This window comes from Rheinheimera sp., assembly GCF_036782235.1.
In the GTDB taxonomy this organism is placed as follows: Bacteria; Pseudomonadota; Gammaproteobacteria; order Enterobacterales; family Alteromonadaceae; genus Pararheinheimera.
On sequence record NZ_DAIPZL010000008.1, the window covers coordinates 41,982 to 99,652 of the forward strand.

At 50.4% G+C, this 57,671-nt stretch carries 46 protein-coding genes, 1 tRNA gene and 1 riboswitch; of the genes, 27 read left to right on the forward strand and 20 right to left on the reverse strand.

Going from position 1 to position 57,671, the window contains the following annotated elements:
• Positions 1–103: 103 nt before the first annotated feature.
• The 5 genes from V7P87_RS10455 to V7P87_RS10475 all read right to left on the reverse strand — a co-directional run bounded on the left by V7P87_RS10455 (position 104) and on the right by V7P87_RS10475 (position 7,090).
• Positions 104–188 (reverse strand) — tRNA-Leu (locus V7P87_RS10455).
• Positions 189–582: 394 nt separating this feature from the next.
• Positions 583–1,536, reverse strand: coding sequence for an isopenicillin N synthase family dioxygenase (locus tag V7P87_RS10460; RefSeq protein WP_333797383.1), 954 nt, complete (start codon positions 1,534–1,536; stop codon positions 583–585).
• A gap of 26 nt (positions 1,537–1,562) precedes the next feature.
• Entirely contained in the window at positions 1,563–2,777 is a 1,215-nt protein-coding gene (locus tag V7P87_RS10465; protein ID WP_333797384.1) for a NupC/NupG family nucleoside CNT transporter, read from the reverse strand.
• A gap of 356 nt (positions 2,778–3,133) precedes the next feature.
• Positions 3,134–3,766 (reverse strand): uridine kinase, encoded by a 633-nt coding sequence (gene udk / locus V7P87_RS10470; protein WP_333797385.1) that lies wholly within the window; start codon positions 3,764–3,766, stop codon positions 3,134–3,136.
• 171 nt (positions 3,767–3,937) lie between these two features.
• On the reverse strand, positions 3,938–7,090 hold the full coding sequence (locus V7P87_RS10475) for a TonB-dependent receptor (protein WP_333797386.1): 3,153 nt from the start codon (positions 7,088–7,090) through the stop codon (positions 3,938–3,940).
• A gap of 358 nt (positions 7,091–7,448) precedes the next feature.
• Between V7P87_RS10475 and V7P87_RS10480 the strand changes: the two genes are divergently transcribed.
• Positions 7,449–8,615 carry an endonuclease/exonuclease/phosphatase family protein gene (locus V7P87_RS10480; RefSeq protein ID WP_333797387.1) on the forward strand — a complete coding sequence of 389 codons (1,167 nt, stop codon included), beginning with the start codon at positions 7,449–7,451 and terminating at the stop codon, positions 8,613–8,615.
• Positions 8,616–8,718: 103 nt separating this feature from the next.
• Here the strand turns inward: V7P87_RS10480 and gpt are convergent, their stop codons facing one another.
• From gpt to V7P87_RS10495, 3 genes are read right to left on the reverse strand one after another with little or no spacing between them, the layout of a single operon-like run.
• Positions 8,719–9,189, reverse strand: coding sequence for a xanthine phosphoribosyltransferase (gene gpt, locus V7P87_RS10485; RefSeq protein WP_296299742.1), 471 nt, complete (start codon positions 9,187–9,189; stop codon positions 8,719–8,721).
• A 10-nt stretch (positions 9,190–9,199) separates the two neighbouring features.
• The gene (gene deoD / locus V7P87_RS10490) at positions 9,200–9,901 is read right to left on the reverse strand and encodes a purine-nucleoside phosphorylase (RefSeq protein WP_333797388.1); all 702 of its coding nucleotides are present in this window, start codon (positions 9,899–9,901) and stop codon (positions 9,200–9,202) included.
• Between the two features lie 57 nt (positions 9,902–9,958).
• Positions 9,959–11,170 (reverse strand): phosphopentomutase, encoded by a 1,212-nt coding sequence (locus V7P87_RS10495; RefSeq protein WP_333797389.1) that lies wholly within the window; start codon positions 11,168–11,170, stop codon positions 9,959–9,961.
• Between the two features lie 434 nt (positions 11,171–11,604).
• A riboswitch (molybdenum cofactor riboswitch) is annotated at positions 11,605–11,766 on the forward strand.
• On the opposite strand from V7P87_RS10495, the gene moaA reads away from it, so the two are divergent.
• The 6 genes from moaA to moaE all read left to right on the forward strand — a co-directional run bounded on the left by moaA (position 11,758) and on the right by moaE (position 15,371).
• Entirely contained in the window at positions 11,758–12,729 is a 972-nt protein-coding gene (gene moaA / locus V7P87_RS10500; protein WP_333797390.1) for a GTP 3',8-cyclase MoaA, read from the forward strand. (Overlaps the previous riboswitch by 9 nt.)
• A 71-nt stretch (positions 12,730–12,800) precedes the next feature.
• Positions 12,801–13,451 carry a molybdenum cofactor guanylyltransferase gene (mobA, locus tag V7P87_RS10505; RefSeq protein WP_333797391.1) on the forward strand — a complete coding sequence of 217 codons (651 nt, stop codon included), beginning with the start codon at positions 12,801–12,803 and terminating at the stop codon, positions 13,449–13,451.
• A complete protein-coding gene (locus V7P87_RS10510; RefSeq protein ID WP_333797392.1) occupies positions 13,444–14,013 on the forward strand; it encodes a molybdenum cofactor synthesis domain-containing protein in 570 nt (189 codons plus the stop codon). The genes mobA and V7P87_RS10510 overlap by 8 nt, the downstream gene beginning before the upstream one ends.
• Positions 14,014–14,043: 30 nt before the next feature.
• Positions 14,044–14,607: a cyclic pyranopterin monophosphate synthase MoaC gene (gene moaC / locus V7P87_RS10515; RefSeq protein ID WP_333797393.1), complete on the forward strand. Its 564-nt coding sequence runs from the start codon at positions 14,044–14,046 to the stop codon at positions 14,605–14,607.
• Positions 14,600–14,848: a MoaD/ThiS family protein gene (locus tag V7P87_RS10520; RefSeq protein ID WP_333797394.1), complete on the forward strand. Its 249-nt coding sequence runs from the start codon at positions 14,600–14,602 to the stop codon at positions 14,846–14,848. The genes moaC and V7P87_RS10520 overlap by 8 nt, the downstream gene beginning before the upstream one ends.
• Before the next feature lie 4 nt (positions 14,849–14,852).
• Positions 14,853–15,371 (forward strand): molybdopterin synthase catalytic subunit MoaE, encoded by a 519-nt coding sequence (moaE, locus tag V7P87_RS10525; RefSeq protein ID WP_333797395.1) that lies wholly within the window; start codon positions 14,853–14,855, stop codon positions 15,369–15,371.
• An 89-nt stretch (positions 15,372–15,460) separates the two neighbouring features.
• On the opposite strand, the gene V7P87_RS10530 is transcribed toward moaE, so the two are convergent.
• The 4 genes from V7P87_RS10530 to narL all read right to left on the reverse strand — a co-directional run bounded on the left by V7P87_RS10530 (position 15,461) and on the right by narL (position 21,614).
• Positions 15,461–17,194, reverse strand: a complete 1,734-nt coding sequence (locus V7P87_RS10530) for a thiamine pyrophosphate-binding protein (RefSeq protein WP_333797396.1) — start codon at positions 17,192–17,194, stop codon at positions 15,461–15,463.
• Positions 17,195–17,361: 167 nt separating this feature from the next.
• Positions 17,362–19,500, reverse strand: a complete 2,139-nt coding sequence (locus tag V7P87_RS10535) for a CHASE domain-containing protein (RefSeq protein ID WP_333797397.1) — start codon at positions 19,498–19,500, stop codon at positions 17,362–17,364.
• Positions 19,501–19,663: 163 nt separating this feature from the next.
• On the reverse strand, positions 19,664–20,893 hold the full coding sequence (gene moeA / locus V7P87_RS10540) for a molybdopterin molybdotransferase MoeA (RefSeq protein WP_333797398.1): 1,230 nt from the start codon (positions 20,891–20,893) through the stop codon (positions 19,664–19,666).
• Between the two features lie 64 nt (positions 20,894–20,957).
• Positions 20,958–21,614 (reverse strand): two-component system response regulator NarL, encoded by a 657-nt coding sequence (gene narL / locus V7P87_RS10545; protein WP_333797399.1) that lies wholly within the window; start codon positions 21,612–21,614, stop codon positions 20,958–20,960.
• Between the two features lie 315 nt (positions 21,615–21,929).
• On the opposite strand from narL, the gene V7P87_RS10550 reads away from it, so the two are divergent.
• Positions 21,930–23,546, forward strand: a complete 1,617-nt coding sequence (locus V7P87_RS10550; protein ID WP_333797400.1) for an antiporter — start codon at positions 21,930–21,932, stop codon at positions 23,544–23,546.
• A 90-nt stretch (positions 23,547–23,636) separates the two neighbouring features.
• Here the strand turns inward: V7P87_RS10550 and V7P87_RS10555 are convergent, their stop codons facing one another.
• Positions 23,637–23,975 (reverse strand): ArsR/SmtB family transcription factor, encoded by a 339-nt coding sequence (locus tag V7P87_RS10555; protein WP_333797401.1) that lies wholly within the window; start codon positions 23,973–23,975, stop codon positions 23,637–23,639.
• A gap of 205 nt (positions 23,976–24,180) precedes the next feature.
• On the opposite strand from V7P87_RS10555, the gene V7P87_RS10560 reads away from it, so the two are divergent.
• From V7P87_RS10560 to arsJ, 5 genes are all read left to right on the forward strand, one after another.
• Entirely contained in the window at positions 24,181–25,119 is a 939-nt protein-coding gene (locus V7P87_RS10560) for a permease (RefSeq protein WP_333797402.1), read from the forward strand.
• A 1-nt stretch (position 25,120) separates the two neighbouring features.
• A complete protein-coding gene (locus tag V7P87_RS10565) occupies positions 25,121–26,572 on the forward strand; it encodes a hypothetical protein (protein ID WP_333797403.1) in 1,452 nt (483 codons plus the stop codon).
• A gap of 84 nt (positions 26,573–26,656) precedes the next feature.
• A complete protein-coding gene (locus tag V7P87_RS10570; protein WP_333797404.1) occupies positions 26,657–27,025 on the forward strand; it encodes a metalloregulator ArsR/SmtB family transcription factor in 369 nt (122 codons plus the stop codon).
• A gap of 28 nt (positions 27,026–27,053) precedes the next feature.
• Positions 27,054–28,058: an ArsJ-associated glyceraldehyde-3-phosphate dehydrogenase gene (locus V7P87_RS10575; protein ID WP_333797405.1), complete on the forward strand. Its 1,005-nt coding sequence runs from the start codon at positions 27,054–27,056 to the stop codon at positions 28,056–28,058.
• A gap of 143 nt (positions 28,059–28,201) precedes the next feature.
• Positions 28,202–29,461, forward strand: a complete 1,260-nt coding sequence (gene arsJ / locus V7P87_RS10580; protein WP_333797406.1) for an organoarsenical effux MFS transporter ArsJ — start codon at positions 28,202–28,204, stop codon at positions 29,459–29,461.
• 58 nt (positions 29,462–29,519) lie between these two features.
• Here arsJ and V7P87_RS10585 read toward each other — a convergent pair whose 3' ends face one another.
• The 3 genes from V7P87_RS10585 to V7P87_RS10595 all read right to left on the reverse strand — a co-directional run bounded on the left by V7P87_RS10585 (position 29,520) and on the right by V7P87_RS10595 (position 34,387).
• Positions 29,520–31,427 carry a hypothetical protein gene (locus tag V7P87_RS10585; RefSeq protein ID WP_333797407.1) on the reverse strand — a complete coding sequence of 636 codons (1,908 nt, stop codon included), beginning with the start codon at positions 31,425–31,427 and terminating at the stop codon, positions 29,520–29,522.
• A 56-nt stretch (positions 31,428–31,483) separates the two neighbouring features.
• The gene (locus tag V7P87_RS10590) at positions 31,484–33,136 is read right to left on the reverse strand and encodes a phosphoethanolamine transferase (protein WP_333797408.1); all 1,653 of its coding nucleotides are present in this window, start codon (positions 33,134–33,136) and stop codon (positions 31,484–31,486) included.
• A gap of 249 nt (positions 33,137–33,385) precedes the next feature.
• Positions 33,386–34,387: a LysR family transcriptional regulator gene (locus V7P87_RS10595; RefSeq protein WP_333797409.1), complete on the reverse strand. Its 1,002-nt coding sequence runs from the start codon at positions 34,385–34,387 to the stop codon at positions 33,386–33,388.
• A gap of 458 nt (positions 34,388–34,845) precedes the next feature.
• Between V7P87_RS10595 and V7P87_RS10600 the strand changes: the two genes are divergently transcribed.
• Positions 34,846–35,715, forward strand: coding sequence for a DUF6671 family protein (locus V7P87_RS10600; protein ID WP_333797410.1), 870 nt, complete (start codon positions 34,846–34,848; stop codon positions 35,713–35,715).
• 34 nt (positions 35,716–35,749) lie between these two features.
• Positions 35,750–36,724 carry an L-threonylcarbamoyladenylate synthase gene (locus V7P87_RS10605; protein ID WP_333797411.1) on the forward strand — a complete coding sequence of 325 codons (975 nt, stop codon included), beginning with the start codon at positions 35,750–35,752 and terminating at the stop codon, positions 36,722–36,724.
• 39 nt (positions 36,725–36,763) lie between these two features.
• On the opposite strand, the gene V7P87_RS10610 is transcribed toward V7P87_RS10605, so the two are convergent.
• The 3 genes from V7P87_RS10610 to V7P87_RS10620 form a co-directional block, all read right to left on the reverse strand.
• Positions 36,764–37,015, reverse strand: a complete 252-nt coding sequence (locus V7P87_RS10610) for a hypothetical protein (protein ID WP_333797412.1) — start codon at positions 37,013–37,015, stop codon at positions 36,764–36,766.
• 169 nt (positions 37,016–37,184) lie between these two features.
• A complete protein-coding gene (locus V7P87_RS10615; RefSeq protein WP_333797413.1) occupies positions 37,185–39,143 on the reverse strand; it encodes a methyl-accepting chemotaxis protein in 1,959 nt (652 codons plus the stop codon).
• A 43-nt stretch (positions 39,144–39,186) separates the two neighbouring features.
• Positions 39,187–40,989 carry an ATP-binding protein gene (locus V7P87_RS10620; RefSeq protein ID WP_333797414.1) on the reverse strand — a complete coding sequence of 601 codons (1,803 nt, stop codon included), beginning with the start codon at positions 40,987–40,989 and terminating at the stop codon, positions 39,187–39,189.
• 329 nt (positions 40,990–41,318) lie between these two features.
• Here V7P87_RS10620 and V7P87_RS10625 point away from each other — a divergent pair, with 329 nt between their 5' ends.
• The 9 genes from V7P87_RS10625 to V7P87_RS10665 all read left to right on the forward strand — a co-directional run bounded on the left by V7P87_RS10625 (position 41,319) and on the right by V7P87_RS10665 (position 53,829).
• Positions 41,319–45,050 carry a nitrate reductase subunit alpha gene (locus V7P87_RS10625; protein ID WP_333797415.1) on the forward strand — a complete coding sequence of 1,244 codons (3,732 nt, stop codon included), beginning with the start codon at positions 41,319–41,321 and terminating at the stop codon, positions 45,048–45,050.
• A gap of 10 nt (positions 45,051–45,060) precedes the next feature.
• A complete protein-coding gene (narH, locus tag V7P87_RS10630) occupies positions 45,061–46,596 on the forward strand; it encodes a nitrate reductase subunit beta (RefSeq protein WP_333797416.1) in 1,536 nt (511 codons plus the stop codon).
• 3 nt (positions 46,597–46,599) lie between these two features.
• On the forward strand, positions 46,600–47,463 hold the full coding sequence (gene narJ, locus V7P87_RS10635; protein WP_296299711.1) for a nitrate reductase molybdenum cofactor assembly chaperone: 864 nt from the start codon (positions 46,600–46,602) through the stop codon (positions 47,461–47,463).
• Position 47,464: 1 nt separating this feature from the next.
• Complete coding sequence (narI, locus tag V7P87_RS10640) at positions 47,465–48,169, forward strand: respiratory nitrate reductase subunit gamma (protein ID WP_333797417.1); 705 nt, start codon at positions 47,465–47,467, stop codon at positions 48,167–48,169.
• Between the two features lie 90 nt (positions 48,170–48,259).
• On the forward strand, positions 48,260–49,036 hold the full coding sequence (locus V7P87_RS10645; RefSeq protein WP_333797418.1) for a peptidylprolyl isomerase: 777 nt from the start codon (positions 48,260–48,262) through the stop codon (positions 49,034–49,036).
• Positions 49,037–49,261: 225 nt separating this feature from the next.
• Entirely contained in the window at positions 49,262–50,479 is a 1,218-nt protein-coding gene (locus tag V7P87_RS10650; protein ID WP_333797419.1) for an alginate export family protein, read from the forward strand.
• 296 nt (positions 50,480–50,775) lie between these two features.
• A complete protein-coding gene (gene nrdG, locus V7P87_RS10655) occupies positions 50,776–51,375 on the forward strand; it encodes an anaerobic ribonucleoside-triphosphate reductase activating protein (RefSeq protein WP_333797420.1) in 600 nt (199 codons plus the stop codon).
• Positions 51,363–53,237 carry an anaerobic ribonucleoside-triphosphate reductase gene (gene nrdD / locus V7P87_RS10660; protein ID WP_333797421.1) on the forward strand — a complete coding sequence of 625 codons (1,875 nt, stop codon included), beginning with the start codon at positions 51,363–51,365 and terminating at the stop codon, positions 53,235–53,237. The genes nrdG and nrdD overlap by 13 nt, the downstream gene beginning before the upstream one ends.
• A 187-nt stretch (positions 53,238–53,424) precedes the next feature.
• On the forward strand, positions 53,425–53,829 hold the full coding sequence (locus V7P87_RS10665) for a ribonucleotide reductase subunit alpha (protein WP_333797422.1): 405 nt from the start codon (positions 53,425–53,427) through the stop codon (positions 53,827–53,829).
• Between the two features lie 113 nt (positions 53,830–53,942).
• Here the strand turns inward: V7P87_RS10665 and ubiT are convergent, their stop codons facing one another.
• Positions 53,943–54,506, reverse strand: coding sequence for a ubiquinone anaerobic biosynthesis accessory factor UbiT (gene ubiT, locus V7P87_RS10670; protein WP_333797423.1), 564 nt, complete (start codon positions 54,504–54,506; stop codon positions 53,943–53,945).
• A gap of 131 nt (positions 54,507–54,637) precedes the next feature.
• On the opposite strand from ubiT, the gene ubiU reads away from it, so the two are divergent.
• Genes ubiU through mog form a run of 3 tightly spaced genes read left to right on the forward strand, consistent with a single transcriptional unit; the run spans position 54,638 to position 57,154 of the window.
• Complete coding sequence (gene ubiU / locus V7P87_RS10675) at positions 54,638–55,633, forward strand: ubiquinone anaerobic biosynthesis protein UbiU (RefSeq protein WP_333797424.1); 996 nt, start codon at positions 54,638–54,640, stop codon at positions 55,631–55,633.
• A 3-nt stretch (positions 55,634–55,636) separates the two neighbouring features.
• Entirely contained in the window at positions 55,637–56,608 is a 972-nt protein-coding gene (locus tag V7P87_RS10680; RefSeq protein WP_442967958.1) for a U32 family peptidase, read from the forward strand.
• 12 nt (positions 56,609–56,620) lie between these two features.
• A complete protein-coding gene (gene mog / locus V7P87_RS10685) occupies positions 56,621–57,154 on the forward strand; it encodes a molybdopterin adenylyltransferase (protein ID WP_333797425.1) in 534 nt (177 codons plus the stop codon).
• Positions 57,155–57,671: the final 517 nt, after the last annotated feature.

Genomic DNA, 57,671 nt, shown 5'->3' on the forward strand with positions numbered 1-57,671 from the left:
CCGCGAAGCGCTAACACCTGAAGCTAGTGTGTCTACCAATTCCACCACCGAGGCAAGTGTTTTGCGTATTTTTCAATACGACTTTTTTATTTGTCTGCGACTTTGGTGCCTAGGGGGGGACTCGAACCCCCACGCCGCGAAGCGCTAACACCTGAAGCTAGTGTGTCTACCAATTCCACCACCGAGGCATATGCCGCCGACGCCGTGCATATTATGCGCCGGGCGCATTTACGTCAACCTGCCTTTGCAAAAAATCCGACATTTTTAAACTGATCGTTTAAATGTTCAGCAAAGCTGAGGTTATTTTGCCAAAAAAGTCGCTTGCCCCTGCTGCGGCCTTGGTTCAACACCCCGCTATATCTTTTTCAACGCCTGCAAGCATGGTCAATCTGCTGCGACTTTGCAGAGACTGTGACCCCGCAGGTCAGCAAGCTGATGGTTATATAGGAGGGGAAACTGCCGGACTCTGTTACAAAGGCCATCAGCGATAAAAATTGCCCCAAATAAAAAGGCCACCGCAGAAATTGCAATGGCCTCTGATGGTGACTGAACTTTATCCGCTGTTACACGAATATCAGCCTGTTAATATTTGGCTTTTTTTAATAAACCAATTTCTTCCAAACGCTGCATCAGGTAATCGTTGGAGTTGATAGGCTCCGGATAACGATTTGGGTTTTCCGCGCTGATACAGGACTCCAGCGTTTTAATGACATAATCCGGGTTCGGATGCATAAAAAACGGAATCGAATATCTTGGCTGACCAGCTGCGGCGCCGGCCGGGTTCACCACCCTATGGGTAGTGGACGGCAGCACATGGTTGGTCAGGCGCTGCAACATATCACCGATATTCACCACTATAGTGCCTTCAATAGTCGTCACTGGTAACCAGCTGCCGTCACGGCGCAGAATTTCCAGCCCTGACTCATGCGAGCCTACTAATAAAGTGATGAGATTAATATCTTCATGCTGACCAGCGCGGATAGACTGGGTTGAAGTATCGGCAATTGGCGGGTAGTGAATTGGCCGCAAAATAGAGTTGCCATAATTCACTTTGTCAGCAAAGTACTTTTGGTCTTGTTTTAAGAACAAAGCCAAAGCTTCAAGCACCTGACAACCCAGTTTTTCCAGCGCTGAATACAGCGCATAAGTGGCCTGTTTAAATTCCGGCACTTCTTTAGGCCAGACATTTGGATACAGGCTTGGGTGTGGTGCCGGGCCGCTGAGCTCACGGCCAACATGCCAGAACTCTTTTAAGTCCGGATGTTTGCTGTCTTTGGCTTTTTCAACACCAAATCCGGTGTAACCGCGCGCCCCACCCTGCCCAGGCTGGTGGTACTGCGCTTTGACTTCAGTCGGTAAAGCGAAAAATTGTTTAATCACTTTATAAGTGTCAGCTACTACTTCATCCGGAATACCGTGGCCACTAATGCCACAGAAACCAAATTCAGTGTAAGCCTTGCCAATTTCGGCAACAAAGTTTTCTTTGTCGGTGGCAAACCGTCTGATATCTAAGGTTGGGACTTGTTGTTGAGTCATAGAACAGACCTGTTTTACTTAAGTTTTTAGCCTAAAGAGAAGAAAAAGCCTGCAATAGCAGCGGACATTAAATTTGCTAATGTTGCGGCAAACAGTGCTTTTAAACCCAGCTGTGCAATGTCAGGCCGACGACTTGGCGCCATGCTGCCAAGACCACCCAACAGGATGGCAATCGACGAGAAATTAGCAAAGCCACATAACGCTATGGTTACGATTATTTGCGTGTGCTCAGAGAGCTTGCCTTCCTGTACATACTTGATGAAGTCCAGGTAAGCCACGAATTCATTAATCACTAGTTTTTGACCGATAAAACTACCGGCTAACCTTGCTTCTTCCCAGCTCACACCCAGGATAAAAGCCAAAGGCTGGAACACATAACCAAAAATAAGCTGTAAGGTTAAACCTTCCATGCCCACCATGGCGCCGGCCCAGCCGACAATGCCATTAATTAAAGCAATCAAACCCACAAATGCCAAAAGCATAGCCCCAACGTTTAACGCCAGCATTAAACCACTGGCCGCTCCTGAAGCTGCCGCATCAATGACGTTGGTGCTGCGCTCTTCAACGCCAATTTCAGTCAGGGTATTTTTGGGCTGTTCTGTTTCCGGCACTAAAATTTTTGCCATTAACAAACCACCAGGCGCCGCCATAAAACTGGCCGCAATCAGGTATTTCAGTTCAACACCCATACCGGCATAACCTGCCAATACTGAACCTGCCACAGATGCCAGACCACCCACCATCACGGCAAATAACTCTGAGCGGGTCATGGTTGGAATAAAAGGCCGCACCACCAGGGGCGCTTCAGTCTGACCCACAAAAATATTGGCTGCTGCGCTCATTGACTCAGGGCGGCTGGTGCCAAGTAATTTTTGTAAGCCCCCGCCAATCACGCCAATGACAAACTTCATCACACCTATGTGATACAACACAGCGATTAATGAAGAGAAGAAGATAATGACGGTCAGCACGTGAATGGCAAAAACAAAACCATATTTCATCGCGCCGGCGTCACCAAAAAGGAAACGAATACCTTCCTGCGCATAAGAAATCACGTTACCTACGGCAACAGACACGCTCATCAGCACATCTTTGCCAAAAGGCACATAAAGTACAAAAGCACCAATGGCCAGCTGAATGGCAAAAGCACCACCCACTGTGCGCCATTTGATCTGGCTTCTGTGTGTTGACGCCAAATAGGCGACTAATAAGATGGCAAAGATGCCAACTAAACTCATCATATTGATATTCCTTGGATCTAGATCCGCAAAGCTGCAGAATTATTGTTCTAGTGATGCCGGATTCCTAGGATAGCACCAAAAGATCAAGTAGTTACAGTTTCGAAGCGGGAGGCCGTCAGCAGAGCTGCCGAGGCTTGAGATTGCTTGTCTGGGGTTGTCTAAACTTGAAGTTTTGCTGCGCGATTATAACAGAAAAGCTACAGTTGAAAAGAGTTTGAACTCAGTCGGATGTTTACCTAGGTTTGGCTAAAATTTAGCTTTTATTTCATTCGCTTAACTTTAGAATTTTGTGGCAATTGAAAAGTTCCAGCGCAAAAAAAACCGCCGAAAAGGCGGTTTTTTTTAGCTTATACGGCTTAGCTTGCTAATAGAGCCCGGATCTTGGTTTTAATAATATCAATGGCAATTTCGTTTTTACCACCGCGGGTCACCACTAAATCGGCGTATTGTTTGGATGGTGAAATAAACTCAAAAAAGGCCGGACGTACGTAGTTTTCGTATTGTTCGGTGATAGAACTTAAAGTGCGGCCCCTGTCTTCCATATCTCTTTTAATACGGCGTAATAAACACACGTCCAGCGGCGTATCCATAAACACAGTAATATTAAACTGCTCGCGCAAACGGGCATCTGTTAATAACAAGATACCTTCCACCAGAATCACTTTGGCCGGTTGCACCTTGATGGTCTCGATTTTACGGGTATGGGTTTTATAACAATATTGCGGCATTTCTACCGCCTGACCTTCCCGTAATTGTTGTAAATGCGCAGCCAGCAATTCATGTTCAAAAGCGGCTGGGTGGTCGTAGTTGGTCAACACCCGCTGCTCCATCGACAAATGATCCTGATTGCGGTAATAGGCGTCCTCTGCCAGCACTGATATACGTTCCCCGCCAAATTCAGCAACAAGTTCCTGATAAACGGTAGAAGCGAAAAGACTTTTGCCTGAGGCTGAAGCGCCGGCAATTGCAATAATGGTAGGTTTGGCCACGGTTATGTTCTTATCAAGATGAAATAAGCGTAATTATCGCGAATTTACGCCAAATTAGAAATAATTAATCTCTGCTTAACTTCAGGCTTTGGCCTGAATCAGCCAGACTTCAGCATAAAAGAAAACGCCGGTCTGTCGACCGGCGCTTTTTTTATACAGACTACTGTGTTATCAGAAGTTGTAGCTTACGCCAACTTTCATACGCCAGGTAGACTTTTCTGTGTAGAACTTGTCCCAGTTACGCTGGTTCGACGTGATGTTGTTGTAAACATAGTGGTAAGTGTTCTGATCTAACGTGAAGTTAGCCAGAGTGATGTCACCGAAGTCATCGCCGTAAACTTTACCTTTGCTGCTGTCGATCAGGTTCAGTAAGTTTTCGATATTCAGATATACCGAGCCTGTATGGCCTTCAGCAAAACCTGGAATTTCCTGACGCAATGACAGATCCAGTGTAGTTACCCAAGGAGTTGTTTTCACGCCTTTAGGCAGGTATTGACCCTGGTACTGATCCAGACCTAACTGAGTTACACGCTCCCAGAACGTAGCTTCTGCAGCAGGGTTGGCAAATTTAACAACTGAATAATCGCCTTTTACCGGGATAAACGGCAGGAAGTAGTTGTTAGTGGTGCCAGGGCTTAACTGCACGTACGGGTTGGTCGCTTGTGGACCGTTGAAGTCAGTTACACCTAACAGGTAGTTAATTGGCTTACCTGAACGACGCTCATAGAACATGCTGACGTTAGTTGCATAACCAGAGAACAGCTCAGTTTCATAACCAAAGTTCACGACAAAACGGTGTTCAGTCTCGAATGTAGAACGACCTAACAACATTTCGTTACGGTTGATCACCGGGTTGTTACCATAGTTACTGCCGGCTGTTGAGCTGGTCGCTGGGGCACCTTCAGTAATGTCCTGGTGGGTGTACGACGTCACAACACTGATACCGCTGTCCCAGTTTTTGCTCAACATGGTGCTGAAAATCTTTGAACGGCCATCGTCTTCAGCATTGGTTAACATAATGTCAACAACACCGTCAGTGTCACGGTAGATCTTACGCTGACCATCCGGAGTAGTTGCGATCTGTTCAGAAGGCAGAATACTTACGTCTTTCCACACTACGCTGTCTTGTTTTTGTACATACAACAGCTCTGTGGTCCAGTTAATGTCATCGCCGATCACTGGCAGGCTGAATACGTAGTCAGCAGCCAATTGGTAACGCCAGTCAGACGGCAGATTGAAGTTTGGATCAACCAGGTTAGTGTTACCACCAGTGGTGACACCGGCAACAGCATCTTTTAACGCCTGTGGAATTTGATCCAGCTTCACACCGGTCAGGTTATTCAAAGTACGGTCACCAGTTCCGATACCAACGTTTGAATAGCTGTTAGAAATCCACACTGTTGGCTGACCACCAGAGAAGCGGCCAACACCACCGCGTAAAGTCAGGTCTTCAGTTGCAGTATAAGTGAAACCCAGACGTGGCAGTAAAATGTCAATGCCATCTAAGTTTTCGCTGTTGTCATAGCCAGTACGCGCCTTAGAAAAAGCGTTAAATGCTGGTTTGTCGTTTGAACCTAAACGTTCATAACGTAAACCAACATTCATCGTCAGGTCGTCAGTGGCAGCCCATTCATCATTGATGTACAGCGCATGCTCGTCACGAACAAAGTCTGCCGCCGCATCATTTGGATTATGGCTGATAGCGTTCTGGTAACGGACGTTCGCAATTTGGTTTTGGAAGTTCGCCAGGCTGCTGAAAGTGTACTGACCCTTAGTACGCTGTAAGAACAGGTTGAATATGTCTAAACGCTTAAACTGATAACCAAAGCTGATGCGGTGATCGTCCATCAGGTAATCGCCATCAGCAGCAAGGATCCAGGTTTTTTTCTGCAGGTCATTTGAGTGACGTGACAAGTCGCTACCGATAGCAATAGTGGCTGTCTGGCCTGGGTTACCACCAAAACGTGGCACAGTGATAGATACATCACCAAAGTCTGACAGTGATTTCTGCACTGTCGCAACGTCCATATAAGTTGCACTTAACTGAGTGGAGAAATCAGAGTTCCAGTCAGAGTACAGTTTAAAGGCGTGGTTATTCAGGGTTTCTTCTTTGTTGTACCAGTTTGAAGATAAACGCATCACAGTTGATGAAGACTGGTTACCTTGCGTCTGGTTACCCTTGTTGTACTGGTAGGTGTAGGCAGCACGGTGTTCGTCGCTGATGTTCCAGTCCAGTTTTAACAGTAATTTTTCATCAGTTTCTTCCGGAATCACGTTCCAGTCACCGGCATCTACACCGTACACAGAGCGCGCGATGTTCACAACCTGGTCAATTTGTTCCTGAGTCACGGCAGTGGCATTTGACAGACCAGCACCTGACGGGCCCCACTCCAGCGGAGGAGTTGCGTCATAACTTTCAGCAGAAATAAAATAGAACAACTTATCTTGTACTACGGCACCACCTAAGGTTGCAGCCCAGTTTTTGTTGTCATATTCCAGCGGTACTTCGCCTTTCGGGTTTTGTGCAGTGGCAGCAAAACGGTTTTCCGGCGTGCCAGCTAAGCTGTCGTTTTTGATTTCATATTTGAATGAACCAAAAGTATCGTTACCACCAGATTTGGTCACGGCGTTGATTTTACCGCCCTGGAAACCACCGTCTTTGGCGTTAAAAGGTGATACGTCGATAGTGATCTGGTCAATAGCGTCAAAAGAAATTGGAGAACGTGTAGTTGGGTAACCGTTAGCGTTCAGACCAAAGTCATCATTCTGGGCAATGCCGTCAACGCTGATGCTGTTATAACGCGGGTTGGTACCAGCAACGCTTAACTCACCGTCTTTTGGTGATAACACCGCTAATGGGTTGTTTTTAACGATATCTTTCAGGTCGTTGTTCAGGCTTGGCGCGTTTTTGATGTCATCTTCGCCGAAGTAGCTGCTGCTGCCGTTGTTGGCAGTGGCAATCGAAGCGCCAGTCACAGCAATACGTTCAACGTCGTTGGCTTGTAATTGTTTGTTCAGCTGGTAAGTGTCGCCCAGTTGCAGAAACACGTCATTGACAGTTTCGTCAGCATAAATGTCTGAATCAACGATAATTTTGTATGGACCACCAACACGTAAACCAGAGGCAACAAAACTACCGCTTTCGTTAGTGGTTACAGTGCGGCTGGTGCCTGATGGTACGTGCAGAATAATAACTTTGGTACCTGCGGCAGCTGCGCCTTCAGGATTAGAAATACGACCACGGATTGCTGAAGAAGTATCAGCCATGGCGTAGCTAGAACTTAAGGCCACGGCAACTGCCATAGCAATATGTCTCATTTTCATATCTGTTTTCACCCGGTAGTTGTAGGTTGTATCAAACCCTGATTAAAGCAAATCGTTGTTTAATTTTGGGAGACGAGCTTAACGCAGTAACATTACGTTTTTTTTACAGCCTTGTTTGACCTTTAAATTTATGCAGATTAGTTGAACTAACCCAATTAGTTGCGGTCAAAAGCGCCTCTTGTCAAATCAGTGTAACATATCAGACCAGAAATATGCAGACTCCCAACAAAGTTTGCTCAATATTTCGCTGAATTTTGCCGCAAAATTCAGCATTCTAGCCATCTAATTGCAATATTTCTGGGTTAAATTCGACTTGTTGCATATGCTATTGCCACTTTTACCAAATGGATAAAATCAAATGAAAAAGACGGCAGCTTTGCTGACTTTATGTTCTTTCCTCACCGGAGCTCTGCCTGTGACCGCCACTGAACTCACTATCGCTACTTTTAACGTCAGTATGGAAGCAGAAAATTATGTGGAAAAGGGCCAGCCTATCGGGCCACAAGTGCTGTCAGAGCGCTTAAAGCAAGGTGACAACCCACAAATCAAAAATATCGCTGCCATTATTCAACAAGTGCAGCCCGATATAATTTTGCTGAACGAATTTGATTATATTGCCGATCCTCAAGCCGGGGTGCAGCTGTTTATCGACAACTACCTGGCAAAATCTCAGCAAGGCGGCAAGCCGCTTGATTACCCCTATTTTTATTACAATACCGTCAATACCGGCCAGCCCAGTGGTTTTGATTTAAACAACGACGGTAAGGTCAATACACCTGGTGAAGACGCCTGGGGTTTTGGTTTTTATCCGGGCCAATATGGTATGGTGCTGTTATCGCGTTTCCCGATTCACCAGCAGCAAGTACGCACTTTCCAGCATTTTAAATGGAAAGATATGCCGGGCCATAAAACCACGCTCAAAGCCGATGGCAGCCCCTGGTTTAGCCCAGACGCCTGGCAGCAGATGCCGCTATCGAGTAAATCACACTGGGATATACCACTGAATATCAACGGCAAACCCCTGCATATTTTGGCCAGCCACCCCACACCACCGGTCTTTGACGGCGCAGAAAACCGCAACGGCCATCGTAACCATGATGAAGTGCGTTTTTGGGTGGATTACCTGTCGGGCCAGTCGTATTTTTACGATGACAATGGCCAGCAAGGCGGTTATCAGGCTAAAGCCCCTTTTGTGATTCTGGGTGATTTAAATTCCTCCCCGGTGGAGGGAGATGCATTTCGGGACGCTATTCAAACGCTGCTCAGTCACAGTGCCGTGAACAGCAGCCCAACGCCAACCAGCAAAGGGGGCGAATTGCATAGCAATAATAATCCGCATGCCGCCAGTCACACAGCAGGTTGGCGGATGCGCGCCGATTATGTATTGCCGTCAAAAGCAGGCATAAAGGTCAAACAAAGTGGGGTGTTCTGGCCAGCGACAGGTGAGCCTCTACATCAAGTGGTCAATAGCCGAGGCGCCAGCTCAGATCACCGTCTGGTCTGGGTTAAACTGCAGCTGAAATAACCTGAGCCAAGGCTCAGGTTGCACTTTGTGCAACAAATACAAAATAATAAAAAAGCGCCATCAGGCGCTTTTTTATTGGCTACATCAAGACTGCTACGCAGCTTTATTGTTCCGCCAGCGGTCGGCTGTAAGCCAGCTCCATATCCCAGGGCAACTGGATCCAGGTGTCCTGCTCTATGTCGGTGATATATTTATCCACCAACGGTTTGCCTTGTGGTTTGGCATACACAGTGACAAAACAAGCTTGCGGGAAATGTTCACGCAGTGCTTTGGCTGTTTCGCCGGTGTCGACTAAATCGTCGACAATCAGTAGCTTAGGGCTGTCTTTGAGGGCAGCATCTTTTAAAATTTTCAGTTCGCGCTGCTGGTCATGGTCGTAGCTTGACACACAGATGCTGTCCACCACCCGGATATTCAGCTCACGCGCCAGAATAGCGGCAGGCACCAAACCACCACGGCTCACCGCCACTATGCTGTCATACTCGCCGTCCAGGCATAATTTGGCCAACTCTTTGGTGGCACGGTGAAAAGCTTCCCAGGACACATAAAACATTTTGTTGCTGCTCAGCGACATAACAGGCCCCTTATGCCAGTGCCAACGCGATTTCAACCATCTCGTTAAAGCTGGTCTGACGCTCATCCGGGCTTAACGATTCGCCGGTACGGATATGATCCGACACTGTCATAATTGCCAGCGCGTTAATGCCAAATTCGGCGGCGACACCGTATAAACCGGCCGCTTCCATCTCAACCCCTAAAATGCCGTATTTTTCCAGCGTATCAAACAGGGTTTCGCTTGGGTTGTAGAACAAATCAGAAGTGAAAACATTGCCCACTTTAACGCCGATATTTTTGGCGCGTGCGGCGGCAACAGCACGTTCTAATAAATCAAAACTGGCCAGGGCGGCAAAATCCATGCCCTGTAAACGATTGCGGTTCACTGCTGAGTCTGTGCTGGCGCCCATAGCTATCACCACTTCACGCACTTTCACCGACAGCGGTAAACCACCACAGGAGCCAATACGGATAATGTTTTTTACACCATAAAACTTCACCAGTTCAGTGGCATAAATCGACATTGAAGGTACGCCCATACCAGAGCCCATCACACTCACGTCTTTGCCGTTATATTTGCCGGTAAAACCATACATATTGCGCACTGTGTTAATGCATTTCACGTCGGTTAAAAAGGTATCGGCAATATGTTTAGCGCGCAGCGGATCGCCTGGCATTAATACAGTTTGGGCAAAAGCGCCTACTTCGGCATGAATATGTGGAGTGGTCATTGATTGTCTCTTATCAGTTATCTGTTCGTTGTTTTAGTCAGTTGTTGTCTGTTCGTTTTATTTACGGGTCTGGGCTAAAAATGACTCACCATAAGCCAGTTTTTCCAGACCAAAAAATTCGGCCAGCGTTTGGCCCATGTCGGCAAAACTTTGTCTTTGCCCTAAATTGACCGCCGCTACTTTGGGGCCACTGAACAGCACAGGCACAAATTCGCGGGTGTGTTCGGTGCCAACCCAGGTCGGATCACAGCCATGATCGGCCGTCATCAGCAGCACTGAGTCTTCATCAAGCGCTTTGATAATTTCCGGCAGGCGGCTGTCAAAATATTCCAGCGCTTCACCATAACCTATCGCATCACGGCGATGGCCGTAGTTCTGGTCAAAATCCACCAGATTGGTAAAAATCAGGCTGCGATCCGGCGCCTTGGCAAATTCAGCCAGCGTGGTGTCCACCAAAGCGGCCAGGCCATTGGCTTTCACGCTTTTACTAATCCCCTGATGGGCGTAAATATCGGCAATTTTACCAATGCTGACCACAGTGCCACCGGCCTGGGTCAGCTTATCCAGCAGTGTTGGTGCCGGTGGTAATACTGAATAATCCTTGCGGTTACCGGTACGGGCGTAATTGTCTGCCGCATCACCCAAAAACGGCCGTGCTATCACCCGGCCGATATTGTAAGGGTCCAGCAACTCTCTGGCGACTTCACAAAAGTGGTAGAGTTTATCTAAGCCAAAATGCTCTTCATGCGCAGCTACCTGAAACACACTGTCGGCAGAGGTGTAACAAATTGGCATGCCAGTTTGAATATGCTCATCACCAAGCTTCACCAGAATATCAGTGCCTGAGGCATGACAATTGCCGAGAATACCGGGCACACCGGTGCGGGCACATAATTCGTCAATCAGCTCTGGTGGAAAACTCTGTTGTTTATTAAGAAAATAACCCCAGTCAAATAACACAGGCACACCGGCAATTTCCCAGTGGCCACTCGGGGTATCTTTGCCACTGGACAATTCCGCCGCAAAACCATAAGCGCCCTGCACCGGCTCTAAATCGGCCACAGCTGCCATTTCAGACGAAGCCCCAAAAGCAGCTTTCACCAGCCCTAAACGTGCCAGATGCGGCAGCGCCAGTTGCCGGCCTTTGGCTTTGGCAAAAGCACGCGCAATACTGTTAAAAGTGTTGGCGCCGGCATCACCAAATTTTTCGGCATCTGGTGCACTGCCAATACCAAAACTATCCAGAACCAGAATAATTGCTTTAGTCATCGTTATTACCTCGGTTGACTCTGCACTCAGACCACAGTTGTATCGCCTGAGTAAAAGCACAAAACCTTTGCTGTGCTTTGCTGGTTTTATCAGAAGCTGTTTATCTCAAACCTGCTCTTGTAAAAATAGCCCAGAGTCCTGCACTTATGCGTGTGGTATTGCTTTAGAACGGAAATTGCCCGGCTGAACGCCCAACAACAAATCCGGTCAGTCAGACCACAAAAATAAAAAGGGCACGCAGCTTAGAACGAAACAAAAATTTTAGCAATCACTTCAGAAATAGCCTGAATAAAGCCGGCTTTTTATCCGGCCATGCCGGCAACAGGGCAGGCATAAGGCGCCAAACAGCAGAGCAGCTGAAGCACTCCGCATACCCCTTAGGGAGTAGCCAAAAGCCCCCTTCAAGGTCATAACAATCCCCCGTCTCTGCCTCTACCATAAGCACAACGCCGAGCTGTGCAAGCTAAGTCCTGATATTCCGGATAGGTGATTGCCACATGCAATCCGCCTGCAGCAGCCGTGGCAATTGGGCCACCGGGCCTGACGGGAAACGGTCAGACCTCCCCACTCAGGAAAGGTGTGTAGTGATGCTTCAAGATCAATTTAACCGCCGCTTCAGCTACTTAAGGCTGTCGCTGACGGAGAGTTGCAACTTTCGTTGCAGCTACTGCCTGCCAGATGGCAATGAATGTGCAAGCCGCGCGGAAGAGCTGACGCTGCCGGAAATTAAACGTCTGGTGACCGCCTTTGCCCTTTGTGGCACCCGCAAAATCCGCCTGACCGGCGGTGAACCCAGCTTGCGCCGTGACTTGTGCGACATTATTGCCACCTGTAAAGCAGTGCCTGGCATAGAACAGGTCGCGATGACCACCAATGGCTACCGGCTTAAACGGGATATTCAAAGCTGGCTGGACGCAGGGCTGGATGCACTCAATGTCAGTGTCGACAGCCTAGATCCCGCCACTTTTGCGCTGGTCACAGGTCAGGACAAACTGCCGGATATTCTGGAAGGGATTGACCTGGCCAGCAGCCTTGGCATTAAAAAACTGAAACTCAACACAGTACTGCTACGTCAGCATAATGCCGGTGAACTGCCCGACTTTATGGCTTTTGTCAAAAACCGTGCTGTGACTTTACGTTTTATTGAACTGATGCAAACCGGCGACAACAATGCCTTTTTTGCCCGCCAACATCTGTCTGGCGACAGTATCAAGCAGCAGCTGCTCGCCGCCGGCTGGTTATTGGGTGTCAAAGACGCCCATGCCGGGCCAGCGCAGGAGTTTTTCCATCCACAGCATCGGGGCGGCATTGGCCTTATCATGCCTTACAGCAAAGACTTTTGCGCCGACTGTAACAGGCTCAGGGTGTCGAGCCTTGGCGAGCTGTATCTTTGTCTGTTTACCGAACAACACCGCAGTTTGCGTCATTTGCTGACACAGGACGATCCCGAAGCTGTGCGGCAGTTTTTACAACACAGCCTGCAGTTTAAAAGCAGCAGCCATGCCCTGGCCGAGCACAACACCGGCGCCACCCGCCACCTGGCGATGATTGGCGGTTAAAACACCCAGGTTAAAGTGCGGCAGTAAAAAGGCATTTGATGCAGCTTTGTGACAACAGGCAGGTTTTCGATATGACAGACCAAAAACAACACCACAGCAGCGCGGCCAATCCGCTTAAAAGCGCTATTATTCTGGCCGGCGGCCGCTCCAGCCGGATGGGACAAGACAAAGCCCTGTTGCAACTGGCCGGACAAAGTCAGCTAAGCCGCACCGTAGCGCTGGCCAAAGCGGCGGGCTGTGACCAGATTTTAATCAGCCGCAATCAACCCGGTTTTATTTATGATCTGTACCCTGGCGCTGGGCCTTTAGCCGGTATTCAGGCGGCCTTATCACAGGTGCATGCACCAAGCTGCCTGCTGCTGCCGGTGGACACGCCACTGCTGGAACCACAGCTGCTGGCTCTGTTATGGCGGTACCCTTGTGCCAGTTTCGAAGCTTCACCGCTGCCTGCCGTGATCCCAAACAACAGTGCAGTGCGACAGTGGTTGTTACAGCAGCTGCAACAAGCCGCCGCCCACAACCAGCCAACAAGTTGTGCCCCTGGTGCCGCTTTATCGGTCACTGCGCTACTGCACTATTGTGGCGGTCAGAGCCTGCCTTGCCCTGTGCCCGAAGCCCTATTAAACACCAATACACCGGATGAGTGGCAACAAGCCACAAGGCGTTATCAGCGCCAACAACAGCAGTATCAAATGCTTCAGGAGATCACACCTTATGGCTAAAACCGCCAAAGAGTTCCAACCACTGTCAGTGGTGGTGCTGACAGTGTCCAGCCGCCATACACCGGCCACCGACAGCAGCGGCGATCTGATTTGCCATCTGTTGCAACAAGCCGGCCATCAGCTCAGCCACAGGGCCATAGTGGCGTCGGATAAATATCAAATCCGCGCTGAAGTATCGCGGCTGCTGTGTGAAAACCAGCATCAGGTAATTTTACTGAATGGTGGCACCGGTTTTTCCGCCGACAACTGTACTGTTGCCGCCATCAGCGCTTTGTTTGATCAGCAAGTGCCCGGCTTTGGTGAGCTGTTCCGCCAGCTGTCTTTTAGCGATATTGGCAGTGCAGCTTTGCAATCAAATGCCGTCGCTGGCCTTGCCAATCACAAGCTGCTGGTGGCGATGCCGGGCTCCCCTTCTGCCTGTGAACTGGCGATGCAACAGCTGGTGCTGCCGCAGCTTGATGCCAGACAAGGTCCGTGCAATTTTGCGCCTCTGCTATTGCAGCCGGTGAAGGCCGACGGCAGCGCCCCTCTTGATGAAACCCGGTTATGTTGCCCACGCTGACTGGCCGACCTAACCCAAGGAGAAGATGAGATGCCACAAGATTTAACCAGCACAACCATGGCAGCCAACACTGAGCTGACGCATCTGAGCCAGGATGGCAGCGCCCGCATGGTGGATGTGGGCGGCAAACAACACAGTCAGCGCCAGGCTATTGCTTCGGCTTTGGTACAAACCACACCAGCGGTGATTGCATTATTACAAAGTGCCGGTCTGAAAAAAGGGGATGCACTGGCCTGTGCCCGTATCGCCGGCATTATGGCGGCCAAAAAAACCAGCGATTTGATCCCCTTATGCCATCCGTTGGCACTGAATAAAGTAGAAATTGAATTCAGCCTCGACGAAAGGCTTGGCCAGCTACAGATTGTTGCCACCTGCGCCGTCAACGGCAATACCGGCGTGGAAATGGAGGCTTTAACAGCTGCGGCCGTCAGCGCCCTGACCATTCACGATATGTGTAAAGCTGTGGATCCGGCACTGGTGGTGAGTCACATTCAGCTGGAGGAAAAAACCGGTGGTAAATCCGGACTCTGGCAAAGAGCGGCTTTTTTAACTCAACGCAAAGCACAGGCAATAACGGAGCAACCTCATGATTAAAATCCTGTTTTTTGGGGCACTACGCGAAAGATTACAATGTGCCGGCCTGCAAATGCCGCTGCATACCCCTTGTGCTGTATCTGAGCTGCTCAACCAGCTGCGCCAGCAATCTGCGCTTTTTGCCGGCGCTTTGGCAGACGACAACCTGCTCTGTGCATTGAATCAGCAACTTTGTGGCACTGAGGTGCTGGTTCAGCCAGGCGATGAAGTGGCGTTTTTCCCACCTGTCACCGGAGGTTAGTCTGATGCCAGAACTCAATATGCCAACAGCACAACAGCAGAAGGAACAGCCGCAGAAAGAACAACAGTTACAGCCTAAGTTCGATATCCGGGTGCAAAACGCTGATTTTTCCCTGCAGGATATTTATCAGCAGCTGGCTGCCACCCCTTATTGTGGTGCTGTGGTCACTTTTGTCGGTTTGGTGCGGGATCATCCACAGCTGCAACTTCAGGCACTGGAGCTGGAGCATTACCCGGGTATGACCGAAAAAGCACTGCTGCAGATAGCCACTGAAGCAGCACAAAGATTTGCGTTAAAAGCTGTGTCGGTGGTGCACCGTATTGGCGTACTGGCACCACAACAACAAATAGTGCTGGTGGGCGTGGCATCGGCACATCGTGGCAGCGCCTTTGCCGGTGCCGAATTTATTATGGATTATTTAAAAACCAAAGCGCCGCTGTGGAAAAAACAATATGACGCCGATGGCGCGGCCTGGGTAGAAGCAAAAGTCTCAGATCAGGCGCAACGGCAAAAATGGCAGTAACAAGCTGTTCTTACGGCAAGGTCCAGCGCCACTTGCTTTGTTATACCGGTGCTGCAGCTAAAGTTGCTGCACCGGTTTTTCCATTGTTGTTAGCAGCCAGCCAAAGGCGCTGGCTTTTTTTGCGCCGATAAAAAACCTGCCGCAAATTGCTGTAATCTTGCACTGCTGCTGCCTGGCGGTAACATCACTTCAATCAATGAAAATCTTTTATCGTCCTGCAGTGCCTGCACAAAAGCACTTTCCAGCTGCGACAAACTCCACACCTGATAAGCCCCACCGCCCATGCCCCGCGCTATCGCCGAATAATTCCAGCCCTGCAACGAGGTGGAACTGAGCTCTGGCGAAAAGGCTTTAATCATCTGCCAGCCGCTGTTATTGAGCAGCAGCACCACAGGCGCAAAACCATAACGGGCACAGTGGCCAAGCTCCAGCCCTGTCATCTGAAAAGCACCATCGCCCACCAAAACCAGCGGTCTTAAACCACTGACCGCCTGCACCCCAAGAGCGGCCGGTACCGCATAGCCCATGGAGGCGTAATAAGCTGGCGCCAACAGATAAGTAGGCTTGACCTGTAAAGATGCAAACAAACAATCGCCAATATCACTGATCACAGGCACCAGCTTTGTTTGCTGGCTTAATAGTTGGTCAATCAAGGTTAAAGCTGAAGCAGAATTAAAGGCGGGCTGGGGTTCGGTTTCAGCTAAAGTCTGAGCCGGCACTTTCGCCGGTTCCGGCTTGAAGGCCGGGTGATCACAAGTGGCTGAGCGCAAGCTGTTATGCGGTAAACTACGGCTGACAAACTCCGGTAACGGCATCTGTAACAGCTGCTGCAGCAACGCAGCAATAGGCAAATCATGAAATATCACCCCAGCCATTTTTAATTCACCCTGCTGAATAAGCAGCAGTTTTTCCGGTGTAAAAATTTCCTGATGAGCGGCAAAATTACTGTCGTTCTGGATAACCCCTAGCTGAATAATTAAATCAGCATCGGCCAACAAGGCCAGTGCGGCCGTATCCTGTCGGTCAACAAAAACACCGGCATACTGCGGATGGTTTTGGTTGACACAGGCTCGCCCCAGCAAAGTGGTGAGCATTGGCGCATTCAGCCGGCTGGCGAGTTCTTCTACCAAAGACACAGCGGCAAAACGCCTGATGCCAATGCCACATAACAACACTGGTTTTTTCGCTTGCTGCAGCCGTTTTAACATAGCGTCACAGGCCAGTTGCAGCTCTTGCCGATATAAAGGATCCTGCCCCTGCTGCTGGCAATGCAAAGCCGCTATGGCTTGTGCCACCTGGGCATGAGCCAGTGGCCAGCAGGCAGCATCCCGAGGGATTTCAATCAGCACAGGGCGTGATTCACGCTGACAGGTCTGAATCGCACGACACAGGTCAGCAGCTGCGGTGTGCACATCGTCCAGCCGCACTTGGGCACAGGTAATTTCGCGGTAAATATCGCGTTGTGAGTCCAGATGTTTGGCCTGATGGTGGATATGTAAATCACGTTCGATTTCAGCACGGGACGGGAAACCGGCCATGATCACCAGCGGCACCTGCTCCACATAAGCCTGCGCCACCGCGTTCACCGCATTCAGTGCTCCGGCACCATAAGTAAGCAAAACGGCGCTTGGCTGATTGGCAAAACGGGCCGCCGCATCGGCAGCAAACACAGCCGAAGGTTCATGGCTGACATAATACAGCGGCAGCTTTTTCGCCTGCTCCAGCTCGGCAAAAAGCGGCAACACAAAATCACCCGGTATACCAAAAATTTGTTGCACACCGGCCTGTTGCAATTGTTGCAACAACAAATCAACTAAACGCATCAGTTCACCCTCAATCACTTGAATACAGCCAGTGTGAGCGCTCAAAAGACAAGGCTTGTTGACCTGGATCAAGCAAGTTACAGCACGCTAACAGCGCAAAAGAGGTATTGCTGGTGAGGAGAAATAAACGGCAGCCTGATCAGTCACGACAGTCGGCTGCGCCAGGCTCAGGCGAGGGGCAAATCAACATAAAAACAGCTGCCAACCCCTTCTTCTGAGCTAAAGCTGATGCGCCCATTCATGCGTTCCACCAGCTCTTTACAAATGGCCAGCCCCAGGCCTGTACCCTGTTGTCTTTTGCTACTGGAGGCATCGGCCTGACTGAATTTCTGGAAAATCATCGGCCGGAATTGTTGTGGAATGCCTTCGCCGCTGTCACAAACACTGATGCGGATAAAACCAGGCACAGTGCTGATCCCAAGCCTTACCACAGAATTGTCAGGCGAAAACTTAATGGCATTGGACAACAAATTGGCCAGCACCTGCTGCAAACGCAGGCTATCGACTAATACCGGCACATCTTCAGCCGGGCGGCTGAGCTCAAGCCGGATCCCCCTTTTGCTGCCTGAAACCTGATTGGCTTCCACACTGATGGTCAGAATTGGCATTAACAACAGGGGTTTGATATCAAAGCTCATACCACCTGCGGCAATTTTTTCCAGATCTAATAAGTCGTTAATCAGCAGCGTCAGTCTTTTGCTATTGTCATAAGCCACCTGCAACATATGTTGTTTGAGCGCTGCATGGCCTTCATCTTCCAGCACCTGATGGCACAATAAATCCAGTGCACCGGAAATTGAGGTCAGTGGCGTGCGCAGCTCGTGACTCACAGTAGCAACAAACTCATCTTTCATCTGCGCCACTCTTTTACGCTCGGTAATGTCGCTGAGCACCAGATACACTTTTTCCAACTGATGCGTATCCACGGCAAATTGCGGATATAAGTCCAGATTGCACCACAAATAAGCCTGCAATTCAGCATGCCAAAAACCTATCTCTTCACTGGTTTTACCTTCGCCCGACACCAACACGTCCAGCACCGGTTGCAGCGGCGCTGGCGGCAACGCTTGTGGCGGGTTGATTTGCCAGTCACCTGGCAGCGCCGAGTTGCCTTGCAACTGCGCCATGGTCAGTCCCATCAGCTTTAACGCAGCCGGATTAACATCCACCAGTTGGGCACTGGCGTTATAAATCAACACCCCCTGCCCCATATGTAAAAACAACTGATGAAAACGGGCTTCAGATTCGGCACGTTGTTTGGCTAACCGCTCGGCCAGCATCAGCGCCTGTTGCTGCCGGCTTAATAGCTCTAATACTAATAAAAACAATAAGCTGCTAATAGCCAAACCGGAAAGCGGCAAGGACCAGTTCAACAACGAATTGAATTGACGCTCAAAGGCCTGACGACTGGTTAGGGTTAATAACCATTGATGGCCATAAGCCGGGATCAGATAACGGCTGGAAAATAGCGCCTGATGATGAGGTTCTGGCTCGTGCCAACGTGCAGAGTTGTGCATCAGCGTTGCATCTGAGGCTGGTTCACCATCATGAATGGTAAAGTCCACCATCAGTTCTTTGTTGCCCAGAATGCCCCGCATCAGATCGTCCATCCGGTAAGGGCTGTAAACAAAACCAAATAACGCCGCCCAACGTTCGGCAGCAGTAGTAACGGGTCTGTTGTTATGAAACACCGGCACATACATTAAAAAACCGGCTTGCTGCGGGCCTTTAATTTCCTGTTTTAACGTCACTTTACCGGAAATGCTGGTGCTGTTGTGCTCCACCGCATATTGCATCGCTTTACGGCGTACAGACTCTGAAAACATATCGTAACCAAGGGCGGCCCTGTTTCGGTCGTTGTCGGGCTCCAGATACATAATGGCGGTGTAAAAATCACGTTGTCCTGCGGGGTACATCAGTGGTAAATGCTCGGCTTTTGCCATGGTCTGATAAACCGCAAGTTCGGCCGCCGGAATGGCTTTGACCACGCCAACCCCCTGAATACCGGGGTAGTTTTGTTCCAGTTTGAGCCTGGCAACAAAGTTGCGCCATTCTTTGCTGTCTACCTGCTCACTGGCATCAAATAAAGCGGCACCACTTAATAAAATTTGTTCGTGGCCCTGTAAGCGTTTTTGAATAGCAGCCAACACTTCGCGGTTATGGAGTTCAAACTCAGCCTCAGCCCTTTGCTGTTGATTAGTCAAAAGGCCATGCCATAAGGCTGCTGTGGCCAGCAAACCCAATAACAAAATCAGCCAGGCAGCAACGCCTCTTGGACTAAAAGCAGTTTGAACCAGTAATTTCATCAACAGAGACAAGGATTTATCATATTAATGTTGATTATATTAGCGCTAATTTTACACTCTGAATATGCGGCGAAAGTTTTATATGCAAAGGCCAGAACCCTTGCCCACAAAGCACAGGGCTTTAACTCAACCTTAATGTATGTAACAGGAAGACCGCTTTTTTTCATTTGAGCCAATCGGACAACAGCTGAACCTGCACCCACTCACCTGCCTCGATATCGGCCGACTCCAGCGCCAGCGGCACCAGACAATCGGCCGCCAATAACGAAGACAACATGCCAGAGCTGTCCATGGTAACAGGCGCGACCTGCAACTGCCCATCTGTCACGGAGAGCACAGCTCGCTGAAAATCCAGCCGGCCCGGTTTTTTGCGGAATTTGCGTTTAACCAGAGCAGCAAGCTCAAGCGACATTTTGCATGTTTCACCAGCGAGTTTACGCAAAGCTGGTTGTGCCAGCTGATCCAATGTAATCACAGCCGACACCGGGTTACCGGGCAAACCAAAAAACCAGCAGTGGCCAAGTTTGCCAAACGCAAAAGGTTTACCGGGTTTCATCGCCACCTGCCAGAAATTTATCTGGCCAAGCTCCGACAACACCTGACGGGTGTAATCAGCATCACCAACCGATACCCCGCCACTGGTAACAAGCGCATCGACTTCAGAGGCGGCCTGGTCAAAGGCGGCTTTGAGCAAAACCGGATCATCGGCAATCCAGCCATAATCAACCAGCTCCACATCCAGACGCTGTAACATAGCGCCTATTACAAATCTGTTGCTGTCATACAACTGACCTTCACCCAGCGCAAGACCGGGCGCCACCAGCTCATCGCCGGTGGACATCACTCCCACTTTCAACCTTTGATAAACCGGAAGCTCTGCAAAACCTAAGGTGGCAGCCAGACCAAGCTGCAAAGGGCCAAGGCGCTCGCCACGGCGCAGCACTGTGGCATCTTTGTTAATTTCACTACCGGCCAAACGCACATGCTCGCCCATTTTGGGTTCGATACAAAGTTGCACCAGACCTTCGTCAGTCAGCTTGACCTGCTCCTGCATCACTACTGTGTCCAGCCCCTGCGGCAGCTTGGCCCCTGTCATAATGCGAATACAACAACCCGCTGTTAATTCACCCTGATAAGGATGTCCGGCCAGACTTTGCCCAATCAGATGGAAAGTTTTGCTGCTGGCGACATCGGCATAACAAAAGGCATAACCATCCATAGCTGCATTGGTATAAGCCGGAATTTGCAAAGGTGAGTGAATGTCCTCAGCCAATACCATACCGAGCGCCTGAGACAAAGGCACTTGTTGCACCTGCTGGTGGCAGCTGACAGCTTCCAGCAACTGCGCAAGCGCCTGCTGAAACGACAACATTGGTTTTTTTTCCTTCGGCATAAGATAGCTCCGTATTCACAAGGCTCTGCTGCTGACGGTGGTTATTGCGCTGTGGTCAGCAGCACTAGCTGCCTTGACGCCCCTGGTGATTCACCATCCAGACCGCAGCTTCCACCCTGGAGCGTAAATTCAGTTTTTTCAGCAGGTGTTTGACATGCACCTTCACTGTGCCGTCGGAAATATCCAGCTCACGGGCAATCAGTTTATTGCTCTGACCTTTGGCGATCAGACTAAGAATTTCATATTCACGGTTGGTCAGGCTGTTAATGTCAGCGGCTGGTTTTTCCGCCGGACGGCGAATGGCGGTAGCAAGGGCAGCGTTCACGGCGTCGCTTAACACCATTTTGCCACTGGCGGCTTTTTTAATTTGCTCCAATAGTTCATCCGGATCTGAGTCTTTTAACAGATAACCGTCAGCGCCAAGACCAATGGCCTTAATCACATCTTCGTTACTGTCCGACACCGTCAGCATCACAATACGGGAGGTGACACCTTCGTCCCGCAGCCGTTTTAAGGTTTCCAGCCCGTCCATCCCCTGCATATTTAAATCCAGAATAATTAAATCCGGATCCAGTTCAGGCGCTGTGGTGAGTGCTTCAGCGCCAGACCCCGCTTCGACCACCACTTCAAATTCAGCCTCAAAAGCCAATAACTGGCGTAATCCTTTGCGTAGCAGCGGGTGGTCGTCCACCAGCATTACTGTGGTTTTACAATCTGACATCTTTTGCTCCAACACTGTCTGGGACTGATGCGCTTATGCTGCATGCTTGTCTGACCGATAAAGTTGATTTATATCATGTCTGGCGCAAAGACCGGACAAAGTGCAAAATGCCCGGAATTTCCCTTTGGCAAAATCACGAACATAAACCATTGTTTATAAAACAAAAATCTGAGAACCTCAGTAAAAATACCACTTTGTAGGTATCTATTCTGCCCAGGAAACCAGTTTGGACTAACTCCTCAGACTCATTGTGGCCTTGCCGCCATGCCTGCATAGTTTCATCGCACCTTTTGTGGGTTAGCTCGGAGTGGAACTATGTCGAATTTAAAACGTTGGGAGCCGGAAAACGAAACCTTCTGGCAACAGCAAGGCAGTAAAATTGCAAACCGGAACCTGTGGATTTCCATTCCCAGCCTGTTGTGTGGTTTTGGTGTCTGGATGCTGTGGAGTATTGTCACAGTACAAATGTTAAACGTGGGTTTTCCTTTTACCACCAGTGAATTATTTACCTTAACCGCTATTGCCGGTTTAACGGGCGCTACTTTACGTATTCCATCAAGCTTTTTTGTCCGGCTTTGTGGCGGCCGTTATACGCTGTTTTTAACCACCACTTTGCTGATGATCCCGGCTGTCGGCACGGGTTTAGCGCTGCAGGATAAAACTACACCGCTGTGGGTGTTTCAGCTAATGGCACTGTTATCCGGTATTGGCGGTGGTAACTTTGCCTCCTCCATGTCGAATATCAGCTTCTTTTTCCCGAAAAAACAGCAGGGTCTGGCTTTGGGGTTAAACGCCGGCCTGGGTAACTTTGGCGTCACCACAGTGCAAATTGCGGTACCGCTTTTTATGTCTTATGGTGTGTTTTCAATTTTTGGCGCCGGTGACCCAATGGTGCTGGAAAAAGCCAGTGGTACTGTGATTGGCACCATTGCGGCCGGTACTCAAACCTGGATCCAGAACTCAGGCTTTTCCTGGCTGATCACTTTAGTGCCGCTGGCTTTTTTATTGTGGTTTGGCACCAATAACCTGAACACCGAAGAAGTCACGCCCAAACTGCCAGCTGCGCCAGTTTCATTTGCCATTATTTTAGCCATGCTGGGCATTGGCTTTTTAACCTCGATCCTTGGTTTGTGGTTAATGTTGCCGGAAAATACCAATGGTTCAGGTTTTGGCATTCCCAAAGAAATTGTCATTATTCTGGTATTATTCAGCACTGTGATGTTGTTAAAACTGCTGCCGGGAGCCATCCGCACCAGCCTGGACAGACAGTACAAAATTTTTAATAACAAACACACCTGGGTGATGAGTGTGCTTTACATCATGACCTTTGGTTCTTTTATCGGTTTTTCCGCCGCTTTCCCGCTGTCAATTCAGGTGATTTTTGGTTATAGCCATATCATGGTGGACGGTGTGATGACCCACACCACGCCAAACCCCAATGGCCCCAGCGCTTTAACTTATGCCTGGATAGCACCTTTTATTGGTGCCTTGATCCGTCCTGTCGGTGGTTGGGTGGCGGATAAAGTGGGTGGTGCACTGGTGACGCAAATTTGTTCAGTGATCATGATTGTTTGTGCTTTAGGCGCAGCCTATTACATGCAACTGGCCTATCAGAGTGCAACGCCGGAGCAATATTTTGTGCCTTGTTTCCTGATTTTCTTAGGTTTATTTGCCGCCAGTGGTATTGGTAACGGCTCGACGTTCAGAACCATAGCCGTGGTCTTTCCAAAAGAGCAGGCTGGCCCGGTGTTAGGCTGGACATCCGCAGTAGCAGCTTATGGCGCTTTTTATATTCCTCAGGTACTGGGTGAACAAATTAAAGCCGCCACGCCGGAATACGCCATGATAGGTTTTGCCGCCTTCTACACTTTATGTCTGGTATTAAACTGGTTCTTTTACCTGCGTAAATCGGGTGAGTTTTATAATCCGTAACAAAACGGCATAGCTCAGGTTCTGTACCTTCATGATAAAAATGCCAGTCGCAAAGACTGGCATTTTGTTTTTTCTGTTTGCCAGTTTGGCTTAATCACAACAATTGCCCTGCGGTGCAGTCTGCGCTTGCGGCATGCCAATACAACATTCGGCATATAAAAAGCCCAAGAGCGCCTCCACGGTTTCAAAGGCTAAACTGCAATACAGGGTGCGGCCATCACGGCGCTGCGTCATCAGGCCCACCTTGCTCATCCGGCTGATATGATGAGACAAAGTGGAGCTCGGAATATCCAGCGCCAGCTGAATGTCTCCCACTGCGACCCCACTACGCCCTGCCCGTACCAATACCCTGAAAATACCAAGCCGGGTTGGGTGCCCAAGTTCAGCCAATTGGGCGGCGGCCAGTTCCAGTTCGCTGTTTACTTCCATTATCACTCCGCAATTTTTTGTCTGAAGCCCGGAACCACCTGTCACAACATCAGGACAGACGCGGTTTGCGCCAGCAGCTTCGCTTTGCAGTCTATGCTTTTTGACAAAATACTTCCACAAATATCGAAATATGATTTGACACTTCCATGTTTGTCGAAATATTATTATTTCCAAGATGTTCGAAATATAAACTTAAGGACAAACCATGAACGAGCCCATGTTTTCCCCTGCTTTTGCCGCCAGTGTTGAGTTTTTTATTGGCACCCTCGGCGAATTATTGTTGTTATTTATACTGATCAGCATGCTGGTGATGGTGTTGCAAGACAGGTTTCCGGCCGCACGTATTCAGGCCTTACTCAGTGGCGGCCGGGGTTACCTGACTGCGACAGCGCTCGGGGCCATTACCCCTTTTTGCAGTTGCTCCACGCTGCCGATGCTGGTCGGCATGTTGCGCGCCAATGCCGCTTTTGGCCCTGTAATGACCTTTTTGCTGACCTCGCCGCTGTTAAACCCTGTGCTGGTGGTATTACTGCTTAGCGTGTTTGGCGCAGCTTTAACCCTGCTGTACAGTGCTGCAGTGCTGCTGATTGCACTCACAGCAGGTGTGCTGTTGTCCTGGCTGAATTTTCAGCGTTTTGTCACGCTGCCTGAACTGAAGTCCTGTAGTTGCAGCAGCGATGCTGCTGTGGCGACTCCTGCACCAGCGCGGTCTTTTTCTGGTCCTTATCTGCAATCGCTGTTTGGCCGGGCTTTGACTGAAACCAAAAGTTTCCTGCCACACCTGCTGTTTGGAGTGCTGGTGGGCGCAGTGATCCACGGTTATATACCCACAGGTTTTTTTCAGCAGCTTGGCAATTTAAATCAATGGATTTTGATCCCGATCGCGGCACTGCTGGGGATTCCGTTGTATGTTCGGGCCAGTTCGATGATCCCGCTGGCACTGAGTCTGGTGGGCAAAGGCATGAGTTATGGATCTGTGATGGCACTGACCATAGGGGGCGCCGGCGCCAGTTTGCCGGAAATGATTATTCTAAAGCGGATTTTTCAGTGGCCTTTGCTGCTCGCTTTTATCGCTGTCGTGTTTCTGACGGCCTGTATCACCGGCTTTAGCATCGACTTTTTGCTGAACACAACAGGGGAATAACATGACTACTGTACACAACAGATCAGTGAAAGCGACAACCAGCTCATATCGACAACAGCCTTGGGCACCATTAAAACCAGAGCAGATCAACCAGCAACTGTGGGCAGCACAGCTTGGGTTACAAGGTGCAGAGGGCTTTGTGCCGGTGCCGGTGTCATTAACCCCCTGGCAGCTGAGCACAGAGCAGTTTGCTGCGGCGCAAAAACTGGCGCAATTGCTTGGGCAACTGCAAGCCAAAGCCGCCACGACACCGGACTGGTTATTGGCGCAGACAGAACAACTGGCTAAATCCAACACAGTACCGGGGGAGATTTGGCGCCAGCTTGCGGCTATTAAGCAACAAAGCGGCGGTCAGCTTCATTTACGCAGCCGCAATATCATGCTGAACCGGCATGATTTTTTGCTGGATCAACAGTCAAAGTGGCGCTGGGTCGAATCCAACCCTGTGGCGGCCGGCATGGGGCCGCTTAACGCCGCCTACCTGCAACTACTGCAGCAACATCTGGATGCAACCTTTGCCAGCAACAACGCCACTCAGTTGCAGGCCGCGTTACTGGCACAGGCTGCACAGCAAGCCGCCTTAAAAGCGCAGCCTGGAACAACAGAAGCGCAGCCCGGACCACCAGAAGCGCAGCGCCTGACTCCAGACAGACTTGCAAACACTGCCCTGATGCTCATGGTGGTGGAAGCAAACGAAGATAATATTTTTGACCAGCAACTGCTGTGTCACGAAGTAACGCGCCTAGGGGTGCAGGTACAAAGGGTGACTGTCCCAGAGTTGCAGCAAGCCAGTATCAACCAGCAGCATCAGCTGATTTGGCAGCAGCAAAGGGTGGACTTAATATATTGGCGCACCGGCTATAACCCATCCGCCGAACTTGATCAGCATTTTTGGTTATTCAGGGCCAAACTGGAACAAAGCACTGTGGCACAGTGCCCGACCCTGGCAGGCCAGCTCACTGGCAGCAAATGGTTTCAGCACCGGCTGACCACATTGCTGTTGACAACACCTGAACTTATCGCAGCGCGGTTTGGCCTGACGGCCGCTGAGCTTCGCCTGCTGCAACAAGCCGTAGTGCCCTCTTTTGCCCTTGCTGAGCTGACAACAGCGCAGGCAGTACAACATATTAATCAGGGGTTCTGGTACAAAACCCAGCAGGAAGGCGGTGGCAACGTGGCCCGAGATGAGGCCGCCAAAGCACAGCTGCCAAAGCAGGACTGCGCCGATCTATTGATGGCCCCTATTGATGCACGGGTGCGCACCGAGGCTTTGACCAGCCTGCGCCAGGGCAAAGTGGCGATAAGTTCAAATCATATGACTGAACTGGGTATCTTTACGCTCGGTCTGGATGCCCTTGATGGCGGCTATTTATGCCGCACCAAAGCGGCACAAAGCAGCGAAGGCGGCATCCATCGAGGTGGCGCTGTGCTGGATACAGTCCTGCTGAGCTGAAACAGTGAGTCGCTGCCAATTGACATATGAAATAACACATATATGATAATCCATATATAAATAACCATCAGGATCGCAGGTCGCATGGATACTCCGATCAAACACGAACTGGCACCGGTAGATTTTTTTAAGCTACTGGCGGATGAAACCCGTCTGGCTTCTCTGTTATTGATTGCACAGCAAGGTGAACTTTGTGTCTGTGAACTGACATCGGCGCTTTGTGAATCACAACCAAAAATTTCCCGCCACCTGGCGATGCTCAGAACCAGCAAAGTGCTGCTGGATCGCCGTCAGGGACAATGGGTATTTTACCGGCTGAATCCGGCGCTGCCCGACTGGGCTATCACCACCCTTCAACAGACACAACAACAAAATGCACAATGGCTGCAGCCACTACAGGCCAGGCTGTGCACTATGGGCGACAGGCCGGCGCGTCAAAGCGCCTGCTGCTGAACTTAACCTCAACAGATAGAAGAGCATTATGACCATTAAAGTAGGGATCAACGGTTTTGGCCGTATCGGCCGGTTAGCTTTGCGCGCCGCTTTTGACTGGCCTGAATTTGAATTTGTACAAATTAACGACCCGGCCGGCGACGCCGCCACTTTTGCCCATCTGCTCAATTTTGACTCAGTGCATGGCCGCTGGCAGCATCAGGCGCAGGCTGAGGGCAATACAGTGCTGATTAACGGCAAAATGATTGCGGTCAGCCAGCACAAAAACATCAATGACACCGACTGGTCAGGCTGTGATCTGGTCATTGAATGTTCCGGCAAAATGAAAAGCACAGCTGTGCTTGAGCAGTATCTGGCGCAAGGCGTAAAACGGGTGGTGGTCAGTGCGCCGGTAAAAGAGCCAGGTGTGCTGAATGTAGTGATGGGCGTGAATCATCAGCTTTTTGATGCCGCAAAACACCAGATAGTGACAGCCGCCAGCTGCACCACCAACTGTTTAGCCCCTGTGGTGAAAGTCATTCATGAAAATTTAGGCATCAAACATGGCTCTATCACCACTATTCACGACTTAACCAACACCCAGTCGATTCTGGATACTCCGCACAAAGACTTACGCCGTGCCCGCGCCTGTGGCAGCAGTTTAATTCCAACCACTACAGGTTCAGCCACAGCTATTACCGAAATATTCCCTGAGCTGAAGGGCCGGTTAAATGGCCATGCAGTACGGGTGCCGCTGGCCAACGCGTCGCTGACCGACTGTGTGTTTGAAGTGGAACGCACTACCTCAGCCGAAGAGGTAAATGCTTTACTCAAAGCCGCTGCTGAGGGGGAGCTGAAAAATATCTTAGGATATGAAGAGCGGCCGCTGGTTTCCATTGATTATAAAACCGACCCACGCTCCAGCGTCATTGATGCTTTGTCGACTATGGTGGTGAACGGCACTCAGGTGAAAATTTACGCCTGGTACGACAATGAATGGGGTTACGCCAATCGCACTGTGGAGCTGGCGCGGCTGGTTGGCAGCGCAGCTTAACTTTTTCAACCACAGTGTGCGGGGGATCCGGCTGTCGCTCGCCAGCTCAGAGCTGCCCCTGCCCCGCAGCTGTGTTTTAGCAAAGTGTGTCAAATGGCTGTAACGGCTTAGTTGCAGCTTTACCTGATGACCAGGAAACCACAATGTCTGGACTATCGGCCAGTACCGGCCTGAAACAATATCTGGTGGTCACCGCCAACTACTGGGCTTTTACCCTGACTGACGGTGCGCTGCGCATGTTAATAGTGCTGCACTTTTATCAGCTGGGTTACAGTCCGCTCGCTATTGCCTCATTGTTTTTGTTTTATGAGTTTTTTGGTGTGGTCACCAACTTAGTGGGTGGCTGGCTGGGTGCCCGCATTGGCCTGAATAAAACCATGAATATAGGCCTTGCGCTGCAGGTGCTGGCTCTGGCCATGTTGCTGGTGCCCTCCGGGTTTCTGACTGTGCTTTGGGTGATGGCAGCGCAGGCGCTTTCCGGCATTGCCAAAGATCTCAACAAAATGAGCGCCAAAAGCTCGCTGAAACTGCTGCTGCCGGAAAATGCCCAGGGCGCTTTATACAAATGGGTGGCCATTTTAACCGGCTCAAAAAATGCGCTCAAAGGCGTTGGCTTCTTTTTAGGTGGGCTGTTACTGAGCCTTTATGGTTTTCAGGGCGCAGTGGCGGCCATGGCCGCTGCCCTTGCGCTTATCTGGTTACTGAGTTTAGTGCTACTGAAAAAAGACTTGGGCAAAAGTAGTTTTAAACCCAAGTTTAAAGATTTGTTCTCCAAAAGTGCCGCCATTAACCGGCTGTCGGCAGCGCGGTTATTGTTATTTGGCGCCCGCGATATCTGGTTTGTTATTGCGCTGCCACTGTATTTATCCGGCAACTTTGCCTGGTCACAAACCGAAGTGGGCGCTTTTTTAGCTTGCTGGGTGATTGCTTATGGCGCTGTGCAGGCTTTGGCGCCTGCTTTGACCGGTAGCAAAGCCGGAAGTAAGGCCGGAAGTAAGGCAGGTAAAAACACCGGCAAGGTACCCAACCAGCACACAGCCCTGTTTTGGGCATGTCTGCTTTGTGGCCTGCCGCTGCTGCTAAGCCTTGTGATGCAACAAAGCGCCGCCCCCCTTTGGCTGTTAGTCGGTGGTTTGTTGTTATTTGGCGCTGTCTTTGCGGTGAATTCTTCGTTGCACAGTTACCTGATTGTAAGCATGGCCAGTCGCGACGGCGTGTCGCTCGATGTGGGTTTTTATTATATGGCCAACGCCATGGGCCGGCTGATTGGCACTTTGTTATCCGGCTGGGTGTATCAGGCTTATGGTTTTCACGCTTGCCTTTATCTGTCCAGCGCCTTTTTGCTGGGCACAGTGCTGGTCACCTGGCGTTTAAACACAACACCGCAGGCCAGCTTGCAATAACAGCCTTCTTCAGGGACGCTGCATGGCACTAATGACAACAAGGCCAACAAGGATTGGGCTAAAAACGTTGCTCTACTTTGAGCTGTAGCTCATAAGCATGAACGTCCCGGGCTGGCCCTATGGGTTTTGCCAGATCCAGATGGATCACATTGTCATTGGCCGAGCGTGATGAATAAAAACGCGCCCCAATGCCCACAGAACCAAGCCAGGAGTGCAGCTTGTTTGGTGTTAATAAATCAAGCTGAGCGCTGCTAAACCCCAGCGCCGGATTTGTCATCAAGGGTGCCGGGGACGCGGCCGGATCTGCAGACGAAACGAACCCCAGCGCTCCAACCTTGCCGCCGCCAATACGGCCAGCATCGGCAAAGACCACAAAACCAAGGTCCAACAGCTGATACAAAGTGATGTTGGGGTACCAGCGTAACTCCACTGTGGCCAGAGTGCGGCGCAAACCGTGCAGATACTGCACCGGATAACCCCGAATACCACCATCGGTGCGCACGCCATCTTCACTGCCAAGCGATAGCGGATCGTCCAGTTCATTCTGCCGGCGCTGGTCGTAGCGCAAATGGCTGTAAAGGGCAAAACGCTCAGATAAACGATAAAAATCTTCCATCTCAAGCTTTAATTTAGTTTGATTGCCACTGGCAACCCCGGTTTGCACCGCCAGGCTGCTGCTGAATAACACCAGATGCTGCTGATCGCCAAAACCTTTATTGCTTTGCCATTGCAGGTGATAACCCAGTTGTTTGTCAGGTGCCAGTGCAGAGCGCTGCACACCCAATTTCAGCTGATGACGCCAGCCCATATGAATATCTTCGGTGTGATTAATTAAAAATACATCTGACAGCGTTTGATATTGATGCTGCATATATTCAAAGCCGAGCCAGGGGTATTGATAACGGCGGTTTGGCGGCAGTAGCGCGGTGAGCTGCAGCGGGTTTTCACTAAATTCAAATTTTTGGTCGGTATAACCCAACAACCAACGCCAACTGGTTTGGCTGGAGAACGATAACAAACGGCCGTACACAAGCTCCGTTTCCTGTTGTACTGTTCTGAACTGGTTTTCCAGGCTGTTGTGATGAAAAATCTGCTCCAGCCGATCATCCTGCATCCAGGCCAGCCGCCACATCAGCGGGGCGTCATCGGTATAAAAAGGATGGTTAACACTCACCACCTGTTTTGCACCATCGTCGTTATCGACCCACTCAAACCAGCCATAACTGTGATCTAAACTGTCCCATTCCAGCAAAGACAGCGGAATTTCACTACGAAACTCATAACCCTGACGCAGATAATTCGACTGAAACTTCAAACTGGTGCGTACGCCAAGGCCAAGTAAATTTTCTTCTTTAAAACCAAAAGAATATTTATTGTTACCGCCACTTCGGCTAAATCCCAGTGTGGGCTGCAAACTCCAGGTATCCCAGGTTTCCACCTGAATATTATGGCTGCCGTCGGCATTACATTCGGGCAACACTCTGATTTTGCTGTCTCGCAAATAATTTTTCTGCCGCAATAAACGTTCGGCTTCACTCAGATCCCCGGCATTTATCTGCGCTCCACGACGAAAAGGCAGTTCACGCTTCAGCGCCCAGGCTTTGGAGTTGATATGCAGCCAGTTGGCGATATGGTGTAACCAGAAAGCATTCGGGTCTGTTTCATCAAAAATGGGGTTCACCTGAAAATCAATCTGCCCAACCCTGATGGCCTCCGGCCAGCCAGCACCAGGTTCAGGCTTATCATCTGCTGTGGGCGCTAATCTTGTCAGCAGACACAAATCTTCCAATGTCAGCTCCCTGGGCTTTTTATCATCAGCTAAGGCCGGCACTGCAGCCTCAGCCACAGTGTTTGGGGATTCAGCAGCAACGCCCAACCCAGGCGTCAGCGATAAATAAAATGCCAGGGCGCAGCGAGATAACAAAACCTGCTGCTGTAACACCATCAAACACTGCATAAAGTTCATCGCTACCGCCTTTTACTGCAATTGAATAAAGCCGGCTTCATACAGACTGTTCTGCCTTAGCTAGCCGCCCTGCAACCATCAAAGAGGTCAAGTGCAGGCTGATAAAGCGTGGTCTGCACTGAAAAAGCGCCCAACAGGCTATGAAACAGGTGATCGTGACTGAATGGATTGCTTTTTGCAGCCGCCAGACAGCGCGCATCTAATTTGGCCGCCGCGGCGTAACCAGGGCTCATCCACCACAGCATGGGCACCCGGGTTTGTGCTTGTGGCGCCATAAAATAAGGCAAACCATGTAAATAAACGCCATTTTCACCCAATGACTCACCATGATCAGACAGGTACAGCAGCGCGGCCTGGTAGTGCTGCTGTTGTTGCAACTGCGCTATGACGGACGCCAGTATCCGGTCGGTGGCTACTATGCTGTTGTCATAGGCGTTCACCACTTCACTGCGATCACACAACTGAATTTGTTTATCCTGGCATTCGGGCAAAAACTTTTTGTCCTGGCCTGCACTGCGTTTGAAATATTCAGGGCCATGACTGCCAAGCTGGTGCAGCACAATAATGCGGTCTTCGGAAGTTTGGCGTTCTAACGAGCGTGCAAGGCCGTCCAGCAACACATCATCCAGACATTGGCCATGGCTGCAGCGCTTATCAGGGTGCTGAAATAAAAACTCAGAAGGCACCCGATCGCACACCCCCTTACAGCCGGAATTATTATCAAGCCAGCTGGTGTCGACACCCGTGGCTTGCAGTATATCCAGCACATTGCTGCTGTTTTTGGCGATGGCCTCGTCATAGTTATCCCGGCTCAGGGCCGAAAACATACAAGGCACAGAATGCGCAGTGGCAGTGCCGCAGGCGCTCACCTGGCTAAAACTCAGCACAGGCAACTGGCTTAATAACGGATTGGTCGGACGCGGATAACCATTGAGCTGAAAATGGTCGGCCCTGGCGGTTTCCCCCAGCACCAGCACCAGCAGTTTGGGCTGGCCTGAACTTTTGCTGCGCCGGGCGTCGCCTGCCAGCACCTGAAAGGGTTGTTGTGTCTGGGCTTTGACCGATTTGCTAAGCAGCGAAAGACCGGCAACAACAGGACTGACCGGCAATGCCAGATGTTTTACACTTCTGAAATTACGGAAAAACGAGGCAAACTCGCCATAACGGCTGGCTCCCAGCAGCGTCAGGGCCAGCAGCAGCAACAACAAGGCTGCCGATAAATGTTGATAATAACTGCGCCGGGAAAGACGCTGCACCCGTACCATCACCAGCAGCAGCGGAAATAACATCCACTGCAACAGGTGCAGTAGCAGCGCGCCACTGAGCAGCCCACGCGCTTCGGCCGGATCCGTTTCCAGTGCGTTTTGCAACATGTCTCTGTCAATCAGCACGCCAAAACTCTGGTTAAAATACAGGCTCAGACTGCCGGCAAGAAACAGCAGCAACACCACGGGTTTGAGTAAAGTCGGCTGGGCAAAAATGAACAGCAGCAGCAAATTCAGTAAAAACACCAGCAATAACAAGCTGAGTTGCAGGCCAAGCTGGCCTGGGATCTGCGTTTGTAACGCCGCATAAAAAGGCGCATTGAGCATCAGTGTCATGCCAAGCGCCGCCACCAGCATCAACAACAGCGGGTGCCAGCTTCGTGCCGGCCTTTGTATATCCGGCACCAGCAACACAGGCGTATAACGACGTAAATAACTCAACATCAGGCTACTCCTGCACCAGAGGCGTCACTGAAAAGCAGGTCTTGGAGTAACCTGGATACATCAGAGTGCTGACAGATGATTTGTGGCATAAGCTGACAACCGACGTTTTTACATCACTACAGCCTATAGCCCGATACTTAAAATTAACTTAAATCGGAAATTTATTATCAGCGGGGCTGCAAAAGATTGGCGGATCATAGATTTGCACTGATCCCATCAGCGATACGCTTGGCAGATAGGCTATCTGTTTCAACGCTGCTCAGCCTGCTGCAAACTTTCAGTCGAACGCAAATAATCGAGAAAATGCCGGGCAGTAGCCGACATCGGCTGATCTTTACGCCACACCACAGACCAATGCCGGATGATGGGAAAACCGCTGACCTGCAAAATTCGAAGACCGGACAAATCAGGTGTAGCCAGGTTGGTCTGATGTATATCTGCTGCTAAAGCAGCCACACCTGACGCCGCTGAGGGGGACAACACTTGTGGTATTGCCAGCTGGGATAACACTGCAATGCCAAGCTCGGCCGCAACCGCATGTTTTATTGCTTCGTTACTGCCCAGACTCATCACGACATTGGGTTTAAAATTGTGTGCGCTAAAATACTGCTCGGCCGCCATTCTGGTGCCACTGCCGGGTTCGCGCATTAACCAGCGCTCTTGCGCTAAATCGGCCAGTTGCACTTGTTGTGATGCCAACGGATGGCGGGCTGGTGCAATAATGACCAGCGGATTATCTTGAAAGGCCAGACGCTCCAACGGGATATGCTCAGGCGGCATCATCATCACCGCTAAATCATCCACTCCCTGCATTAAACGCCCAACCACCCTATCTCTGTTTTCAATAGCCAGTTCAATCTCCACGCCCTGATGCGCAGCAGAAAAAGGCCCCAGCAAATCCGGCACAAAATATTCTGCCGTGGTCACAGCGGCAATACGCAAACGGCCACTGACCAAACCATTAATTTCAGCGATCCTGGCTTCAAAACGCTGCCAGCAGGCTGCCACTTCCTGCACCGTTTTATAAAGCTCTTCGCCAGCCTGGGTCAGCCGGATCTGCCGGCCTCTGGTTTCAAACAGGCGCTGACCTGTAGTGGCCGACAACTCACGTAATTGCACAGAAACCGTAGGCTGGCTGACATAAAGCTCCTGTGCTGCTTTTGTCACTGACAATAATCGGGCTGTGGCTTCAAAAGCGCGTAGCTGTTGGGGAGTAATACGGCCAAACCGGGCCAGGGTGGATGCGGGCATAATAAATCACCTGACAAGTAGAATGAGCACAAAACTATAGCTTCAAAGCTATAGATTCAATTAAAACAAAGTATTTTTATTTATGCCTTTACTGTCATAGAGTGCGCACCTTTAGCAAAAGGGGTGTCCAAACGTCATTCCCTGATGGAGTGTCACTATGACGTACAATCCAGCGTGCGCCATTAACAGGTGCCACCAAAGCTCAAGAGCAAACAGCAGCCTAAGGCAGAGCGCTGCAGCAGCACAGGGTCACCTTGGCGTTGCCATGGCCTATAGTATTGGTGATCCGATCACAACAGCGCAGTTACAGTTCCCGCAAGCTGTTCAGGCATCAATCCAACCGCAGTTTATTAATCCGGAAAGCAGTATCAGCACCGGTAAGTTCGCATTTGTTAAAACGCAAAACCTCAGCACTTTTAATGGTGAAGCTGATTTGACTCTGGATCAGGGCCACTAACATGCCCATAACTCAACAAGCAATGCCGGACGCTGGGCAAAGTGCAGCACAAATCCAACAGGCGGCTTTATTAACTAAACATCAGAAGCTGCCGTTGATTGCACCTGCACTGGCCGCTGTTGGCATCAAACTGCAGCTGGCTGAGGGTTTTGACACTGATAGCCTTGGCACCTTCGCCGGCGAAGTGCCCAGGCAGTTAAGCCCGGTCGACTGTGTAAAAACCAAAGCTAAACTTGCCGCCGAGTTAACCGCCTTGCCACTCGGCCTTGGCAGTGAAGGCAGCTTTGGCGGTGGCCCACTGCCTGGACTAGTAAATTGGGATGATGAGTTGTTGTGTTTATATGACGCCAGCAGCGGGCAATTTATGATTGCCCATGCCGCAGGCCCTGTCCCCTTGTCGGCTATTGAAACCGCTGATCTGGCGCAGCTTCGCACCCATATCGAACAACAAGATCCACAACAAGGTTGGATCTGTAGTGCAGACAATCTGCTACTTAAAGGTCTGGTTGGGTTTGATGCGATGCTTGCCGCTTTAACAGAGGCAGGGCTAGTGCTATCAGACAGCGCACTTAGCTGCAAAATCCGGCTGTCTGCGGATTTAAGAGCACATCTTTGCCCGTCGCGCCGGCTTTATATTCAGCAGGCGGCAGTGCAACTGGCCGCTAGATTACAATCACGCTGCCCTAAGTGTGCTGCACCCGACTTTTGGCGCAGTGGCGCCGATCAGGGCCTGCCCTGCGCGGCCTGCCACTACCCAACACAAAAAATAAAAACTTACCACAAAAGCTGTAGCTGCTGCGGCCACACCGAGTCTGAAGCAGTGCAGCAAACTTTTGCCGACCCTGCACATTGTCCGCTTTGTAACCCCTGAATCCCAGGACAGCCTGATTTACCGGAGATAAAACTTGCCAACAACTTTATTGTTAGCCTCAGACAGCGGCGAGCATCTTTGCACCGCCGGCCTGATATTAAAACAAGGCGGCCTGGTGGCTGTACCTACTGAGACCGTTTATGGTTTGGCGGCCGATGCCTGTAACCCAGAAGCGGTCAGGAAAATTTTTGCCGCCAAAGGCCGGCCTGCCGATCACCCCTTAATAGTACATTTGCCTGACGTCAGCGCCCTCGCTGACTGGGCCAAAGATATTCCGGCTGAAGCCTATCAATTGGCCGAGGCGTTCTGGCCCGGTCCTTTAACTTTGTTGCTGAAAAAAGCCGACCATGTTGACCCAGTGCTGACCGGGGGTTTAGACAGCATAGGGCTCAGAGTGCCGGCACATCCGGTACTGCTGCAATTATTAAATACCGAACAAATGGCGGTAGCCGCACCTTCAGCCAATCCCTATAAAAAACTGAGCCCGACCAGCGCAGCACAAGTGATGGCGACTATGGCCGGCAAGATTGATGCGGTACTGGACGGTGGTGACTGCGAACTGGGTCTGGAGTCGACCATTGTCAGCCTGCTCGGTGCTGACATCCAGATACTGCGCGCCGGGCCCGTTGGCCAGGCTGAACTTGAACAGCTGTTGGGTCAGAGGGTCGCTTGTCCAGCGCAGCATCAGGTGAAAGTGTCGGGCAACGTCGCGGCGCATTATCAGCCAGAAACCACTTTATTAAGGGTCAGTCGTGATGAGTTGGCGCAGAAACTTACCAACACAACACAGAAAATAGCGGTGCTGGCGCTCAGCCCCTTACCATTAACAGTGACGCCCCATTGGCACTGCCAGATGCCAAATGATGCACGCCAATACGGTAAGCTGTTGTACAAACAACTCTATGCTGCCGACCAGGCCGGGGCAGAGCTTATTTTGGTCGAATCCCCGCCAGGGGACTCGCCATGGCTTGCTGTGCACAACCGTTTAATGCGTGCAGCCAGCGCTTAGCAACATCGGCAAAAAACTGAGCTCTGCGGGCTCAACGGACTATGGCTCAGGTGTAGTTTGGGATTGCGTTTTGGCTGGCTCGACCGCTTGCGGCAGTTCCAGCTGCAATATTGCCAGCTGGCGTTTTAACTGCTGCAGGTTATCCAGCAGCCGCTGCTCAATAAACTGCAGTTTTAACGCAGGGTCCGTAATGGCATCGAGCTCAGAGGCCAAACGGCGCAGTCTTTGTTGCTGTAGCTCATTCTGATAAACAACAGTTTGCAGCTTGTTCTGTGGACTGGAGTACGGCATCAATACACTCCGCAAAATTGGCTTTGCAATAACAATACAAAGCCTATGGTTATTGTTTGCTCAGTGTCAGCGATAAGCAACCACCTGCCAATGCCCAAAAATAGGTAGCAGCTTGCAACAGTCAATGCGACCAAGCGGCCTCTGTTGTGAGCGCCTGTCCGGCCAAGCTTCAGGCCAGCCGGAAACGGGCCACCATATCCTGCAACGAGCCGGCCAGACGCGCCAGCTCACGTGCTGTCGCTGCTGTTTGTTCAGCGCCGGCGCTGGTTTGCACTGACACATCGCTGATGCGGATAATATTCTGGTTAATTTCTTCCGCTACTGTGCTTTGCTCTTCTGCGGCCGAGGCTATCTGGGTGGTTTTATCATTAATCGCCACTATGCCTTCGAGCACGGCTTCCAATAAATGGCCGGTCGCATGAATGTTTTCCGCACCCTGACCTGCCTGATGCAAACTCAGCTGCATATCGGCTGAGGCCTGCTCTGTGCTTTGTTGCAGGGTTTCAATCATGCTGCGAATATCCACAGTAGATTGTTGGGTGCGCTGCGCCAAATGCCGCACTTCGTCGGCCACCACAGCAAAACCCCGGCCTTGCTCACCGGCTCTGGCCGCTTCGATAGCGGCGTTGAGCGCCAGTAAGTTGGTTTGTTCTGCAATACCGCGGATCACCTCCAGCACAGTGTTAATCGACTGGCTGTGGCTTTTTACCTGCACAATAGTGTTATTGGTGCTTTGCACCTGATTGGAAAGCTTTCCAATTAAATCAATAGTTTGATGTAACTCTGTCAGGCCTTTTTCCGCGTGTTGATGTACTGCACTGGCTTCCCCTGCCGCTTCTGCTGTGCTGCTGGCCACGTCTCTGACTGTGGCGCTCATTTCATGCATAGCGGTAGCCGCCAGTTCAGTGTCCTGCTGCTGTTGCATAACCCCTTTGCTGGTTTGCACCGTCACTGCAGACGCCTGCTCAGCGGCTGCTGCCACCTGATGCACAGCTGAATCAATTTGCTGCAGCACCTGATGCAGCTCATCAGCCACCTGATTAATGCCTTTGGCAATATGGCCAAATTCATCATGGCTCTGGTATTGCACCCGGGCTGTTAAATCGCGTGCGGCCAGCTTGGCCATGGCATCATCAATTCTGGCCACGGCATTTTTAATATTTTTAATCACGGCAAAAGCCAGCCACAGCACAAACACCAGCACCAACAGATTTGACAGCAAAGCCAACCATAAAGCGCTTTGACTTTGCTGATACACTGCTGCAGCCGCTTTGGCGGTGTGGGTTAATAACTGGTTTTGCAGGGCTACCAGCTTATCAATACGCTGGCTGGCTAACTCAAACCAGCGGCCACTGTCCACCTCAAGTTTGGTGTTAATGGGCGTCTGAAACACCAGCTGCTGCAGGCTTTTAAACTCGGCACTGTCGGCTTCTGCCAGGGCAGCTTTGATGGACTGCTGCTCAGCACCACTTTGCCTTAATACATTTTCCTGAAACGCAATAAAAGCGCCGAGGTTAGTGCTGACCCGGCTTAATAAGTCGCCGTCCAACTGCTGCTGATTAAACACCAGCCCGAGCAAAGCGCGTTCACGCCCGGCACGCTCGATCATTTCCATCAGCTGGTTCATGACCGCCAACTGACGTGCCATCTCAAGATGGGATAACTGCTGCTCGGCCTGATGACTGAGCGCCAGCAACAGGCTTATCAACTGGGTATAACGGGCAGCCGACTCAGTATTTTTAATTTGCTGTTTGTCCACCTCTTGCCGAAGGGGTGTCAGCGCCGCTAACTGCTGCTGAGCCTGCTTGAGTCGCTCATCTTTTAACTGCAAAAAAGCGCTGAGGCTACGGTCGCTGTCACTGCGGGCTTTTTGCATTTTGTCGGCAAACTTTGTGCCTTTACTGCCCAAAAACACACCGCTGCTGCCACGCTCGGTTTGCAGGCTATTCACCAGCGCCCCCACCACCAGGGTTTGTTGCACCCTTTGCTCAACCTCGGCCGCCACTTGCAGCGCCTGATATTGCACCAACATATGTTGGCTCACAAACCAGAACAAAAATACCAAAGGCAAAGCCAACAATAACAGCAGCTTATTTTGCATTGGCCAGTTACGGATCATCGCTTGCATTAAACTCTCCTTAAAAAAGCCGCAGCAAGCGGCCAAAAGTCTGTTATTCAACCTCTGCCGGTTGTTGTTGCAGATATTCAGGGGTAAAACTGAAATACACCCCGGTGCCGCCCTGCTCGCGGCGACGGATCTGAATTTCTCCGCCCAGCTGTTTGCTGCGCTCCTGCATAATGGCCAGGCCATAATGGTTCAGTTTTTCGGCATTTTGTGTGATGCCCACACCATTGTCTTCAATGGCTAAATCAATAGCTTTCCCCTGTTGCTGTGCCAGCCGGATCCGCACTTCAGAACCTTGACTGTGATGCACCGCATTCTGGCTGGCTTCACGCACTATTTGCAGTAAATGAATTTCTTCCTGCGGCTGTAGCGGTGTGTTGGTCAGCTGATAGTCCAGCAAAAACTTCATACCGGATTGTTCTGACAGCTGGGTTGCAGTGAGCTGCAGCGCCTGCTGCAAGCCGCCACCGTCCATTTTTAACCTGAAGGTGGTCAGCAATTCCCGCAGTTGTCGGTAAGCGGCATCCAGACCGTGTTTCAGCTCAGCCGACACATCCTGCATACTGGCTTTATCATCTGTGCTGATGGCTTTATTCAGCCGGCTCACCTGAATTTTTAAATAAGAAAGCGCCTGGGCTAAAGAATCATGCAGCTCGCGGGCAATCACAGTGCGCTCCTGCATCAATGCCAGCCGGCGGGCCTGCTCAGCTTCAGATTTTAAACTCATCGCCACCGCCAGCTGATCGGCCACAGTACTGAGCAGTTGTTGTTGCCACTCTGCCAATTTTTTATCCATGCTACTGCGGGCGATGAGCACTCCATACTGCTGATGATCCCTTCTGAGCTGATACCGGTATAACAGCTGATCGTCACGGCGCATGCCATGGCTGGGGGCTTCAATACATTCATGGCAACTGGCGCGGCCGCAGGCGTCTTGCTCAGCGTCAGCCGGTTGCAGCTGTAAATAAGGCTGGCTGCCCTGCTCAGTGATCAAACAAAGTTCAATATCCCGGATTTGTGTCACCTGCTGTAGCCGATCCACCAGCAAATTTAATTGCTGCCGGTCCGGTACCTGCTGGTTAAAACTGCGCGCCATCTCATATAAAAACTGCAGTTTGGTATTGCTTTGCTGTAGTGCTGCCGTTTGTTCATCCACCCGTTTTTCCAGATTGCCGTACATATAAGCAATGGCGTCACTCATTTTATTCAGGGTACCGGCCAGCACCCCCAGCTCATCCGGCTGGTCGGCGGCAAGGCGCGAGGTAAAGTCGCCCTGACCGATGCGCCGCGCGGCGCGGGTTAGCTCCGACAACGGCTGCTCTACTCTGGATTTGAGCCAGTACATCACCACCATCGCCAGCATCACTGTTAAAAACAGCGCCACCACCTGCACTAAACGTAAAGCCCGCACTTTTTGCTCGGCGTCCTGCTGAATACTGCTGACCAGCTGCTCTAACATGGCTACATGGCTGGTTAATGCACTGCTTAATTCGTCGGCGCTCAGTTTGCCTGCGCTGATTTTAGGGCTCAGTTCCAGCCAGTTGTGACGGGCCAGCCGGAAAGCCTCACTCAGGGCCCGTTTTTCATGTTTCATCCGGTAAAACACCGGATGTTGCCAGCTGTCCAGCAACTTTTGCTGTGCTTCGGCCAGCTCCTGCGGTTTTTGTTGTTGACTCAACAGCGCCACTTTATAGGTTTGCATCCGCAGTGAACCCGCCACATTAATGGCCAGCGCATCACTGTCGGCTTTTTCCGATAACCAGTAGGAAATCAGCATGGTACTGAGTGCCATCGCCACTATGCAGGATAGGGCAACGCCAATCCGCGTCACAATTGAAAATTTTTTCATCATTTAATCCGCAATGAAGCCAGGCACAGCATATGCTTTTTTGCCCTGTGAAAAGCTGCGCAAGTGAGCTACCCCTTTTACCCCGACCGCCTCAAGTCAGCGAACAGACCTGAAAACTGGCAGCAAAGTTTACATTTTTATTCAATCACTTAGTGAAATTTCACTCTACCTCTTTAGGGGTAGCTCGGCGTCATTTTACCCATTTTCATGCCATAGCAAGCTTGTGCCAGATCAATCATCATTCGCCCAACATTCTTATAGTGTTCAGAAGTTAAGCAGACAAGGTTGTTGCAGATGCAAGTGCAGCAACCAGCGCCAGGAGTAAACCGATGAGTCATCTTCTCGACAAATTGCGGTTTTTTAAAACCCGCAAAACGCCATTTTCCGACGGACATGGCATAACCACCAACGAAGACAGAACCTGGGAACAGGGTTACCGGCAACGCTGGCAACACGACAAGATTGTGCGCTCCACCCACGGGGTGAACTGTACCGGTTCTTGTAGCTGGAAAATTTATGTGAAAGATGGTCTGGTGACCTGGGAAACCCAGCAAACCGACTATCCACGCACCAGACCCGACTTACCCAACCACGAACCCCGCGGTTGCCCAAGGGGCGCCAGTTATTCCTGGTATATCTATAGCGCGAACCGGCTGAAATATCCAAAAGTGCGTCAAAGCCTGATGAAGTTATGGCGTGAAGCCAAAGCTATTCATAAAGATCCGGTGTTGGCCTGGCAATCTATTATCAACGACCCGGCCAAAGCCAAAAGTTACAAAGAGCGCCGTGGTTTAGGTGGTTTTGTTCGCGCCAGCTGGGACGAAGTCAATGAGTTGATTGCCGCAGCCAATGTGCATACCGCCAAAACTTATGGCCCGGACCGTGTCACTGGTTTTTCGCCAATTCCGGCCATGTCGATGGTGTCTTACGCCGCCGGCGCCCGTTATTTGTCATTAATTGGCGGTAACTGTTTAAGTTTTTATGACTGGTATTGTGACTTACCCCCTTCTTCACCTCAGGTCTGGGGTGAACAAACCGACGTGCCTGAATCGGCCGACTGGTACAACTCCAACTACATCATTGTTTGGGGCTCGAACGTGCCACAAACACGCACCCCGGACGCGCACTTTTTAACTGAAGTCCGTTACAAAGGCACCAAAACCTGTGTCATTACCTCAGATTATTCTGAAGCATCGAAGTTTGGTGATACCTGGCTGGCACCGCGTCAGGGCACAGACGCCGCCCTTGCCATGGCATTTGGTCATGTGATTTTAAAAGAATTCCATGTCAATAACCCAAGTAGCTATTTTACCGATTATGTACGTCGCTATACCGATATGCCGATGTTGGTCATTCTGGAAGAAAACGACGGAAAACTGGGCCAGGGCCGTTTCCTGCGGGCAGCCGATCTGGTGGACAATCTAGGTGAAAACAATAACCCAGACTGGAAAACCATAGCGCTGGACAACAAAACCGGCAAACTGACCAGCCCGAACGGTGCCATTGGTTATCGCTGGGGCCAGAATACCGACCAGCCTGGTAAATGGAACTTAGAGCAAAAAGACAAAAACGGTGATATTGAGCTGGCATTGAGCTTAAAAGACAACAATGACGGTTTAGTCGATGTTGCTTTCCCGTATTTTGGTGGTGCGCCGCACGAATACAAATACTTCCAGCACACAGCGCATGACGATATTCAGCTGCGTAAAGTGCCGGCGAAAAAAGTACAGCTCGCCGACGGCAGCACTGCGCTGGTGGCCACAGTCTATGACTTAACACTGGCGCACTATGGTGTGGATAACGGTATTGGCGATGCTAACCGTGCCCAGAGTTACAACGACAATGTGCCTTATACCCCGGCCTGGCAGGAAGCCATCACCGGCGTCAAACCTGAAGATGTGATTCGGATAGCCACTGAGTTTGGCCGTAACGCCGATAAAACCCGTGGCCGCTCTATGGTCATTGTAGGTGCTGCTCTGAACCACTGGTATCACATGGATATGAACTACCGGGGCCTCATCAACATGTTGATGATGTGTGGTTGTATCGGTCAGAGTGGCGGCGGCTGGGCACATTATGTCGGTCAGGAAAAACTGCGGCCACAAACCGGCTGGGCACCTTTGGCTTTTGCCACCGACTGGCAAAAACCACCGCGTCATATGAACGGTACTTCATTCTTTTATAACCACTCCAGCCAGTGGCGTTATGAAAAACTGGATATGGCGGAAGTGGTGTCACCTCTTGCCAATAAAGAAAAATGGACTGGCTCTATTATCGACTTTAACGCCCGCGCCGAACGCATGGGCTGGTTACCTTCTGCACCTCAACTTGGTGTAAACCCACTGTTTATTGCCGGCAAAGCCAAAGCGGCAGGCATGGAGATTAAAGATTATCTGCTTGGTGAGCTCACCAGCCACAACATTAAATTTGCCTGTGAAGAACCGGAAAATCCGCAGAACTTCCCACGCAATATGTTTATCTGGCGCTCTAATTTGCTTGGCTCATCCGGTAAAGGCCATGAATATATGCTGCGCCATTTACTGGGCACCAAACATGGTTTGCTGGGTAAAGATTTAGGCGGTTTTGGTGGTAAAAAACCGGAAGACGTGCAGTGGACCGACAGTCCGGCCGAAGGCAAAGTGGATTTATGGGTGACTTTGGATTTTCGGATGTCCACCACCTGTCTGTATTCTGACATCGTTCTGCCAACCGCCACCTGGTATGAAAAAGACGATATGAATACTTCGGATATGCATCCTTTTATTCATCCGTTGTCAGCCGCTATTGACCCTGTGTGGGAAGCGCGCAGCGACTGGGAAATTTTTAAAGGCATTGCCAAAGAATTCTCCCGCGTTTGTGTTGGCCACTTAGGGGTAGAAACCGACGTGGTGACCACGCCCATGCACCATGACACCCCGGCCGAATTGGCCCAGCCATATGGCGTCAAAGCCTGGTGGAAAGGTGAATGTGCCGCTGTGCCTGGTGTCACCATGCCACACTTAAATGTGGTGGAGCGTGATTATCCCAATACTTATCAGCGCTTTACCTCTGTTGGCCCATTGCTGGAAAAAACCGGTAACGGCGGTAAAGGCATCGGCTGGGATACCAAAAATGAAGTGCATTTCCTCAAAGAGCTGAACCGCACTCACACCGCTGAAGGCGCGAACAAAGGCCTGGCCAAAATTGAATCGGCCATTGACGCCTGTGAAGTGATTTTAACGCTGGCGCCTGAGACCAATGGTCAGGTGGCGGTTAAAGCCTGGGACGCCCTTGGCAAAATTACCGGCCGTGACCATCGCCATCTGGCGCTCAACAAAGAAGATGAAAAAATCCGCTGGCGCGACATTGTGGCCCAGCCACGCAAGATCATCTCCTCCCCCACCTGGTCAGGTCTGGAAGATGAACATGTGTCTTACAACGCCGGTTACACCAATGTGCATGAGCTGATCCCATGGCGCACCATCACAGGCCGTCAGCAGTTTTATCAGGATCACGAGTGGATGCGCGATTTTGGCGAACAACAATGTGCGTACAAACCGCCTATCAACTTAAAAACTGTGGCCCCTGTGCTGAATAAAAAGCCCAATGGCAACACCGAAATAGTGCTGAACTGGATCACCCCACACCAAAAATGGGGCATTCATAGTACTTATTCCGACAACCTGCTGATGCTGACCTTGTCACGTGGTGGCCCTATCGTCTGGCTCAGTGAAATTGACGCCAAAGCGGCGGGCATTGAAGACAACGACTGGATCGAAATTTTTAACGTCAACGGTGCCATCGCCGCCCGTGCCGTGGTGTCGCAGCGGGTGCCGGAAGGTATGAGCATGATGTATCACGCACAGGAACGGATAGTGAACGTGCCAGGCAGTGAAACCACAGGAACCCGCGGTGGTATTCACAACTCTGTGACCCGCGCAGTGATGAAACCCACCCATATGATCGGCGGTTATGCCCAGCAATCTTATGGCTTTAACTATTACGGCACTGTGGGGTGTAACCGCGATGAGTTTGTCATCGTCCGTAAGATGAACAAAGTCGACTGGCTGGACACCCAATAGGAGTAGCATGATGAAAGTACGCGCACAAATAGGCATGGTATTAAATCTCGACAAGTGCATAGGCTGTCATACCTGCTCCATTACCTGTAAAAACGTCTGGACTTCACGCGAAGGTGTGGAATACGCCTGGTTTAACAACGTCGAAACCAAACCTGGTATTGGTTTTCCGAAAGAATGGGAAAACCAGCAAAAATGGAACGGTGGCTGGGTCAAAAACGCCAAAGGCGAGCTGGAGTTAAAAATTGGCGGCAAACGCCGGGTGCTGGCGAATATTTTCGCTAACCCGGATTTACCGGAAATTGACGACTACTACGAACCTTTTGATTTTGACTACCAGCACCTGCATACCGCCAAAGACAGTCAACATCAGCCGGTGGCAAGACCAAGGTCGCTGATCAGCGGTCAGCGCATGGAAAAAATTGAATGGGGCCCAAACTGGGAAGAAATTCTTGGTACTGAGTTTGCCAAACGCAAAAAAGATCAGAACTTTAATGAAGTAGTGCAAAAAGACATCTACGGTCAGTTTGAAAAAACGTTCATGATGTATTTGCCACGGCTTTGTGAGCACTGTCTGAATCCGGCTTGTGTGGCGGCTTGCCCAAGTGGCGCTATCTACAAACGCGAAGAAGACGGCATAGTACTGATTGATCAGGACAAATGTCGTGGCTGGCGCATGTGTGTATCGGCCTGCCCTTACAAAAAAATCTATTACAACTGGAAAACCGGTAAATCAGAAAAATGTACTTTCTGCTTCCCGCGGATTGAAGCAGGTCAACCGACTGTCTGCTCTGAAACCTGTGTTGGTCGTATCCGTTATTTAGGCGTGCTGCTTTACGACGCCGACAAAATTTCGGCCGCTGCCAGTGTGGCCAACGAGCAGGATTTATATCAGGCGCAGCTGGATATCTTTTTAGATCCAAAAGATCCCAAAGTGATTGCCGCTGCCCGTGCTGAAGGCATTCCGGATAACTGGATCAATGCCGCCCAGCAAAGCCCTGTTTATATGATGGCAATGGAGTGGAAAGTGGCGCTGCCACTGCACCCAGAGTATCGCACCCTGCCAATGGTTTGGTATGTGCCGCCACTGTCACCTATTCAAAGTGCAGTGCAGGCTGGCCATGTCGGTATGAATGGTGAAATTCCGGATCTGAAATCTTTACGTATTCCGCTGCGTTATCTGGCCAATATGCTGACCGCCGGTGATGAAAAACCTGTGGTCAGAGCGCTGGAGCGCATGATTGCAATGCGCGCTTTTAAACGTGCACAGCAAGTAGACGGTGTGGAAGATCTGGCCGTGCTGAAACAGGTCGGGCTGACAGCGCTGCAGGTGGAAGAAATGTACCGTTATATGGCACTGGCCAACTACGAAGACAGGTTTGTCATTCCAACCAGCCACCGCGCTTATGCCGAAAATGCCTATGACTTAAAAAGCAGCTGTGGTTTTAGCTTTGGCAATGGTTGTGGTGATGGCAATAACGACGTCAGCCTGTTTGGCACCAAGGCCAAAGGGGTACGTCAGGTGATCCCAGTTGAGTTGAAGGATTAAAACATGAAAATTTTACAGGTTTTATCTTTATTACTGGATTACCCCACCGAACTTTTGCATGACAGCAAAGAAGACTTGCTGGCGCTGATACAAAGCGCCGGTCTGTCGGCTGCCAACCAACAGGCGCTCTGTGACTTTGTCACAGCGCGCCTGGATGGCGATTTAATGGACTGGCAGGCCGATTATGACGGCCTGTTTGAACGCGGCCGCTCTTTGTCTTTATTGTTGTTTGAACATGTGCATGGCGAGTCACGCGACCGCGGCCAGGCCATGGTCAATCTGCAAAACCAATATAAAGAAGCCGGTTTAGACATTGGCCAAAAAGAGCTGCCGGATTATCTGCCGCTTTATTTAGAGTTTTTGTCGACTCAGGGCGATGACAACGCCCGTTATGGTTTGCAGGAAGTTGCACCTGTGCTGGCGCTGTTGACAGCCCGGTTGCAAAAACGCCAAAGCAACTATGCCGCGCTGTTTATCGCTTTGCTGGAGCTGTCGGATACCGATATCGATTTGTCGGATATTCAGGCGCAAATTGCCACTGAAGAGCGGGACGATACACCCAAGGCGCTCGACAAAGTCTGGGAAGAAGAAATGGTGACTTTCCTTGGCAATGAGCAGCAAAACGGCGCCTGTGCCAGCAGTGTGTCACGCCCAACTGAGCAACAACGTAAAGATCAGTATGTACCGCTCAATACCGAATTGCTGGCTACTGACAGGCTTGCTGCTGACAGGCTGGCCACAGAGGCTGGCGTGTTAGCGCAGCAAGCCCAAGTTGTTGATAAAGATGCACTGGCCGCAGAGATTTTTGCCCATGCTGCGGCCAACCAAAAAGCTGCGGCCCAAAGCGCTGCAGCAAAAGGAGTATGATATGACCGCCTTTACCCCTTCCATTTTTGACAGTTTTGCCTTTGGCATTTACCCCTATATTGCCATGGCCATTATGTTTATCGGCAGCTGGATCCGTTACGACCGTGAACAATACACCTGGAAAACCAGCTCCAGCCAGATCATGGAGAAAAAGCAGCTGCGAAAAGGCAGTATTGCCTTTCATATTGGTGTGATTGCCATCTTTTTTGGCCATTTTGCCGGTTTGCTGATGCCCAAATCTGTTTGGCATTTGCTGGGTATTACCACTGAAATGAAACAGCTGATTGCGATGGGTGTCGGTGGTTTTTTTGGTCTGATTTGTTTTTACGGTCTGACCATTTTAATTATCCGCCGACTGAATAACCCAAGGGTGCGCGCCAATTCCAGCACCATGGATATCGCCATTTTACTGCTGCTGTACGCACAACTGATTTTGGGTTTGTTGTCGATTTTTGTCTCTATGGGGCACTTGGACGGCGCCGAAATGTTAAAGCTGATGACCTGGGCACAAAGCACCATGACCTTCCAGAGTGCAGCAGCTGTAGAAGCCATCTCTGGTGTGCACTGGATTTTTAAAGCCCACGTGTTTTTAGGCATGACACTGTTTGTGTTGTTCCCGTTCAGCCGTCTGGTGCATATGCTGAGCGTGCCGGTGCAATATTTCCGCCGCCAGCATCAGATTGTCCGCCAGCGTTTTGTACGTTAAGCCCTTGCTGTTCTGCCACCGTTTTGGCCGCAACTGCTGTATCCACCGAGACAGGTTGTTGCTGCCAAAGCGGTTTTTTCGGAGAAAATGATGATTATTGTCAATGAAGTACAAATTCCGGAACACGCCATTATGGCGGAAATGCAATACCATCCGGCGGCAGAAAAACGCACCGCTATGCTCAAAGCTGCTGAAAGCCTGATTATTGCGGAGCTTCTGAAACAAAGAGCATTGGCACTTGGTCTGGCCGATGCAAGCGAGCTGCAGGATCTGAATCCACAGTCACAGGATTTAGTGCTGGATAAACTGCTGCAACAGGAAGTGCAGATACCACAGGCCAGCGGCGCTGAATGTTTGCATTATTACCAGCAAAATCCACAGCGTTTTGTCACCTCACCTTTGATTGAAGTGCGGCATATGTTATTACCAGCCGCGCCGGACAGTGACGCTGAACGCGCTAAAACCAAACAACTGGCCGAAGCTATTTTGCTGGAGCTGAACCAGGCTGGCGATTTTGCCAAACTTGCTGCCAATTATTCGGTGTGCAGCAGTAAAGACAATGGCGGTTTATTAGGCCAAATCAGCAAAGGCCAGACAGTGCCGGAATTTGAACGTCAGGTATTTAAAGCCAAACCGGGTTTAATTCCCTATCCGGTGGAAAGCCGTTTTGGTTTGCATGTAGTGGATGTACTGCGCCGGATTGAAGGCGATCTGTTGCCTTATGACGCAGTGGAAAACCGGATCCGCGATTATCTGAACGAAAAAGTAAAACGCAAAGCCATAGCCCATTATATTCAGAACCTGATTGGGCAAGCGCAGATTGAAGGTTATGACTTTGCATTCAGTGGCTCGCCGCTGATGCAATAGCAGCATTTATCACAGCATTTTGTAGCCATCATAAAACTCACCGCCTTCTGGCCACAGTCGGCGGTTTTTTTATCCGTACATGACTGCTTTACCCCTTTGGGGCCTGATAAGTACCTCCAATAGCACCCAACTACCCAACAGATAGTAACCATTTCATTTTATTCATGTTTTTACATAAAGACCTTATAATTTCCATGCTTTTTAGCCGCCTCGATGAAGGAAATTATGAAAAAAGCCAACTCAGTTTTACTCACCCCTGTTTCTTTGCTCGCCCTGACCTTAACCAGCCTTTTCCTGCCCGCAGCTTATGCCACCAACAGCGCTGCCGCCGATGCGCTAAAACAAAGCAGCGTCAGCGCCCAGTTTCGCTACCGGCTGGAAAATGTTGATGAAGACAAAGCACTACACAATGCCACAGCCTCAACCTTAAGAAGCCGCCTGACACTCAATACCGGCAGCTGGCTCAACAGCAAAGCCTTGCTGGAAATTGACAATGTCAGCAGCATTGGTGGCGAAAGATACAACAGCACCGTCAATGGCCATGGTCATTATTCGGTGGTAGCCGACCCAACCGGCACTGATATTAATCAGGCTGCTGTGATAATAAGCCCCAACCAGGATGCCCAATTCACCCTGGGTCGCCAGCGTATTAACCTTGCAAATCAACGCTTTATCGGCAGTGTTGGCTGGCGGCAAAATGAACAGACTTTTGATGGTGTACGTTATAGCCAAAAAGTGGCAGGCAACTGGCAACTGGATCTTGCCACTTTGCACAATGCCAACAGAGTGTTTGGCCCCAAAGGCAGCGCTGCCGACTTACACGGCCGTTTTAATCTGGCCACGCTGAACTGGCAGTTGCTACCAACACAGCAGCTGAGCGCTTTTGTGTATGACTTAGATTTTGACACGCTGCAAGCACGTGACAGCAGCACCCAGGGGCTTGATTACAGCGGCAACCTGAGTGCTTTCCCCAAATTCAAATGGCAACTGGCATTGGCCAGCCAAAAAGACGCCCATCAAGCGCCTGTTGATTTAAGCCACTATTATCACCGCATCGACTTGAGCTATAACTTCGGTCCCTTTACCGGCAAGGTATGGCAGGAACGGCTGGCAGGCGACGGTAAAACCGCCTTCCAAACCCCTTTTGCCACCCTGCATGCTTTTGACGGTTTTGCCGATTTATTCCTGACCACGCCAAATCAGGGTGTACGCGACAATGCGCTGGAATTCAGCCTGCCGCTGAACAGCACAAAACTGGCGGTGAGCTATCACCAATACGACAGCGACGCGGGCAGTCAACAGCTTGGATCTGAAGTGAATGCCACCTTGGCCTGGGATCCGACGCCTCAACTGAATCTGCTGGTGAAACTGGCACAATACAACGCCGACAACCATGCCGTAGACACCACCAAAGTCTGGTTTATGGCAAGTTTCAACCTGTAAATTTCTTCTCGGCCCGACCTCCACGTCGGTTTTTTGCAGCGCCATCCAGAGGGTTCCGGATGGCGTCTTTTTTATCTATCAGCGCAAACGCCACCCCAACTCCAACCCCCAAATCCCCCTGTTTTGGCCTTTACCTCTGTTGGGGTAACAACCACAGCAACCATGCCGCCTGCAGCCGGACAGGCTTTTTAACCACCGAAAAACATTGATCCAGATCAAAGTCCGCCCGGGAGCAGAACCTAAGCTAACACCATATCTAGTGCCAATAACACACAACAAACACAAGATACAGGATGATGCCGGACTTATATTATTACGCAGAGCAAGTGGTATGGCAGGAAGTACCGGGTGAAACCAGCCTGGCTTTTACCATCAGTGGCTGCCCTCTGGGCTGCAAAGGTTGCCATAGTGCACAAAGCTGGCCAGCCAAGGCTGGTATGCCACTCACGCCTATATTGCTGCAGCAAAAGCTGAACCAATACCGGGGTCTTATCAGCTGTGTTTTGTTTTTAGGTGGTGAGTGGCAAGCCGGGCTTTTGCAACAACTGCTGCTGCTTTGCAAAAAGCAGGGCTTAAAAACCTGTTTATACACCGGGCTGGACAGCCCGCCCCCTGGCCTGCTGCCGCTCTTGGATTACATCAAAACCGGCCGCTGGCAGGCTGAACTGGGTCCTTTGGGCGCGCCTGGCAGCAATCAGCGTTTTTACGATTTAAACCTGCTGCAGGAACAAAGCTGGAAGTTCCGGCCAGCAGATACAGGCAAAAGCCACAAGGCTATGCCGGTAAAGAGTGCAGCACCGGCAGACAAAATACCAATACAGATCCTAACAACAGACCAAACCGCAGCAGTAACCCAAAAAACAACACAACAAGGACTTTTACCATGCAACGACTGATGAGCCACCAGGTACAACAAAAACTCGATTTTATTCAGCACTACCTGCACGCCACCAATGCCGCCGACGGCTCTAAAATGGACGCCAACGCCAATGTGACACAAAAAAACATTGCCACTTTAGAAGCTGAACTGATGAAAGATTATTTTATTCAGGTGAACCGGGCTCAGGTCAGTCAGAAAATTGCACAGCTGTTTGGCACTGAATTGGCTGCGGAATATGTGCGGCAAATTGAAGCCCACGAAATTTATGTACACGACGAAACCAGCTTAAAACCTTATTGTGTGTCGGTCACCATGTACCCCTTTTTACGCGACGGCCTGACGAAGCTGGGTGGTGAATCCAAAGCGCCACAACATTTAGAGTCTTTTTGTGGTTGTTTTGTCAATTTTGTGTTTGCCGTCAGCAGCCAGTTTGCCGGCGCTGTCGCCACCGTCGAGTTTTTAACTTATTTTGATTATTTTGCCCGCAAAGATTACGGCGACAACTACCTGACCACCCACAAAAAACAAATTGAAAACCACCTGCAGCATGTGGTGTATGCACTGAATCAACCAGCGGCCGCCCGTGGATATCAAAGTGTGTTCTGGAATATCTCGGTGTATGACCAGTTTTATTTTGATTCTATGTTTGGCAATTTTGTGTTCCCGGATTTTGTCAAACCAAAGTGGCAGTCGGTCTGCGCTTTACAGGACTTTTTCTTAAGCTGGTTTAATCAGGAAAGGGAAAAAACCATTTTAACTTTCCCTGTGGTGACAGTGGCCATGCTGACGGAAAAAACGCAAAACCCGGCGCAAAGTTATTGTAAAGACAAAGAATTTGCCGAAAAAATGGCACAGCAACTTGCTGATGGCAGTTCATTTTTTGTGTATTTGTCCGACAGTGCCGACTCACTGGCCTCCTGCTGCCGTTTACGCAGTGAAATCAGCGACAACACTTTTTCTTATTCACTGGGGGCTGGGGGCGTCGCCACCGGCTCTATTAATGTGATTACCATCAATATGAACCGGCTGGTACAGGATGGCCGTGATTTAGCAGCTGAAGTTGAAAAAATTCAGCAATATCAGGTGGCATATCGCAAATTAATGGAAGAGTATCAGGCCGCTGGTTTATTAACAGTGTACGACGCCGGTTTTATCAGCCTGGACAAACAGTTTTTAACCATTGGTATTAACGGCATGGTGGAAGCAGCCGAATCTCAGGGTCTGACCGCCAGCAACAACCCGGCTTATATTGCTTTTGTGCAGCAAAAACTAAAAACCATTTTTGATGCCAACAAAGCAGCCAAAGCCAAATACGGTTATCTGTTTAATACCGAATTTGTGCCGGCTGAAAACCTGGGTATTAAAAACGCCAAGTGGGACAAAGCCGACGGGTATTTTGTGCCAAGAGACTGTTATAACTCGTATTTTTACGTGGTAGAGGATGACAGCTGCAACGCTTTGGATAAGTTCCAGCTGCATGGCCGGGCCCTCTTGGATTACCTGGACGGTGGTTCAGCTTTGCATTTAAACCTGGAAGAAAAACTCAGCCAGGATGCATATCTAAAACTTTTAAATATTGCCGCCAGCACCGGCTGTAATTATTTTTGTGTCAACGTCAAAATCACCATTTGTAACAGCTGCGAAGCCATCGACAAACGCACCTTAACAGCCTGCTCTTGTTGTGGCAGCACAAATATTGACTACGGCACCCGCGTTATTGGCTATTTAAAACGGGTATCGGCTTTTAGCAAAGGCCGCCGCCAGGAGCACGAGCTGCGCCATTATCATCAAAGCCCGGCCAGGTTGCAGTTCCAGGCAACAACACTAAGCCCACAACACCCAAAACCACAAAAACAAGCGCAAACCACCACGGCTTAAGTGCCACACCTTTATCATCCAGGCTACCCATAAAGGGGGAGTGAAACTCCCCCTTCTGTGCAAACAGCGCAAAGCCCGCTGTTGTTACACTGACGCCAACCTGCGTTGGGTCTGTTTTGGCGAACCACCACTCAGACTCAGCAGCATCGTTTTGTTCACGCCTGTAGCAACAGGCCGGGAGTTTCAGATGAATATTGAAAGTTATCAGGATTTAATTAGCGCCGCTAAACAACAAAACGAGCCCCAACGGCTGCTGTTTGTATTTGCCAAAGCCGAACTGCCCAATGGTTACACCCAAAACCAGCATGACAGTTATCAGCAAGGCCATGGTGGTGCCTTAAGCCCGGTGCTTTGTGTCGATAAACTGCCGGACGAAATTGCGGAATTTGCCACTTTAGCGGCAGAATCGGCCCATACCGGCATTGAGTGGGATATTGCTTTTGTATCAGCGCTGGGCGGCCGTGGTGGTTTTGCCCCGAACAGCGACGAAGCCGAACAACCGTTAAAAATGATGCTGGCCAAAATTCAGTCCGGCATTATTGCCGACTTCCTGACTTTTAACCGTCAGGGTGAACTGGTGGCGCTCTATTAAGCTTCATTGTTATTGTTTTATTCGCAACACAATAAGCACCAACACACGAAAACGGCGCCAGAAGGCGCCGTTTTCGTTTTGAGGCAAAACTGCTGCACTGCACGCTGGCTCAGCTACAAAGGGCGAGCTAAACCGCTATTCACTTGCTGTGGCTGTGGCTGTGGCTGCGGTTCTGGCCTGAGCTGTAACGCCAGATACTGCTGCAATTGCCAGACTGTGGCTGGCAGCAGGCTTTGGCTGTCAAAACTGTCCAGATAGTTTTTTAAATAAAGGCCAAGCTCGGTGTCGCCCAGCATGCTTAAACGGCGCTGGAAAAACAGCGTGTCGGGGTCTGCCTGGCTGCTGCATAACAGGAAAAAATCCACACTGCTGGCTTTGACTGTTAAATCCGCCTGTTGTTGATGTGCTGTGCTCTCTGTAGTTAAGGCGCTCACTTTTAGCTGTTGTGACTGCAACTCAACCACAAAACAAAACGCAAAATCTGTGACCTCTATCCGCACTTTTTTGCCGGTTAAAAAGTCCAGAGCACCAAGGGCGCAGTCGTTGGCAAAGAGCTTATTTAACACTGTGCTGATCAGGGCAATTTTTATCTGCTGTGGCAGCAGCTGGTTCAGCTTTTGCCCGGCTTTGGGCAAGGCTTTTATCACTTTGGGAGTAATCATTTTGAGTTGACACATTGGGAACATCTCCTGGGCTCAACACTTTATACTGCTTCTGATGCTGATAAAGCTGTGCGCCGGCTGAAACTGATAAAACATGGTGACACAGCCAACGCCAAGCGCCCATTGCGCCAAAGAGGTAGAAAGGGATGGAATTATTGTGCCCTGCCGGCAGTGTGGCGGCGCTTAAAGCCGCCATCGAAAACGGTGCTGACGCCGTTTATGTTGGCCTGAAAAACGACACCAATGCCCGCAATTTTGCCGGTTTAAATCTTGACGATTTAAAGCTGGCCGAAGCCTGTGCTTATGTGCACAAAGCCGGTAAAAAACTGCATGTGGCTATTAATACTTTTGCCCATCCGGGTAGCTGGCCACGCTGGCAGCAAGCGGTGGATCAGGCGGTAGCGGCCGGTGCCGACGCGCTGATTATTGCTGATATGGCGGTGCTGGCTTATGCCGCTGAGCAGTACCCACACATTGAACGGCATTTGTCGGTGCAGGCGTCGGCCACCAATCTGGCGGCCATTGAATTTTACCGCCAGTTTGGTATCAGCCGGGTGGTGTTGCCCAGGGTGTTGTCTATTCAGCAGGTGCGGGCTATCGCCCGCAGCAGCGACATTGAACTTGAAGTTTTTGCCTTTGGCAGCCTCTGTATTATGGCCGAAGGCCGTTGTTATTTAAGCTCTTATTTAACAGGTCAGTCGCCTAATACCGCCGGTGCCTGCTCGCCTGCCGCTTTTGTACGTTGGCAGGAAAACAATAACGGCAGTCTGGAATCGCGTTTAAATGGGGTGTTGATCGACAAATTTGCACCAGGCGAAACGGCCGGTTACCCCACTTTATGCAAAGGCCGCTTTAACGTGGACGGCGAGCTTTACCATACGCTGGAAGAGCCCACCAGCCTTAATACCCTGGCACTGCTGCCGGAATTAAAGCGCGAAGGTATAGCGTCGCTGAAAATTGAAGGCCGCCAGCGCAGCCCGGCTTATGTAGCCAGCCTGACCCGGGTGTGGCGGCAGGCTATCGACACTTTAAAAGCCAATCCCGATGCTTTTAGCGTGCAGGCGCAGTGGGATCAGGTGCTGGCGTCACTCTCTGAAGGCAGCCAAACCACTTTGGGTGCTTATCATCGCAGCTGGAAATAACTTATGTCTCTTTTTACACAGTCAGCAAAACCGGCCAACTCAGCAGCAACAACAGCAAATTCAACAGCAGCGCCGCTGAAACTGGCGTTGGGGCCGGTGCAATATTATTGGCCCAAAACACAGATGCTGGATTTTTATCAGCAAGCGGCCTCGTCACAAGCGCAGGTGGTGTATTTAGGCGAAACCGTCTGCAGTAAAAGGCGCGAGCTGAAATTCAGCGATTATCTGGCCATTGCCCAAATGCTGCGCGAAGCCGGCAAAGAAGTGGTGTTATCTACCCTGACCATGCTGGAATCCCCTTCTGAGCTTAAAGAGCTGCGCCGTTATTGCGACAATGGCGAGTTCTGGATTGAAGCCAATGATGTGGGCGCTATTCAGCTGCTGCAGGAGCAGCAGCTGCCTTTTGTCGCTGGCGCCGCCATCAGTGTTTATAACCACAAGGCGCTGCGCCAGTTATTACAACTGGGTATGAAACGCTGGGTGATGCCGGTGGAGCTGTCGCGCGACTGGTTACAGGACATCTTGCACCAACCTTTGATTGCCGACGTGCGCGACTGTTTTGAAGTGGAAGTTTTTGGCTTTGGCCATATGCCGCTGGCCTGGTCGGGCCGTTGTTTTACCGCCCGCTCGGAAAACCGCGCTAAAGATCAATGTGAACTTTGTTGTATCAACTACCCCAAAGGCCGCATTGCCCATTCACAGGAAGGTGAAGCGGTGTTTTTACTTAATGGCATTCAAACCCAGTCGGGCGACAGATACAACCTGCTGAACGATTTGCCTTCAATGCGCGGCCTGGCCGATGTGGTCAGGTTAAGCCCGGAACCAGAACAAAGCTTTGATTGGCTTGATAAATTTCAGCAAAAGCTGTCTGGTGCTGTCGCAGGCCATCAGCCTTTGCCGGCCGGCGACTGCAACGGCTATTGGCATCAGCTGGCGGGTTTACAGCAGGCTCATTTAAAACAGGCAGACGACTAAAAGGATAGAATAATGCAGCAAGCCAAAATTGGCATTCTGACCGTCAGCGACCGCGCCTCTGCCGGTATTTACGACGACATTTCCGGCAAAGCCATTATCGACACGCTGGATCAGTATTTAATAAGCCCATGGCAGGCCGAATACAAAGTGATCCCAGACGAACAGCCGCTGATTGAACAAACCTTGTGCCACATGGTGGACGAGCTGGGCTGCTGCCTGGTGGTAACCACAGGCGGCACAGGCCCTGCCAAAAGGGATGTAACCCCGGAAGCAACAGAGGCAGTGTGCGACAGAATGATGCCGGGTTTTGGCGAGCTGATGCGCGCTGAATCGCTAAAATTTGTGCCCACCGCTATTTTGTCGCGTCAAACCGCCGGCCTTAGAGGCAGTAGTTTAATTATTAATTTACCGGGCAAACCCAGCGCTATCCGCCAGTGCCTGGACGCGGTATTTCCGGCCGTGCCTTATTGCATCGACCTGATGGAAGGGCCTTATCTGCAATGTAATGAAGACGTTATCAAAGTATTCCGGCCGAAAAAGGTGTAAGTTTTATTGTTTTGCAGCTTAGGCTGTGGCTTGTTGCCCGGCCTTTTTGTTGAGGGCTATTCGCCCAGGATAAAATAATCACTGACTGCACTTATTATTGATTTGATGCCCGGCGCCAAGGTGCTTATGCCGGCTTTCGCCGCGGCAGCCCGGCCTCTTTTGCGGGCATCCAAAATCTACATTATGTTGTCGCCAATGCCACTATGCGGGTTTTACCCATACTTCAGCCTCACATCAACTGACTTTCTTATCACGACTTGTCGCGAATTATATTTCTATGTAGTTTGGACGTATGTCTCAGAAAAAACCGGAAAACTCATGACTTCAGACGTGGATTTCCTGTGGCTTGAATTTCGATGCATGAGGGAAAGTGCCAGTGCATGGCTGATTGAAAAGTTCAGACATTAAAATCCCTGAGAAAGTGCTCCGCAAAACGCTTAGCCTGAACCTCTGTGTTCTGGGCATATATTCGAATTGAACAAAGGTAACAAAAGCCTGATCAATGCCTCACCATACT

Excerpts from the sequence above, each read along its gene's own strand:
- moeA (WP_333797398.1), bottom strand. The coding sequence starts at position 20,893 with ATGCCGAAGGAAAAAAAACCAATGTTGTCGTTTCAGCAGGCGCTTGCG.
- narJ (WP_296299711.1), top strand. The coding sequence starts at position 46,600 with ATGAAAATTTTACAGGTTTTATCTTTATTACTGGATTACCCCACCGAA.
- V7P87_RS10570 (WP_333797404.1), top strand. The coding sequence starts at position 26,657 with ATGGATACTCCGATCAAACACGAACTGGCACCGGTAGATTTTTTTAAG.
- nrdG (WP_333797420.1), top strand. The coding sequence starts at position 50,776 with ATGCCGGACTTATATTATTACGCAGAGCAAGTGGTATGGCAGGAAGTA.
- V7P87_RS10615 (WP_333797413.1), bottom strand. The coding sequence starts at position 39,143 with ATGCAAGCGATGATCCGTAACTGGCCAATGCAAAATAAGCTGCTGTTA.
- ubiT (WP_333797423.1), bottom strand. The coding sequence starts at position 54,506 with ATGTGTCAACTCAAAATGATTACTCCCAAAGTGATAAAAGCCTTGCCC.
- moaE (WP_333797395.1), top strand. The coding sequence starts at position 14,853 with ATGCCAGAACTCAATATGCCAACAGCACAACAGCAGAAGGAACAGCCG.
- V7P87_RS10585 (WP_333797407.1), bottom strand. The coding sequence starts at position 31,427 with ATGAACTTTATGCAGTGTTTGATGGTGTTACAGCAGCAGGTTTTGTTA.
- V7P87_RS10550 (WP_333797400.1), top strand. The coding sequence starts at position 21,930 with ATGTCGAATTTAAAACGTTGGGAGCCGGAAAACGAAACCTTCTGGCAA.
- V7P87_RS10595 (WP_333797409.1), bottom strand. The coding sequence starts at position 34,387 with ATGCCCGCATCCACCCTGGCCCGGTTTGGCCGTATTACTCCCCAACAG.
- gpt (WP_296299742.1), bottom strand. The coding sequence starts at position 9,189 with ATGTCGCTGAGCAGCAACAAAATGTTTTATGTGTCCTGGGAAGCTTTT.
- V7P87_RS10625 (WP_333797415.1), top strand. The coding sequence starts at position 41,319 with ATGAGTCATCTTCTCGACAAATTGCGGTTTTTTAAAACCCGCAAAACG.
- V7P87_RS10600 (WP_333797410.1), top strand. The coding sequence starts at position 34,846 with ATGCCCATAACTCAACAAGCAATGCCGGACGCTGGGCAAAGTGCAGCA.
- ubiU (WP_333797424.1), top strand. The coding sequence starts at position 54,638 with ATGGAATTATTGTGCCCTGCCGGCAGTGTGGCGGCGCTTAAAGCCGCC.
- V7P87_RS10535 (WP_333797397.1), bottom strand. The coding sequence starts at position 19,500 with ATGAAATTACTGGTTCAAACTGCTTTTAGTCCAAGAGGCGTTGCTGCC.
- V7P87_RS10555 (WP_333797401.1), bottom strand. The coding sequence starts at position 23,975 with ATGGAAGTAAACAGCGAACTGGAACTGGCCGCCGCCCAATTGGCTGAA.
- V7P87_RS10465 (WP_333797384.1), bottom strand. The coding sequence starts at position 2,777 with ATGATGAGTTTAGTTGGCATCTTTGCCATCTTATTAGTCGCCTATTTG.
- V7P87_RS10480 (WP_333797387.1), top strand. The coding sequence starts at position 7,449 with ATGAAAAAGACGGCAGCTTTGCTGACTTTATGTTCTTTCCTCACCGGA.
- V7P87_RS10520 (WP_333797394.1), top strand. The coding sequence starts at position 14,600 with ATGATTAAAATCCTGTTTTTTGGGGCACTACGCGAAAGATTACAATGT.
- V7P87_RS10665 (WP_333797422.1), top strand. The coding sequence starts at position 53,425 with ATGAATATTGAAAGTTATCAGGATTTAATTAGCGCCGCTAAACAACAA.
- moaA (WP_333797390.1), top strand. The coding sequence starts at position 11,758 with ATGCTTCAAGATCAATTTAACCGCCGCTTCAGCTACTTAAGGCTGTCG.
- narI (WP_333797417.1), top strand. The coding sequence starts at position 47,465 with ATGACCGCCTTTACCCCTTCCATTTTTGACAGTTTTGCCTTTGGCATT.
- nrdD (WP_333797421.1), top strand. The coding sequence starts at position 51,363 with ATGCAACGACTGATGAGCCACCAGGTACAACAAAAACTCGATTTTATT.
- V7P87_RS10565 (WP_333797403.1), top strand. The coding sequence starts at position 25,121 with ATGACTACTGTACACAACAGATCAGTGAAAGCGACAACCAGCTCATAT.
- V7P87_RS10620 (WP_333797414.1), bottom strand. The coding sequence starts at position 40,989 with ATGAAAAAATTTTCAATTGTGACGCGGATTGGCGTTGCCCTATCCTGC.
- V7P87_RS10680 (WP_442967958.1), top strand. The coding sequence starts at position 55,637 with ATGTCTCTTTTTACACAGTCAGCAAAACCGGCCAACTCAGCAGCAACA.
- V7P87_RS10495 (WP_333797389.1), bottom strand. The coding sequence starts at position 11,170 with ATGACTAAAGCAATTATTCTGGTTCTGGATAGTTTTGGTATTGGCAGT.
- narH (WP_333797416.1), top strand. The coding sequence starts at position 45,061 with ATGAAAGTACGCGCACAAATAGGCATGGTATTAAATCTCGACAAGTGC.
- V7P87_RS10610 (WP_333797412.1), bottom strand. The coding sequence starts at position 37,015 with ATGCCGTACTCCAGTCCACAGAACAAGCTGCAAACTGTTGTTTATCAG.
- moaC (WP_333797393.1), top strand. The coding sequence starts at position 14,044 with ATGCCACAAGATTTAACCAGCACAACCATGGCAGCCAACACTGAGCTG.
- V7P87_RS10475 (WP_333797386.1), bottom strand. The coding sequence starts at position 7,090 with ATGAAAATGAGACATATTGCTATGGCAGTTGCCGTGGCCTTAAGTTCT.
- V7P87_RS10510 (WP_333797392.1), top strand. The coding sequence starts at position 13,444 with ATGGCTAAAACCGCCAAAGAGTTCCAACCACTGTCAGTGGTGGTGCTG.
- V7P87_RS10650 (WP_333797419.1), top strand. The coding sequence starts at position 49,262 with ATGAAAAAAGCCAACTCAGTTTTACTCACCCCTGTTTCTTTGCTCGCC.
- deoD (WP_333797388.1), bottom strand. The coding sequence starts at position 9,901 with ATGACCACTCCACATATTCATGCCGAAGTAGGCGCTTTTGCCCAAACT.
- V7P87_RS10590 (WP_333797408.1), bottom strand. The coding sequence starts at position 33,136 with ATGTTGAGTTATTTACGTCGTTATACGCCTGTGTTGCTGGTGCCGGAT.
- V7P87_RS10560 (WP_333797402.1), top strand. The coding sequence starts at position 24,181 with ATGAACGAGCCCATGTTTTCCCCTGCTTTTGCCGCCAGTGTTGAGTTT.
- arsJ (WP_333797406.1), top strand. The coding sequence starts at position 28,202 with ATGTCTGGACTATCGGCCAGTACCGGCCTGAAACAATATCTGGTGGTC.
- mog (WP_333797425.1), top strand. The coding sequence starts at position 56,621 with ATGCAGCAAGCCAAAATTGGCATTCTGACCGTCAGCGACCGCGCCTCT.
- V7P87_RS10645 (WP_333797418.1), top strand. The coding sequence starts at position 48,260 with ATGATTATTGTCAATGAAGTACAAATTCCGGAACACGCCATTATGGCG.
- V7P87_RS10575 (WP_333797405.1), top strand. The coding sequence starts at position 27,054 with ATGACCATTAAAGTAGGGATCAACGGTTTTGGCCGTATCGGCCGGTTA.
- mobA (WP_333797391.1), top strand. The coding sequence starts at position 12,801 with ATGACAGACCAAAAACAACACCACAGCAGCGCGGCCAATCCGCTTAAA.
- V7P87_RS10530 (WP_333797396.1), bottom strand. The coding sequence starts at position 17,194 with ATGCGTTTAGTTGATTTGTTGTTGCAACAATTGCAACAGGCCGGTGTG.
- V7P87_RS10460 (WP_333797383.1), bottom strand. The coding sequence starts at position 1,536 with ATGACTCAACAACAAGTCCCAACCTTAGATATCAGACGGTTTGCCACC.
- narL (WP_333797399.1), bottom strand. The coding sequence starts at position 21,614 with ATGTCAGATTGTAAAACCACAGTAATGCTGGTGGACGACCACCCGCTG.